54 protein-coding genes and 1 pseudogene (2 of these 55 running past the window's edge) are annotated in these 56,112 nt (G+C 63.5%); 40 read left to right on the top strand and 15 right to left on the bottom strand.

The window, feature by feature from the left end:
• The 4 genes from VSR34_RS13995 to VSR34_RS13980 all read right to left on the bottom strand — a co-directional run.
• On the bottom strand, positions 1–207 hold the 5' portion of the coding sequence (locus VSR34_RS13995; protein ID WP_028210933.1) for a toluene-4-monooxygenase system B family protein. 54 nt of this gene lie to the left of the window's left edge; only the first 207 of its 261 coding nucleotides appear in the window; the start codon lies at positions 205–207; its stop codon lies beyond the left edge, outside the window.
• A 24-nt stretch (positions 208–231) separates the two neighbouring features.
• Positions 232–1,737: a toluene monooxygenase gene (locus VSR34_RS13990; RefSeq protein ID WP_028210934.1), complete on the bottom strand. Its 1,506-nt coding sequence runs from the start codon at positions 1,735–1,737 to the stop codon at positions 232–234.
• Positions 1,738–2,287: 550 nt separating this feature from the next.
• Positions 2,288–2,929 (bottom strand): DUF2182 domain-containing protein, encoded by a 642-nt coding sequence (locus tag VSR34_RS13985; protein WP_202905074.1) that lies wholly within the window; start codon positions 2,927–2,929, stop codon positions 2,288–2,290.
• Between the two features lie 151 nt (positions 2,930–3,080).
• Positions 3,081–3,683, bottom strand: coding sequence for a DUF1326 domain-containing protein (locus VSR34_RS13980; RefSeq protein WP_342962722.1), 603 nt, complete (start codon positions 3,681–3,683; stop codon positions 3,081–3,083).
• Positions 3,684–3,984: 301 nt separating this feature from the next.
• Here VSR34_RS13980 and VSR34_RS13975 point away from each other — a divergent pair, with 301 nt between their 5' ends.
• The 6 genes from VSR34_RS13975 to VSR34_RS13950 all read left to right on the top strand — a co-directional run bounded on the left by VSR34_RS13975 (position 3,985) and on the right by VSR34_RS13950 (position 8,132).
• Positions 3,985–4,719: an ABC transporter substrate-binding protein gene (locus VSR34_RS13975; RefSeq protein ID WP_028210937.1), complete on the top strand. Its 735-nt coding sequence runs from the start codon at positions 3,985–3,987 to the stop codon at positions 4,717–4,719.
• A 141-nt stretch (positions 4,720–4,860) separates the two neighbouring features.
• A complete protein-coding gene (locus VSR34_RS13970) occupies positions 4,861–5,202 on the top strand; it encodes a metalloregulator ArsR/SmtB family transcription factor (protein WP_342962721.1) in 342 nt (113 codons plus the stop codon).
• Positions 5,192–5,626: a YeeE/YedE family protein gene (locus VSR34_RS13965; RefSeq protein ID WP_342962720.1), complete on the top strand. Its 435-nt coding sequence runs from the start codon at positions 5,192–5,194 to the stop codon at positions 5,624–5,626. The genes VSR34_RS13970 and VSR34_RS13965 overlap by 11 nt, the downstream gene beginning before the upstream one ends.
• A 1-nt stretch (position 5,627) precedes the next feature.
• Positions 5,628–6,059 (top strand): YeeE/YedE family protein, encoded by a 432-nt coding sequence (locus VSR34_RS13960; protein WP_342962719.1) that lies wholly within the window; start codon positions 5,628–5,630, stop codon positions 6,057–6,059.
• A 169-nt stretch (positions 6,060–6,228) separates the two neighbouring features.
• Entirely contained in the window at positions 6,229–6,459 is a 231-nt protein-coding gene (locus VSR34_RS13955) for a hypothetical protein (protein WP_028210941.1), read from the top strand.
• 320 nt (positions 6,460–6,779) lie between these two features.
• Positions 6,780–8,132 carry an MFS transporter gene (locus VSR34_RS13950; protein ID WP_028210942.1) on the top strand — a complete coding sequence of 451 codons (1,353 nt, stop codon included), beginning with the start codon at positions 6,780–6,782 and terminating at the stop codon, positions 8,130–8,132.
• 13 nt (positions 8,133–8,145) lie between these two features.
• On the opposite strand, the gene VSR34_RS13945 is transcribed toward VSR34_RS13950, so the two are convergent.
• Together VSR34_RS13945 and VSR34_RS13940 are read right to left on the bottom strand one after the other, a co-directional pair.
• Positions 8,146–10,101, bottom strand: coding sequence for a GNAT family N-acetyltransferase (locus VSR34_RS13945; RefSeq protein ID WP_342962718.1), 1,956 nt, complete (start codon positions 10,099–10,101; stop codon positions 8,146–8,148).
• Positions 10,102–10,131: 30 nt separating this feature from the next.
• The gene (locus tag VSR34_RS13940; RefSeq protein ID WP_154671318.1) at positions 10,132–10,344 is read right to left on the bottom strand and encodes a hypothetical protein; all 213 of its coding nucleotides are present in this window, start codon (positions 10,342–10,344) and stop codon (positions 10,132–10,134) included.
• Positions 10,345–10,550: 206 nt separating this feature from the next.
• Between VSR34_RS13940 and VSR34_RS13935 the strand changes: the two genes are divergently transcribed.
• Entirely contained in the window at positions 10,551–10,745 is a 195-nt protein-coding gene (locus VSR34_RS13935) for a hypothetical protein (protein WP_028210945.1), read from the top strand.
• Positions 10,746–10,879: 134 nt separating this feature from the next.
• Here VSR34_RS13935 and pstS read toward each other — a convergent pair whose 3' ends face one another.
• Positions 10,880–11,893 carry a phosphate ABC transporter substrate-binding protein PstS gene (pstS, locus tag VSR34_RS13930; protein ID WP_342962757.1) on the bottom strand — a complete coding sequence of 338 codons (1,014 nt, stop codon included), beginning with the start codon at positions 11,891–11,893 and terminating at the stop codon, positions 10,880–10,882.
• A gap of 393 nt (positions 11,894–12,286) precedes the next feature.
• On the opposite strand from pstS, the gene VSR34_RS13925 reads away from it, so the two are divergent.
• Complete coding sequence (locus VSR34_RS13925; protein WP_155836801.1) at positions 12,287–12,463, top strand: hypothetical protein; 177 nt, start codon at positions 12,287–12,289, stop codon at positions 12,461–12,463.
• Between the two features lie 41 nt (positions 12,464–12,504).
• On the opposite strand, the gene VSR34_RS13920 is transcribed toward VSR34_RS13925, so the two are convergent.
• A complete protein-coding gene (locus VSR34_RS13920) occupies positions 12,505–13,437 on the bottom strand; it encodes a LysR family transcriptional regulator (protein ID WP_028210947.1) in 933 nt (310 codons plus the stop codon).
• 220 nt (positions 13,438–13,657) lie between these two features.
• Between VSR34_RS13920 and VSR34_RS13915 the strand changes: the two genes are divergently transcribed.
• Complete coding sequence (locus VSR34_RS13915) at positions 13,658–14,431, top strand: putative hydro-lyase (RefSeq protein ID WP_028210948.1); 774 nt, start codon at positions 13,658–13,660, stop codon at positions 14,429–14,431.
• Between the two features lie 55 nt (positions 14,432–14,486).
• On the top strand, positions 14,487–15,794 hold the full coding sequence (locus VSR34_RS13910; RefSeq protein WP_028231651.1) for an MFS transporter: 1,308 nt from the start codon (positions 14,487–14,489) through the stop codon (positions 15,792–15,794).
• 37 nt (positions 15,795–15,831) lie between these two features.
• On the opposite strand, the gene VSR34_RS13905 is transcribed toward VSR34_RS13910, so the two are convergent.
• Both VSR34_RS13905 and VSR34_RS13900 read right to left on the bottom strand, forming a co-directional pair.
• Complete coding sequence (locus VSR34_RS13905) at positions 15,832–16,419, bottom strand: flavin reductase family protein (RefSeq protein ID WP_028210950.1); 588 nt, start codon at positions 16,417–16,419, stop codon at positions 15,832–15,834.
• Positions 16,420–16,512: 93 nt separating this feature from the next.
• Entirely contained in the window at positions 16,513–17,463 is a 951-nt protein-coding gene (locus tag VSR34_RS13900) for a DMT family transporter (protein ID WP_028210951.1), read from the bottom strand.
• 126 nt (positions 17,464–17,589) lie between these two features.
• On the opposite strand from VSR34_RS13900, the gene VSR34_RS13895 reads away from it, so the two are divergent.
• The 10 genes from VSR34_RS13895 (at position 17,590) to VSR34_RS13850 (ending at position 28,492) form a co-directional block, all read left to right on the top strand.
• Positions 17,590–18,396 carry a helix-turn-helix transcriptional regulator gene (locus tag VSR34_RS13895; protein WP_028210952.1) on the top strand — a complete coding sequence of 269 codons (807 nt, stop codon included), beginning with the start codon at positions 17,590–17,592 and terminating at the stop codon, positions 18,394–18,396.
• A 98-nt stretch (positions 18,397–18,494) separates the two neighbouring features.
• Positions 18,495–18,713: a hypothetical protein gene (locus VSR34_RS13890; RefSeq protein WP_028210953.1), complete on the top strand. Its 219-nt coding sequence runs from the start codon at positions 18,495–18,497 to the stop codon at positions 18,711–18,713.
• Positions 18,714–19,032: 319 nt separating this feature from the next.
• Entirely contained in the window at positions 19,033–19,980 is a 948-nt protein-coding gene (locus tag VSR34_RS13885) for a dihydrodipicolinate synthase family protein (protein WP_342962717.1), read from the top strand.
• Positions 19,981–20,010: 30 nt separating this feature from the next.
• Positions 20,011–21,591 carry an aldehyde dehydrogenase (NADP(+)) gene (locus VSR34_RS13880; protein WP_028210955.1) on the top strand — a complete coding sequence of 527 codons (1,581 nt, stop codon included), beginning with the start codon at positions 20,011–20,013 and terminating at the stop codon, positions 21,589–21,591.
• A gap of 276 nt (positions 21,592–21,867) precedes the next feature.
• Positions 21,868–22,968, top strand: coding sequence for an extracellular solute-binding protein (locus VSR34_RS13875; protein WP_244145386.1), 1,101 nt, complete (start codon positions 21,868–21,870; stop codon positions 22,966–22,968).
• A 105-nt stretch (positions 22,969–23,073) separates the two neighbouring features.
• Positions 23,074–24,156 (top strand): ABC transporter ATP-binding protein, encoded by a 1,083-nt coding sequence (locus tag VSR34_RS13870; RefSeq protein ID WP_342962716.1) that lies wholly within the window; start codon positions 23,074–23,076, stop codon positions 24,154–24,156.
• A complete protein-coding gene (locus tag VSR34_RS13865; protein ID WP_028210958.1) occupies positions 24,153–25,034 on the top strand; it encodes a sugar ABC transporter permease in 882 nt (293 codons plus the stop codon). Before VSR34_RS13870 ends, VSR34_RS13865 begins: the two co-directional genes overlap by 4 nt.
• Entirely contained in the window at positions 25,034–25,960 is a 927-nt protein-coding gene (locus tag VSR34_RS13860; RefSeq protein WP_028210959.1) for an ABC transporter permease, read from the top strand. The genes VSR34_RS13865 and VSR34_RS13860 overlap by 1 nt, the downstream gene beginning before the upstream one ends.
• 43 nt (positions 25,961–26,003) lie before the next feature.
• Complete coding sequence (gene araD, locus VSR34_RS13855) at positions 26,004–27,755, top strand: L-arabinonate dehydratase (protein ID WP_342962715.1); 1,752 nt, start codon at positions 26,004–26,006, stop codon at positions 27,753–27,755.
• 188 nt (positions 27,756–27,943) lie between these two features.
• Positions 27,944–28,492, top strand: a complete 549-nt coding sequence (locus tag VSR34_RS13850; RefSeq protein ID WP_028210961.1) for a hypothetical protein — start codon at positions 27,944–27,946, stop codon at positions 28,490–28,492.
• 9 nt (positions 28,493–28,501) lie between these two features.
• Here VSR34_RS13850 and VSR34_RS13845 read toward each other — a convergent pair whose 3' ends face one another.
• Entirely contained in the window at positions 28,502–29,293 is a 792-nt protein-coding gene (locus VSR34_RS13845; protein WP_028210962.1) for an SDR family oxidoreductase, read from the bottom strand.
• A 77-nt stretch (positions 29,294–29,370) separates the two neighbouring features.
• Positions 29,371–30,135 carry an SDR family oxidoreductase gene (locus VSR34_RS13840; protein ID WP_028210963.1) on the bottom strand — a complete coding sequence of 255 codons (765 nt, stop codon included), beginning with the start codon at positions 30,133–30,135 and terminating at the stop codon, positions 29,371–29,373.
• Positions 30,136–30,274: 139 nt separating this feature from the next.
• Here VSR34_RS13840 and VSR34_RS13835 point away from each other — a divergent pair, with 139 nt between their 5' ends.
• From VSR34_RS13835 to VSR34_RS13825, 3 genes are all read left to right on the top strand, one after another.
• On the top strand, positions 30,275–31,219 hold the full coding sequence (locus VSR34_RS13835; protein ID WP_342962756.1) for a LysR family transcriptional regulator: 945 nt from the start codon (positions 30,275–30,277) through the stop codon (positions 31,217–31,219).
• Positions 31,220–31,396: 177 nt separating this feature from the next.
• Complete coding sequence (locus VSR34_RS13830; RefSeq protein ID WP_342962714.1) at positions 31,397–31,642, top strand: hypothetical protein; 246 nt, start codon at positions 31,397–31,399, stop codon at positions 31,640–31,642.
• Positions 31,643–31,733: 91 nt separating this feature from the next.
• Positions 31,734–32,153, top strand: coding sequence for a hypothetical protein (locus VSR34_RS13825; RefSeq protein WP_342962713.1), 420 nt, complete (start codon positions 31,734–31,736; stop codon positions 32,151–32,153).
• Positions 32,154–32,310: 157 nt separating this feature from the next.
• Here VSR34_RS13825 and VSR34_RS13820 read toward each other — a convergent pair whose 3' ends face one another.
• Positions 32,311–33,135 (bottom strand): NAD(P)-dependent oxidoreductase, encoded by an 825-nt coding sequence (locus VSR34_RS13820; RefSeq protein ID WP_342962712.1) that lies wholly within the window; start codon positions 33,133–33,135, stop codon positions 32,311–32,313.
• A 629-nt stretch (positions 33,136–33,764) separates the two neighbouring features.
• Here VSR34_RS13820 and VSR34_RS13815 point away from each other — a divergent pair.
• The 3 genes and pseudogenes from VSR34_RS13815 (at position 33,765) to VSR34_RS13805 (ending at position 35,509) form a co-directional block, all read left to right on the top strand.
• Positions 33,765–34,499 carry a ribonuclease activity regulator RraA gene (locus VSR34_RS13815; RefSeq protein WP_028210967.1) on the top strand — a complete coding sequence of 245 codons (735 nt, stop codon included), beginning with the start codon at positions 33,765–33,767 and terminating at the stop codon, positions 34,497–34,499.
• Positions 34,500–34,518: 19 nt separating this feature from the next.
• Positions 34,519–34,651: pseudogene (locus tag VSR34_RS13810) on the top strand (aldose epimerase); the annotation flags it as partial.
• Positions 34,652–34,819: 168 nt separating this feature from the next.
• Positions 34,820–35,509: a FadR/GntR family transcriptional regulator gene (locus VSR34_RS13805; RefSeq protein WP_028210968.1), complete on the top strand. Its 690-nt coding sequence runs from the start codon at positions 34,820–34,822 to the stop codon at positions 35,507–35,509.
• A 257-nt stretch (positions 35,510–35,766) separates the two neighbouring features.
• On the opposite strand, the gene phaP is transcribed toward VSR34_RS13805, so the two are convergent.
• Entirely contained in the window at positions 35,767–36,330 is a 564-nt protein-coding gene (gene phaP, locus VSR34_RS13800) for a TIGR01841 family phasin (RefSeq protein WP_028210969.1), read from the bottom strand.
• 423 nt (positions 36,331–36,753) lie between these two features.
• Between phaP and VSR34_RS13795 the strand changes: the two genes are divergently transcribed.
• The 3 genes from VSR34_RS13795 to VSR34_RS13785 all read left to right on the top strand — a co-directional run bounded on the left by VSR34_RS13795 (position 36,754) and on the right by VSR34_RS13785 (position 40,638).
• Positions 36,754–38,217 carry a catalase gene (locus VSR34_RS13795; RefSeq protein ID WP_342962711.1) on the top strand — a complete coding sequence of 488 codons (1,464 nt, stop codon included), beginning with the start codon at positions 36,754–36,756 and terminating at the stop codon, positions 38,215–38,217.
• 310 nt (positions 38,218–38,527) lie between these two features.
• Positions 38,528–39,145: a cytochrome b gene (locus tag VSR34_RS13790; RefSeq protein ID WP_028210971.1), complete on the top strand. Its 618-nt coding sequence runs from the start codon at positions 38,528–38,530 to the stop codon at positions 39,143–39,145.
• A gap of 20 nt (positions 39,146–39,165) precedes the next feature.
• A complete protein-coding gene (locus tag VSR34_RS13785) occupies positions 39,166–40,638 on the top strand; it encodes a glycosyltransferase family 2 protein (protein ID WP_028210972.1) in 1,473 nt (490 codons plus the stop codon).
• A gap of 86 nt (positions 40,639–40,724) precedes the next feature.
• Here the strand turns inward: VSR34_RS13785 and VSR34_RS13780 are convergent, their stop codons facing one another.
• Positions 40,725–41,657, bottom strand: coding sequence for a DUF2459 domain-containing protein (locus VSR34_RS13780; protein ID WP_342962710.1), 933 nt, complete (start codon positions 41,655–41,657; stop codon positions 40,725–40,727).
• A 280-nt stretch (positions 41,658–41,937) separates the two neighbouring features.
• Between VSR34_RS13780 and VSR34_RS13775 the strand changes: the two genes are divergently transcribed.
• The 11 genes from VSR34_RS13775 to cyoD form a co-directional block, all read left to right on the top strand.
• The gene (locus VSR34_RS13775; RefSeq protein WP_028210974.1) at positions 41,938–43,344 is read left to right on the top strand and encodes a circularly permuted type 2 ATP-grasp protein; all 1,407 of its coding nucleotides are present in this window, start codon (positions 41,938–41,940) and stop codon (positions 43,342–43,344) included.
• Between the two features lie 40 nt (positions 43,345–43,384).
• Complete coding sequence (locus tag VSR34_RS13770; protein WP_028210975.1) at positions 43,385–44,338, top strand: alpha-E domain-containing protein; 954 nt, start codon at positions 43,385–43,387, stop codon at positions 44,336–44,338.
• A gap of 50 nt (positions 44,339–44,388) precedes the next feature.
• Positions 44,389–45,189, top strand: coding sequence for a transglutaminase family protein (locus VSR34_RS13765; protein ID WP_342962709.1), 801 nt, complete (start codon positions 44,389–44,391; stop codon positions 45,187–45,189).
• A gap of 36 nt (positions 45,190–45,225) precedes the next feature.
• Complete coding sequence (locus VSR34_RS13760) at positions 45,226–46,119, top strand: proteasome-type protease (RefSeq protein ID WP_042290362.1); 894 nt, start codon at positions 45,226–45,228, stop codon at positions 46,117–46,119.
• 128 nt (positions 46,120–46,247) lie between these two features.
• Positions 46,248–47,945, top strand: coding sequence for an acid phosphatase (locus VSR34_RS13755; RefSeq protein ID WP_342962708.1), 1,698 nt, complete (start codon positions 46,248–46,250; stop codon positions 47,943–47,945).
• A 566-nt stretch (positions 47,946–48,511) separates the two neighbouring features.
• Entirely contained in the window at positions 48,512–49,975 is a 1,464-nt protein-coding gene (locus tag VSR34_RS13750) for a sugar efflux transporter (RefSeq protein ID WP_342962707.1), read from the top strand.
• Positions 49,976–50,515: 540 nt separating this feature from the next.
• Positions 50,516–52,066 carry an NADH-quinone oxidoreductase subunit M gene (locus VSR34_RS13745; RefSeq protein WP_028210979.1) on the top strand — a complete coding sequence of 517 codons (1,551 nt, stop codon included), beginning with the start codon at positions 50,516–50,518 and terminating at the stop codon, positions 52,064–52,066.
• 339 nt (positions 52,067–52,405) lie between these two features.
• Positions 52,406–53,293, top strand: a complete 888-nt coding sequence (gene cyoA, locus VSR34_RS13740) for a ubiquinol oxidase subunit II (protein ID WP_028210980.1) — start codon at positions 52,406–52,408, stop codon at positions 53,291–53,293.
• A 4-nt stretch (positions 53,294–53,297) separates the two neighbouring features.
• Entirely contained in the window at positions 53,298–55,331 is a 2,034-nt protein-coding gene (cyoB, locus tag VSR34_RS13735; protein ID WP_028210981.1) for a cytochrome o ubiquinol oxidase subunit I, read from the top strand.
• Complete coding sequence (gene cyoC, locus VSR34_RS13730; RefSeq protein WP_028210982.1) at positions 55,331–55,942, top strand: cytochrome o ubiquinol oxidase subunit III; 612 nt, start codon at positions 55,331–55,333, stop codon at positions 55,940–55,942. Before cyoB ends, cyoC begins: the two co-directional genes overlap by 1 nt.
• A protein-coding gene (gene cyoD, locus VSR34_RS13725; RefSeq protein ID WP_028210983.1) for a cytochrome o ubiquinol oxidase subunit IV crosses the window boundary here: on the top strand, positions 55,943–56,112 show its 5' portion. It continues 160 nt past the right edge of the window; only the first 170 of its 330 coding nucleotides appear in the window; it begins with the start codon at positions 55,943–55,945; its stop codon lies beyond the right edge, outside the window.

Genomic DNA, 56,112 nt, shown 5'->3' with positions numbered 1-56,112 from the left:
CTCGAGCTTCGCGTTGCGCGCGTAGAACTGCTCACCGCCCTGGCGGCGTACGCGGACAACCTTGTCGGGTCGCGGCGCTACGCGCCGGCCTACCGAATGGTGAGCGGCTGCGGCGGCGACCTCGTCCATCGTGTTGCCGGAATCCACTGCCACGAGCTGTAATACAAAGTCATACTGAAAATTGGAAATCACAGGGAAAAGTGCCATGTCGTCCTCCATTGCATAGCCGCCTCAGGCGGCCTTTTTGGTGTAACGCGTGTCGCGGTATGCCTCGACCCAGGCATATTTGTGCGCGTCGTCGCCGATTTCGCCCGGTGCGAGGCCCATATACTGCAGTGCACCCGTGAGGTTGGGCGGCTGGATGTGGCCTGCCAGGAAGCGATCGACGAGCGTGAGGTGATCGCGGTAGCGAACCGGGTCCTGGAGAAATACCCAGCGGTCAATTTCGGAATTGAAGTGGTAGGTCCGGCCGTTATAGTCGAGCGGATAGTCCTTCACGTTCCAGCCGTCGCCCGGAATCGCGCAGATGGGCAACTGGCTCATGTTGCAGACGACCGGCAACGTCTCGGGCGCGGTGAGTTCGGGCTTGCCCGCGAGCAGGTTCTCGATGATGACGTCCCATGCCTTGCCGAACGTGTCGTTCCAGCCCGGGTATTTTTCTTCGAGCCAGTCGCGGCACTCGGGTGTCACGCCGGCAGCGGGGTTCCACCAGACCGTGGGCCGCCAGAACCAGATGCCGAGCTGATAAGCGTGGTGCTGGTAGTCGAACTCGTTGATCATCTGGTCCCAGTACCACGGCAGGTCGAGACCCAGGTCGATCAGCGTGCGTTCGAACTGGCCGACGATCCACTCACGCATGAATTCCTTGAACGACTGCTTGCGGTGCTCGATCGGTGTGGCGTAGTCCATCGACGAGCCCGTCAGCAGGCAGAACAGGCGCCACGCGCGCGCGATGGCGATATCGACGAGCTTTTGGGCCTCCTCCTTGCGGCCATTTGCGATCAGGATCTGCAACGCCGGGCCGCCAATTTGTGCATGGCGCGACTCGTCGGTCTGAATGCTGGAAATCAGGCTTGCAAAGGTGAAGTCGCCGGCTTCAGCGGCGTCGGCCGCGAGTCCGAGGAATTGCATGTTGGTGAAGCCCGTCTCGAACGCGAAGGTGAGCATGACGGCGATTTCGATCGCGCTGCGTGACATGAACAAATCGTCGAACGTGCTGCGGGCGGCAATCGCACCCCACTCGTTTGTGTGATAGGCCTTGTGCGCCCAGTCGAACTGGCGGTCCTTCGCGCAGTAATCGTGGGGAAAGTAGAGTTGCAGTTGGCCGTGACGGTTCTCGTCGAGCATGCCGAAGGTGGCCATGTTGCGCATGCCGGGCGCGCGGCCGAAGCGCGCCATGCGCGCTTCGGCGCTCATGGCTGCGTACTCGCCGAGCGCAATTGCGCCGTAGTGCGACTTCAGGATGGAAAGCCAGCCGGGATCGGCTTCCTCGAACATGCGGCTACGTTCCAGCGCGGCCTTCACGGAATACGCGCCGGCGTCCTTCTCGCGCTGGATACGAACGTACTCGGGATACGACGTCTTGTACGGCTCGTCGTAGGTTTCCCAGCTTGCCATGGGAATACCCTGCGCGCCGGACATGATATCGGGGAAGAGTTCGGACTCGGCGACATAGGTCGGGGTCCAGTTGGTGGCACGGGCGATGTCGTACCAGGCCGCGCGTTCCAGTAACGCCATGGTGATGTCTCCTTGTTGGGATGGGAATTGCGCCTGCCCGAAACAACGTCCGTTGCACCGGGCGGTTCCTCTCAGAGCAAGGTGGATGCCAATGCGCGGGGCGCGCTCGCAAAGATGAGGGAAAATCCCGAGATTTTTGGCGCTAGAGCCCTTGTGTGCGCGATGTTGGTGAGACCCAATCGATCATTTTCCGAGGCGTGGTCGCGTCCTTTTGATCGTCTGGTTAAATACTGACGCTGCGTATGAACGAGCAGCGCTTAACCAATTGGTAAAAATATCGATATTCTGTTGTTTTAAACATACCAAACATTAGACTTCCGCATTCATCAGTCGCTTGATGCGAGGACATTACGGCTGGCGGATTCCTTGAATGATTCGGAGTGCGATATAAGTGTTGCGTGGGCTGGAGTTCGTCATGAGCCTCTCGACATCGGCGCAGCCAGCAGGGGGCCGCAGTTGATCCGCATCGCAGAGGTTTTGCCCTGCATACGTCCCAGCGCGAAAGCGGGAAACTGCTGCGAAGGAAGGCAGCCCCGAGAGTGAGCGCGGGTCACCCCGTTGTCGCAACTGCGACACCCCAGCCAACCAGCAGCGCCGCACCCGCGAAAGGAAGCCATCGCGTTTGCGGCAAGATCTTTTCGAGCATCACGTAGATCGACAGCGCAGCCACCCAAAACAGGTTCATGACGCCGAACACAAAGAGCAACGCCATGAGTAGCCCGCAACAGCCAACGCAGTACGCCCCATGGCGGCATCCCATGATCCAGGCACCGAGGGCGCCGTCGCGCCATTCGCTCAAAAGAAAACCGAACGGGGAAGCACACTTGCCAAGGCACGCGTGCTTTAACGGTGTCAGCTGGAAGATTCCGGCAAGGATCAGGAGAGCGCCACCAAGCAGCGGAGTTGCGCTCACCATCATGGGAGTAACGAGGCGGGCCTCGAGCAAGCCCCACTGCGCGAGCGTCGCCAACAGGCCGAAGCCGGACCACACGGCCAGGTAGCCGAGAACAAATACGCTCGTATTGACATAAGGCAGGCGTTGCGCACGCCTCTGGCGGCTCAGGAACGCGAAACTCAGAACCATCGGTACGATCGACGGGAGCATCATGGCGGCCATCATGATGGCCCACATCGCCAGCACCAGCAGCAGATCGAAGGCGCCCCAATGCGTCATGCGCGGCATGATGGCCATAGTTGCGCCCGCGTCCATGTGCTTCATGCCCCAGCTCATGTAAAGCAGATAGGTCCACGCGAGCGTTGCGGCGGCCGTCAATCCCGAAAGTACGATCAAGCGGTCCCACACCGGTAGCCCTCGCGTCACAAACCCGCGGCGAAACCCAGTCTCAGCCATGGTAGGCAAACGGAGAATAAAAGCCGTTTCGGTCTGAGACTTCTCTGGTAAAGCCGTGATCGGTGAAGCTAAAACGCTTCGACTTCCCGACCACCGCCGCGAATCCCGGGACAGGGGTAAACGGGTGGTTGCTGATGGTGACGTCACCTCCATCCTGACCAGACAACGCTTCGATTTCCATGTCCGCGACATCGGGTATGCGAAGGCTACGACGCTTCCCGTCGAGGTGGTAGTCGATCGCGGCTGGCTTGACGCCCATCACTTCACCGATCATTGGACCCAGCGCGGAGAGCGGGCCGCCGGCTTGACCGGAAAAGATCTTGCCCAATGCCTCTTGCTGCGCCGGTGTCCCGCGTTCGTCGAGATATAGGGCCACTCTCCACTTGTTTTGCAGCATGTGGCCTGGCGAATACGCGAAGAGAGCGACGTTGAGTCCGTCCAGCGTCACGTCGGCGAACTCGCCCTGATCGACGTGCCAACCGATCAGCACTGCGCAGTCTCCGTCCGATGGGGGACTGAGACAAACGCAACTGCACGGGGCATAGCAGTTGCAGCTTTCGAAATACGTACCGGCAACCTTCCAGCTCTCGGCCATGGCATGACCTCCATCGTTTGACACGAGCAGGGCGCGCGCATAGGGTATTCGAGCACGGCTCGTTTGCAGGCGTCTGTGGCGATTCGGGACGCCGAAGCTGGCGAGCGAATCCATTCAAGTCTAGGTCGGAATGGCTGGCGCGTGGGCCGCGCTGATTGTGTCAAAGCACCTGCTTTGCGCACCGCACGCGTTTGCAAGGCGGCTTTCGCGGCCCAAAACGACAAAAAATGGTTGAATAATCGCGACATCAATTGCTGAACCCTGCACAACAACAGTCTGACTTTCACGTCGCGATATCCCCATGACTATCGATTCCGCTGTCGTCAAAACCTTCGCGCCCACGGGCACGTTGCGCGCCTCCATCAACCTCGGCAATCCGATACTCGCGAATCGTGATGCGGCATCGGGTGAACCGTACGGCGTTTCCATCGATCTTGCGCGCGCGTTCGCGCAGCATCTGGGTGTGCCGCTCGAACTCGTCGTGTTCGATGCGGCGGCCAGGTCCGTCGAAGCCGTGAGCGACGGGCGCGCGGACTTCGGTTTTTTCGCCGTCGATCCGAAGCGAGGCGAGACGATCGCGTTCACGGCGCCTTATGTGTTGATCGAAGGCTTCTATATGGTTCGCCACGATTCGCCGGTGCGCACGAATGCCGAAGTCGATCAACCGCATAACCGCGTGGTAGTGGGCAAGGGGAGTGCATACGATCTTTTTCTCACGCGCGAATTGAAGCACGCGCAGATCGTGCGCGCACCGACGTCTCCGACTGTCGTGCAAACATTCCTCGACCAGGGGCTCGAAGTGGCCGCGGGCGTGAAGCAGCAACTCGAAGCCGACGCCGCGAGAGTGGGCGGCCTCCATCTGCTCGACGAGCGCTTCATGGTGATTCGCCAGGCGATGGGCGTTGCGAGGAGCCGGGGAGAAAAGGCCGCAGAAACGTTGCGTGTCTTCGTTGAGGAAATGAAACGCTCGGGGTTCGTGGCGCGCGCGCTCGAGAACCACCGTATCGCCGGTGCGTCAGTCGCGCCGTTGGAGTGACCGTTTGCGGTTCTCAGTGTGCGAGCCTGCAGGGGAAACAGCTGAACAAGCGGTTCCCCGGTGCCTTGTTTGAAGGTTCACTCTATTTTCAAACAGTATATTTTCATATAAACTATAAAAATGTAGATTGAAGGCTCCGCCATGGACCGTCCTCCCTCCATCGTCGACCTCGCCACCATGCAGGCCGCCGCAACCAACGCCTGCGCGCTGCTCAAGGTGCTCGCCAATCCTGACCGTTTGCTGCTGATGTGCCGCCTCTCCGAGGGCGAGCTGTCCGTGGGGGAACTCGAAGAGGAACTCGGCATCAGGCAGCCGACGCTATCCCAGCAGTTGAGCGTGCTTCGCGAAAACGGCCTCGTGGCCACGCGCCGCGAAGGCAAGAACATCTTTTATTCGGTCGCGAGTCCGCAAGCGCTCGCTGTCATGACCGTGCTCTACCAACAGTTCTGTACCTGGCGTCAGGGGACGAATCATGCTGATTGACCTCGCCCATTTCACTCCCGGACTGTCCTTGACCGGCGGACTCATCATCGGCGTGGCGGCCGCCGTGTTCGTGCTGTTCAACGGCCGCATTGCCGGCATCAGCGGCATCGTCGGCGGCCTGTTGAGCCTGCCGCGCAACGACATCGGCTGGCGCCTCGCGTTCGTCGCAGGGCTTGTCGGCGCTCCCGTCATCGCGGCCCTGCTCGGCAAGCCGGCGCAAGTCGATATCGAGGCGAACTGGAGCATCGTTCTGGTTGCAGGCTTCCTGGTGGGACTCGGCACCCGCTATGCAAGTGGCTGCACCAGCGGTCACGGCGTGTGCGGCCTTTCGCGCGGCTCGCTGCGATCGCTCGTCGCCACGCTGACCTTTATGGCGGCGGGATTCTTGACCGTTTTCGTCCAGCGACACCTCATTGGAGGCTGACATGGCAATCCTCACAGCACTGCTTTCGGGGCTGATCTTCGGCCTTGGCCTGATGGTCTCCGGCATGAGTAATCCGGCCAAGGTCCTTGGCTTCCTCGACATCGCCGGCAGTTGGGACCCGTCGCTCGCGTTCGTGATGGTCGGCGCCATCGTCGTGGCTTCGCTCGCGTTCTTCATCGCGAGACGCCGCAAGCGCTCGTTGCTGGGCCTGCCCGTGCAACTCCCAACGAGCACGGCGATCCCGCCGAGACTCATCCTCGGCAGCGCTGCCTTCGGTATCGGCTGGGGCCTCGCAGGCTTCTGTCCGGGGCCCGCGCTGGTCGCCCTGGGTGCGGGCTATCCGAAGGCCATTGGATTCGTGGCAGCCATGGTGGCGGGTATGGCCGTGTTCGAACTCGTCGAACGGGCGAAAGCCGGCGTGCAACGGGCGTAAGCGAGGGGCCGGGCGACGGTCGGGCGCGCCCCGCCTACGCCCCGGGACTCGTTGCCGGCATGGGGTTCATGGACCGTATTGACGCCACCTCGAAAAAATCGCGATACGCACGGCGTCATAGGCGTCGGCCTCGCCTAAAGTTCGCGTAAGCGTTGCCGAAATACCGGTTATGGCGCGCGACCTCCCTGACTATCCCGACAAACTCCCGATCTGGGCAGAGGCACGCGCGCTCGAGGCCAGCATTCGCGCGATTCGCCGGGCACAAGGCAAGAAAAACCCCGAGGATTTCCCGGCAGGCAGCCCCGAATGCACGGCCGCCATGAACGAGTTCGTGCGCGATGTCTGCCGCGTGCTCGAGATCGATATCGACACACTGGGCAAGCGCGACGACGAGCTTTAGGCTCTCCTGATTTTCGCGGGCGATGCGGCGCAACGCGCTGTCTGGCTGCGCTGTCGAACAACCTCCGTTCCAACGACTCCTGGGCACGACGCCCTGGCAAACCTCGCCGGACTAGCCTCGTGCCGGGAATATCACTTGCGCCCCCCCGGACGATCGATGACGAGTCCACGGGGTGCTTCAGTACTGCTTTCGATCGGCATCCCACGATGTGAACGCGCCTTTCGTATCGCGCCGCGACCGACTAGTCTTTAGCGATATCAAATGGACCGGCACGTGACTGACCCGCAGGAAGCGCGGCGCCGGCCTCAAAGGAGACACATATGGAGCTTGAAACCCGCACCATGGCGCGCGTGACCGCAAGGCTCGTGCCGTTTCTGATCGTCTGCTATTTCGTGGCGTATCTCGATCGGGTCAATGTCGGCTTTGCCGCGTTGCAGATGAACAAGGCACTCGATTTATCCGCGAGCGCGTTCGGATTTGGCGCCGGGATTTTCTTCATTGCCTATTTCTTCTTCGAGGTGCCCTCGAACCTGCTGCTCGAACGCTTCGGCGCACGGCGCTGGATCGCGCGCATCATGTTCACCTGGGGCATCATCGCGGGGGCGATGGCGTTCATCCCCGACATCGCCCGCGTGACCGGCATGTCGAACGCGCATGTGTTCTATGGGTTGCGCATCCTGCTCGGGATCGCCGAGGCGGGCTTTTTCCCCGGCATCATCTTTTTGCTCACGCTCTGGTTTCCCGCGAAATACCGCGCGCGCGTGGTGGGCTATTTCATGGCGGCAATTCCCTTGTCAACGGTGATCGGCGGCCCGATTTCCGGCTCGCTGCTCTCGCTCGACGGGAGAGGCGGGCTGGCCGGCTGGCAGTGGGTCTATCTGATCGAAGCGCTGCCCGCGCTCGTGCTCGCGGTGGCCGTGCTGTTCTACCTGACCGACAAGCCCGCGGACGCAAGCTGGCTTGCCGCCGACGAGCGCCGCTGGCTGGTCGATCGTCAGGCGATGGAGCGCCGGCATCGCGAAACGGTGCGTACGTTCAGCGTTCTCGAGGCGCTGATCAATCCGCGCGTGCTTGCCGTCGCGCTGATTTATTTCGGTGCGAACGCAACGAATTACGGACTGAGCTTCTTCCTGCCGCAAATCGTCAAAGCGTTCGGACTCACGAATCTGCAAACGGGTTTCGTCACGGCGCTGCCTTACGCCGTCGGGGTGGTATCGATGGTGCTGTGGGGCCGGCGTTCCGACCGCCGCCTCGAGCGCAAGCGGCATGTCGCGTTCGCGCTTGCCGTCGCCGCGGCCGGCATTGCGGCGTCGGCCGGGCTCGCGAATCCGGTGCTCAAGATGCTGGCGCTCTCCATTGCAGGATTCGGCATCTTCGGATGCTTGCCGGTGATCTGGACGCTGCCTGCCGCGTTTCTCTCGGGCGCGGCGGCTGCCGGCGGCATTGCCGCTGTCAATTCACTCGGCAATCTTGCGGGCTTTTTCGGCCCCTACGCGATGGGCTGGATCAAGGACAGTACGGGCGGCTTCGGCGCGGGCCTGCTTTGCCTGGCGGGAGCCGGGCTCGTGGGTGCGGGCGCGGCGCTTCTCCTCCATCACGACCCGGCGCTTGAAACGCTCGACGAATCCGCTTATAAAGACTCGCGCGACGAGGGCGGCGTGGTCAGGCAGTGAAGATCGCGTCCGCTCACTTCAGGCGGGCAATTGCAACCGTGGCGGCTTTGCGATAAACCCGCTTGACCTGTGCCCACGTGAGCGGAAACTCGATCAGCCGCCCGCGCGGATTGACCACCACGAAACGCGATTCGTGCTGCGTCTCACGATCCGCCCAACGCGCTTTGTACTCGCCGTACAGCGGGCGAAAATCGAAGTCGCGGCCATTGGCGTGGGCCCATCGCGCGAGATATTCGATCAACTGGTTGCCGACTGAATAGGCGCGGAACGCCTCGTCATAGGTGGTGATCAAATATTCGACGGTTCGCGTGTGGACGAGATTGACCGAGGCCGCCACCGGCTGCCCGTTGACCTGCACGCAGGCGACGAGTGGCGTGCTTGCGAGGTCGATGCGTCGCGCGAGGCCGATGAAAAAATCGCGGACGCGGTCATCCATCAGATAGTGCGATTCGATGCCGTGTTTGAGCGCCCATTGGCGTTTGTTTGCGAATAGCCACATGAGCATGCGTTCGCACTCCTCAGGACTCTCACACCATCCCACACGGACTTCGCCTTCGCGCCGCAGCCGCTTCGCGCTCGAACGCAGCGCAGCGCGCAGCGTCGAGCGCCGCGTGGCGAGGTAGTCATTCCATGTCGGGCATGCACGCAGTTTGATCGAATAGCCGGGCATCACACGCCAGCGCGGCGGCAGGGCGGTCTGGATCCACGACTGCGGCGCGGCGTCGAGCGCGCGCTGCAGCATGCCGCCGTTTTCGAGCAAGGGAATGTGAAGCACGTCGGCATGAATTCGCATGATCGCGTTGACGGCCGCATCATAAAGCTCGGCACGCCGGCGATCCGCGATCAACGGGCCGCCGTATTCCTCGCCGCATCCGCAGCCCAGCGCCTGCGCGCTTCGCAACGCGCCATTGCGCACGATCGCAACCGGCCATAGCACGAGCGGGCCGTGTGCGTCGTGCACGCTCGCGACTTCGATCCTCGCGCCACATTTCACCGCCGCCTCGACGGCGGCTTCGCAATACGCAAAGCTGATGAACGGCGAATGCGCTTCAGGTGCGGACAAAAGCGTGCGCCATTGCGGCTCGAACATGCGAAACGCTTCGACGCTCTCGCAGGTGTGCAGTGCGTACATGAGGGATGGGGCCGGCAACGACTCGCGCATTGCGGCGAGGGAAGTCGGCACATGCCTTGCCTTCGTAGTTTGTGATTCAGCCATCAAGGGAGGCGCTGAGGCAGTCCTTTGTCGTGATGCGGCGATTGCGGTCCGCGAAGGCATCGGGTCGGGCGCCGCGTGTGCTTTGCCAGATGACGACGGCTTCCTGATCTTCGGGACCGAAGCCCATTTCGTCGCTCGAGCGCGCGGCGGATGATGGTCGGCTGCGAGCCCATGTACGGCATCAACTGACCGGCGAACTGTGCGCCGCCCTTCGGCGCGACGGGCTCGACGAAGCCGCTCGTTTCCGTGCCGTAGTGGAGGTCGATTGGATGGCGGCGCAGGCAGCCGGTGTAAACCGCGCGCACAACCGGCAGGCGAATGCAGCCGCTGCGTACGGGTCGCGCGAACATGGCGCGCAGCACGCTGTCGGGCAGCCGCGCCATCGCGTTCAGCAATTGTTGCCTGAGCGCGCGTGCGAGTGTCGATCGCGGGCCGCCGTATGTCGTCGTTTGTATGGATTCGTGGGTCGTGAACATTCCCGGGAACCGTTGTCTTCCATCGCATCATCGCGCCCTTCGCCGCGCGAGCAACGCCATTCATCGGTTGTAATGCGACAAAAGGGCGCGAAGGGTGGCGTTTCGAATGTCCGTCATATAAACAGACTAATATGGGTGGCCGAAAAACGAGGTAGCCATCACGGGTGACTCCGCGCCATACCGTGAAAGCCCTTTCAATCGGCTTGTTTTCGCGATATCCCTGATTTTTCCGCGGATCGTTTCGTGTCTTAATGGGCCTCACCGGAAATCTGCACATGGGCATTTCAGGCTTTGATCTGCGCAATATTCAACCGGACGAGGCGAGACGATGATCGCGCGAGCGGACACTGAAACGCGCCATAAGCGGTATGCCATGCACCGCCTTTGCCAGGCGATGAAGCGGCTGATGAATGCCGAAGGCGTAGCCGAGCGAATGATGGCTACGCGCTGGGTGAATGCCTGGAGCGCCGCCGTTGGCGAGCGCTGGTTCGCGATGAGCGGATATGGTGGTCTGGGCCATGCCGCGAGGGGGCGTGCCTCATTCAGGGGGCACGCCGGCCGGCCCATGTGATGAGTTGCAATCGGGGTGGCAATCGCGGTTGCAATCGGCGATATGAAACAAAACGCATATTTAATTGACCAGAGGCGGTGCGACACGATATTGTCATATTTTAGATAATATCGCGCTCCCCCTTGGCTCTAGCAGAATACGAAACCACGCATCCCATGAGTGTCGAAGTGGACGGCGTGAGATACGCGGGTTCCTACCGCGTGATGGCCGGTAGCGTCATCGTCTACTTCGAGAACGAAATCAAGTTCGCTCAGTACGGAACGAATCGCCCTGAAATCATTGCGCGCTGGCTGTTGACCGATCTGTGCCGCAAAGGGGAATCCCGCAAACGCAAGGCCGGCAAGCGCTGAAGAGCCGTGCGCGTGCGTGGCAGGCACGCTCGCTTTCTGCGGCATTTGTATTGCCTTCCCAAGCGCCTTCACGACCTGTTCGGCGGCTGGCCGCTTTCATCAACGTTCTGCTGGCACACCAAATCGCCCGGTCGCTACTGGCCGGCAATGGGTTTGCGAACGTCGTCGCTTTTATCGTCGTGCCATTGCGTGCGGATTTTCGTCACGACGGCGGCAGGTAGCGGAATATAGTCCAGTGCCTCGATGGTGGGCTCGCCGTGCATGAAGGCCCATTCGAAGAATTTCAGCGTTTCCGCATTGCGTGCCGGTTGATCCGGCGTGGCTTGCAGCAGTACATAGGTCGCACCCATCACCGGCCATGCGTCCTTGCCCGGCTGATTGGTCAGCACGCGAAAGAGCGAGCCGGACCAGTCCGCGTTGGCGGCCGCGGCGCTGAATGTCCGCAGGCCTGGCTCCACGATAACGCCGGCCGCATTGGTCATGGCCGTGTAGGTCAGACGGTTCTGCTTCGTGAAGTCCCAGGCGATATAGCCGATCGCGCCGGGGAGATAGCCCACGAACGTGGCGACGCCTTCATTGCCTTTACCACCTATCCCAAGCGGCCAGTGAACGCTGGTGCCTTCGCCCACCTTGCGCTTCCATTCGGGGCTCACCTGGGAGAGGTAGTGCGTCCAGATCAGCGTCGTGCCTGAGCCATCCAGGCGCCGCACCACGGCAATCGGCGTGTCAGGCATCTTGATGTCCGGATTGAGACGCGCGATTGCCGCGTCGTCCCAGTACAGAATCTTGCCGAGAAAAATCTGGGCGAGCACCTCGCCGGTCAGCATCAACTGGCCGGCCTTGATGCCGGGAAGATTCACGACCGGCACCACGCCGCCAATGGCAACAGGAAACTGGCGCAATCCTTCCTTGCTCAATTGTTCGTCGGTGAGTGGAGCATCGGACCCGGCGAAGTCGACCCTGTGGGCGGCGATTTGCTTGATGCCATCCGTGGAGCCGGTGCTCTGGTAGATGACTTTTCCGCCGCCGGACTTGTGGTATTCGGCGGCCCAGCGCGTGTAGAGCGGCGCGGCCAGCGAACTGCCGCACCCGGTCACAACTTCGGCGCGGGACGTCACCGCGCAAATGCCGAAAATAAGCGCAGCTATCAGAGGGCGCAAGGGTCTCACAGGCCTCTCCCGTTTTTTAGTTGCTATGGGATATCACGAAGCCCGATGGCCCGCAATTTTTCAATTACACGACGATGGCAGCCAGGATTCAAATTGAATCATGCTATCGCGTGGCGGTTGGAGCATGAAATATGGCGCGATTGGCCATTGAATCATTCAATATCGTCCGGACAGACGGCGAATGAATGATGAGGATAACAAACAAAATAATCGAATGCGTCCGGCGTTCGGCATGCAATGACCGGGGATGATAAGCGTGCTCAGCGCCGCATAGGTGCAACGAATCTTTCACAAAATATCGCTACGGTAAGCGGGATTGACCGGGTGTCCGTCTTGACAAAATGCTTTTAACCTCTTACGGAGACGTTACGAATGGCCATCACCACGCTTCGCAGCACATTTTGCGGCCCTCGTTTAGCCGCTCGACCCGCATGTCTTTCCCTTGCCGTTTTTCTCGCCTTTGCCGGTGCAGGCGCGCGGGAACGGCTGGGCGCGCGCGATGCCCAGCCTTTTTTCATGTCGCGTTTCACATCAACCTTGTGTGCATAGACCGTGGCTGTCACCCGGCCTTGTGGACACCACTGGCACGTTCAAAGCCGCTCGATCAGGCGCTTTTCGCTGTGTGCGCAATAGTCGTGGCATGCCGCGCGTGCGGCGTTTGCCGCGCCGTGCACGAAGAGCGGCGCATCGGTGCGGCGCGACATCGAAACGACGATCGAAGGCGGCGACGGCTGCAGCGGTAATTCGACGACCTCGCCGCGCGCGATCAGGTCGTCGACGAAAAGACGCGGAATGGCGGCAACACCGAAGCCGTCGCGCACCAGTTGCACGATCACCGAGATCGAGGGCGAGCCGGTGATGCGGGTGTCGGAAATGCTCACGCCGTTGGCGAGCGCGAGCTTGCTCACGATGTCTTCGAGCGCGCGATGCGGCGCCGTCCCGCGCCCGAAGGTGAGGATAGGGTGCTGGAGCACGCGCCGCGCCAATCCGCTGCGCGAAGCGGGAAGCAGTCCCGCGCGAGCGATCCAGTGCACGGGATAGTTGGCGAGCGCGTCGCAGACCACGGAAGCTTCATCGCTGCCTTCCACGCGAATGATCAAGTCGAGTTCGCCCGCCATCAGGCGCCGCTGCAAAACGACGCTCACATCCACCGCCAGTTCCACTTCGAGTTGCGGGTAGTCCTGACTGAGCCTGCGCATGTAATCGGCGAGCCAGCTATGCACGACCGTTTCGATCACGCCGAGGCGAAGCTTGCCGCGCATGGCACCTTGCGTCGACGCGGCAGCCTGAAGCCGGCGCGTTGCCTCCACTACCGCCTTTGCATAGCCGAGCAGATATTCGCCGTTGGGCGTGAGCCGGAATTCGCGGCTCTCGCGATCGACCAGCACGGTGTGCAATTCGTCTTCCAGCACCTTGAGGCGCTGCGAAATGGCTGCGGGCGTCGCATGCAGCGCCGTGGCCGTGGTGCGAAAGTTGCGCAGCTTCGCGAGCGTGACGAAGGTTTCCAGAAATCGCGTGTTCATGGCGCTGGCGGGAGAGGATCGCGATGAAATCGGGGGAAACCCGCGATTCCGTTAAGAAATTCTATTCGCCTGACCGAAGAAAAACTAGTTGGCGTCAAATTTTTGTCTTTCCTATGCTTCGTCCTGACAAGTTGGCAAGCGCGCGACAGGCTGCCGTTCACCGCGGCACCTGAGCCGCACGCTTTCCCCGCACTTCTTTCTTTCACGCCGTCCCCAGACCATGACCCCATACGAATTCCGGCTTGCCGTGCGCGCACGTGATTTCCGCGGCCCCACAGCCGGTTACTGCGGCGAGTACGCGCAGGCCAACCTTGCGATCTTGCCCGAGACGCACGCGCACGACTTCCTGCGCTTTTGTCATGCGAATCCCAAGGCATGCCCGCTGCTCGGCGTGGGCGAGCCCGGCGATTTTCGTGTGCCGGCGCTCGGCCGCGACATCGACATCCGCACGGACGTGCCCGCCTATAACGTCTATCGCCACGGGGAGTTGAGCGAATGCGTCCATTCGCTCGAATCGCTCTGGCAGGACGATTTCGTCGTGTTCGCCATCGGCTGCTCGTTTTCGTTCGAGCATATGCTGGCGCTCGAAGGCATTGCGCTGCGTCATGTGGAAGAGCGGTGCAATGTGCCGATGTACCGCACGCGCCGCGCGAACCAGCGCGCGGGGGTGTTCGGCGGCGAACTGGTCGTGTCGATGCGCCCCATGCGCGGTGCCGATGCGATACGCGCGGTGCAGATCACGAGCCGCTTTCCGGGCGTGCATGGGGCGCCGGTGCATATCGGCGATGCGGCGGAACTGGGCATTGCCGACCTCGCGCGGCCCGAATTCGGCGACGCGGTGACCATCCGCGCGGGCGAACTGCCCGTGTACTGGGCTTGCGGAGTGACCCCGCAAACGGCGCTCATGGACGCCAGGCTGCCGCTCGCGATCGCCCATGCGCCAGGCCACATGCTCATGACGGATATCACCAATTCATCGCTAGCGGTGTTTTAGGCGCGCCAACCGCGCACGGTATTCATTAGCACGTCTATCAAAAGGGGAGCAACAGATGGACAGCAAGACAATCGCGTCGCCTGCCACCGACTCTGCACCGTCGTCCATACCAGCGCGGGAGCAGGAGCGTTCGTGGTACGCACACGCGTCGCCTCAGGCGCGGCGGGCGTTCTGGAGCTGCAAGGTCGGCTACATGCTCGACGGCATGGATACGCAAATGCTCTCGTTCGTGATTCCCACGCTCGTGGCGAGCTGGGGTATCAGCCTGGGTAACGCGGGGTTCATCGGCACGCTCACGCTGCTGTCGTCGGCGCTTGGCGGCTGGATTGCCGGCATTCTCTCCGACCGCATCGGCCGCGTACGTACGCTGCAGCTCACCGTGCTCTGGTTCGCGCTCTTCACGGGTCTCTGCGGGCTCGCGCAGAACTATGGGCAACTGCTCGCCGCGCGTGCGCTGATGGGCTTCGGATTCGGCGGCGAATGGACGGCGGGCGCGGTGCTGATCGGCGAGGTGATTCGCGCGAAGGACCGCGGCAAGGCAGTGGGGCTCGTGCAATCGGGCTGGGCGCTCGGGTGGGGGCTGGCCGCTTTGCTCTATGCGGTGCTGTTCTCGGTTCTGCCGCCGGAGTTGGCGTGGCGTTCGCTGTTTCTCGTCGGCGTGGCTCCCGCGCTGCTCGTGCTCGTGATCCGGCGGTATGTCAAGGAGCCCGAAATATTCACGAGCGCGAGGGCGGCGCGGGCCGAGGCGGGCGACAAGCCGCGCTTTACCGAAATCTTCGCGCCGAAGCTGCGCTGGACAACGCTGCGCGCGGCGCTTCTCGCAACAGGTGCGCAAGGCGGCTACTACGCAATCACGACCTGGCTGCCCACGTTCCTCAAGAGCGAGCGCCATCTCACCGTGTTGGGCACGGGCGGTTATCTCGCGATGATCATCGCAGGCTCGTATGTCGGCTATCTAGCGAGCGCGTGGCTCACCGACCGGCTCGGCCGCAAGCCCAACTTCATCCTCTTTGCGGCGGGCTCCATGGCGATTGCGTACGCGTACACGTCGCTGCCGCTCACGAATGGCTCGATGCTGTGGCTCGGTTTTCCACTCGGCTTTTTCGCTTCGGGCATTTTCTCGGGCATGGGCGCGTTCCTCACCGAACTCTTTCCCACACGTGTGCGCGGTTCGGGGCAGGGCTTCTGCTACAACGTGGGCCGCGCAGTCGGCGCGCTGTTTCCCTTCCTGATCGGCGCGCTCGCGAAGCAGTTCGGTCTCGGGCCGAGCATCGGCATCTTCGCCATTGCGGCCTATGGCGTGCTGATCGTCGCGGCGCTTACGCTGCCCGAAACGCGCGGGCGTGAACTCGAATCGGCGTAACGGGGCAATGGCTTGACGGGGCAACGGGGCCGCGCTCTTACGCGAGGTCGCGCGCCTTGATCGTATCGCTGGCGCGCACGAAATTGCCGGCGCCGAGATGGTGGATCGTATGCAGATCCGCATTGCTACGGTCGAGTTCCCAGTGGCCATTGCGGAAGGCGCGCGGGTCGGCGGCGGCGGCGATCACTTCGCCGAAGCACGTGTCGTAAGCCTCTTCGGTATGCCGCTCGGGAATCAGGCGGCATTCCATCCACGCGGCGCAGCCCGCTTCGAGCAACGGCAAACCGAGCTTCGGGCCCGTAATGGCGCCGATACCGAAGCGCTGGAACTTATCCGTGTCGCGGCCGCTCACGCTGCCCACGGCGTAGGTGAGATCGATTGCCGCGGCACCCGGAATGATGACGCCGAACGTGCCGCTTGCGCTGACGAGTTCGCGCGTGAACGTGCGCTTGTCGATCACGATGGCGATGCGCGGCGGCGTGAATTCCACGGGCATCGACCACGCGGCCGCCATGATGTTGCGGCGCTTGCCGTCGCTGCTGGTGACGAGCACGGTGGGGCCATGATTGATGAGGCGGCTGGCGTGTTCGAGCGCCACGGGCGTGAAAGTCGAGAGGGTTTCCATCGGGCGTCAATTCGCGGTGGTTGGAACCCGAGCGACTTTACCTCAGAAACCCGAGGGCTGTGGCGAGCAGCCGTTAGCGCGGGGCCAATGAAATCAGGAAGCCCGAGCGCCGCTCGCATTTCCCGCGCGGCGGCCAAAGGCCTGGCGGACCCAGCCTTGGGCGTTCACCACGAGCAGGCCGAGCAGCACGAGCGCCGAGCCTAAGAGGAACGCGGGTTCCACGCGCTCATTCAGCAGCAGCACGCCGAACGCCACCCCGAACAGCGGCGTCATGAACGAGAGCACGCCAAGGCGTGCGGCCAGATAGCGGCGCAGCATCCAGAACCACACGAGATAGCTCACGAACGAGACGAGCAGCGTCTGGAACGCGAGGCTTGCCCACGCGAGCGGCGTGCCTTGAAAGTGGGTCTGTCCGGTCAGGGCCGCGAACGGCACCAGCACGACGAAGGCGCCGGCCAGTTGATAGAAGAGGGTTTGCGTGGCGGGCGCTTCGCTCAGGCGGCTCGTGCGCACGGCCACGGTGGTCAACCCCCAGGCCGCGCCCGCGCACAGACCCATGAAGTCGCCGAGCAGCCACAGCGGCGAGGCGGGCGAGCCGCCGCCCAGCAGCGCGGGGCCGACGAACGTGATGGCGATACCCGCGAACGCGATCGCGATGCCGCTCCACTGCAGCGGCGCGAGCCGTTCGTCGGGCAGGCGCAGATGCAGGCCGATGGCGGCGAACATCGGCGCGGTATAGATGAAGACGGCCATATGCGAGGCGTTGGTCCAGCGCAAGCCCATGGCCACGAACACGAATTCGAGCGCGAACAGGCCGCCCGTGACGAGCCCCGCGCCCAGTGCGACGCCCGGCAGCCAGCGCTCGCGCGAAACGAGCCGGTTGAACAGCCAAACGAGGCCCGCCGCCACGCCCGAGCGCAACCCGATCTGCAGCATGGGCGGGATTTCCCCGGCCACCGCCTTGATCGCGACCTGCTGCAGACCCCACGCGAGGCATAGCACCACCATGATGGCCAGGGCTTTTGCATCGACTTGCTTTCTCATTGCGGACTCGCTGACCTGATGATCGGGGATGGAGATGGGTGAAATTTTGCGATTGCGAGCGTAGTATTCATGCGTCGGGATGCACGCATATAGCGCAAAACTGACAATCGATAGCCCCGGACCGCCATGCCCAACCCACGCGTTCGCCCGCGCCCCGCGCGCCATCTGCGCCTGCCGCCTTTCACCGACGTGCTGCCCACGCCGGTGTTCTTCCGCATGGAACACATGCCTTCGCACGCAACCTATCCGCAGATGTGCCACCCGTGGGGCGAGTTCGTCTATGCCTTCAGCGGCACGACCGAGGTCAAGGCGGGCGACGAGCACTACATCACGCCGCCGCATCTCGGGCTCTGGATCGCACCCGGCACGGAGCACGTGGGTTTCAACGAGCAGGAGACGGTGCATTGCTCCGTGTACATCAGCCGCGATCTGTGCACGCGCATGCCCGCTTCGAGCTGCGCGGTGATGGTGTCGCCGCTCGTGCGCGCCATCCTCGAGCATCTGCGCGAGACGCCCGTCGAGGAGGAGGGCGAGGCGGCACGCGCGCGCCTCTTGCGCGTGCTCGTGGATCAGCTCTCGACCTGCGCGACCACGGGCAGCTTCGTGCCGCACACCGATGACGCCGATCTCAACGCGGTCCTCCAGGTGCTGCGCGACAACCCCGCAGACAACCGCTCGCTCGCCGAGCTTGCCGCTGCGTTTTACATGAGCGAGCGCACGCTCATGCGGCGCGCACAGAACCAGCTTGGCATGTCGTTGACGGAATGGCGTCAACGCATCCGGCTCGTGAATGCGTTGCCGATGCTCCACGCGGGGCGCAGCGTCGAAGCCGTGGCGCTGGATCTGGGGTACGCCACATCGTCGGCATTCATCGCCATGTTCCGCCGGCTGACGGGCACGAGTCCTGGCCAGTTCGTGGCGCGCACGCGCTGAGCATCGGGCTGCGCGCAGCGATTAATGAATCCCCGCGAAAACCCACGAAACGCCACACGATGCTAAAGATTCGCGGCACGCGCGCCGTTAGAGGAGGCATGAAAGCCCTCCTCACCCAAACCGACGCGCGCTTCATCCTGTCGATCGCCCTCGAGCTGGCCGAGAGCCAGGCCGCTGCGGCCGGGGTTCAGCTCGAATCGGCGGCGGGAACGGCGATTTACGACGATATGATCGTCGCCACACTCTCGCAATTCGCGCCTACCGTCACGATCGACGAGTTCTACGGCTTGCTCGATCGGCCCGAGCTGCTCCACTGAGCGGCGCCACGGCCCGCAATTGAAGCAGGAGCGGCCGCCGCCTCGTTGCGTACGCAACGAGGCGGGCAGTCGTCCGCAACTTCTCGTGTATCTCCGCGACGTCTTCCGCGCCAACGGGTGCACGGCGTCGCCCCAACTCGCATGCACCACGTCGAACAAATCGGCCGTTTTTCCGGTCGGACAGCCCCTATTCGAACGGCAGCATCGCGCAGAGCGCGCTCCGCACTGACCCAACAAATAAAACAAGTTGTTTGACAACTAAAGGGGGCGGTGCTACTGTGCGCAGTATCGACAACCCTCCATCCCAGCACGAGGCCTCATGAACGTGTCCCCGATTGTCGAGAGCGAATTCGCCTCGACTGTGATGGCAGTGCCGCCGCTCGCACGCCGCCCCGACTTCTCCCTCGACGTCGAACAAAACCGCAAGCTGATCCGCCACATGGAAGCTGGCGGCATCCGCACGCTGCTGTATGGAGGCAACGCGAACCTGTATCACGTCGCCGTCAGCGAATTCCGCGAGTTGCTTGACATGCTCGCCGACCTCACGGCGCCCGCAACGCGCGTGATCCCGGCCATCGGCCCCGACTACGGCAAGATGCTCGATCAGGCGCGCATTCTCGCGCAAACGCAATACCAGACCGCCATGGTGCTGCCGCTGTCCGGCATCACCACGCCCGCAGGCGTGGAAGCGGGCCTCACGCGCATCGTCGACACGGCCGGCATTCCGCTTACGCTCTACATCAAGAGCGAAGACTATGTGGACGTCGACACGCTCGTGCGCCTGATCGACCGCGGCACGCTCATTGCGATCAAGTACGCGATCGTGCGCGAGGATCCGGCGAATGACCCGTACCTGCGCCGCCTGCTGCAAAGCGTGCCGGCGTCGAAGGTGGTTTCGGGCATGGGCGAGCGCCCGGCGCTCGTCCACGTGCGCGATTTCGGTCTGGCCGCATGGACCACGGGCTCGGGCTGTATCGCCCCCGGCGCGATCATGGCGCTGCTGAAGGCCGCGAAAGCGGGCCGTGCGCAAGAAGCGCAACGCCTCTACGATGCGTTCATGCCGCTCGAAACGCTGCGCGACGACATCTCGCTCATTCGCGTGCTGCATGACGCCGTGACGCGCTCGGGCATTGCCGACATGGGCCCGATCCTGCCGCTGCTCTCGCAGTCGCCGGCCGAGGCCTTGCCGGCAATCGGCGAGGCGGCCCAGGCGCTGCTCGCATTCGAGCAGAAGCTTGTTGGCTCGGCACAGACCACCAACGCCTGAGAAAGGCACATCCAGTTCAACGGAGCGAACATGCAGATTACTGGAGCCATGCTGCTGGGCGCGCAAGCGGTGCGCGGCGAGGCGGGCGAGATGCGCGCCTTCGCGCCCGCGCTCGGCCAGGAGATCGAGCCGTCGTTCGGCCTCGGCGGCAAGGCCGAAGTCGCGCGCGCCTGCGAACTCGCGGGGCAGGCGTTCGACGCCTTCCGCGCCGCCCCGCACGAAACGCGTGCGCGCCTGCTCGAAGCGATCGCCGAGCGTATTCTCGGCATCGGCGAAGCCCTCATCGAGCGAGCGTATCTCGAATCGGCGTTGCCCAAGGCGCGCCTCGAAGGCGAGCGCGGCCGCACGGTCGGCCAGTTGCGCCTCTTCGCGTCGCTCGTGCGCGATGGCCGCTGGTGCGGCGCCGTGCTCGACTCGGCGCAGCCCGAACGTAAGCCGCTGCCGCGTTCGGACCTGCGCGCGCACCGCATCCCGCTCGGCCCCGTGGCCGTGTTCGGCGCGAGCAACTTCCCGCTGGCGTTTTCGGTGGCGGGCGGCGATACCGCTTCGGCACTGGCCGCCGGTTGTCCGGTCGTGGTGAAGGCGCACCTGGCGCACCCGGGCACCTCGGAACTGGTGGGCCGCGCGATCCAGCAGGCCGTCGCCGAAGTCGGTCTGCCCGAAGGCGTGTTCTCGCTCGTCTTCGGCGGCGGCAACGAAACGGGCGAAGCGCTCGTGGCGCATCCGGCCATCAAGGCGGTGGGCTTCACGGGTTCGCGCCGCGGGGGTCTCGCGCTTTCGCACATTGCCGCGACGCGCGCCGAGCCGATCCCGGTCTATGCCGAAATGAGCAGCATCAACCCGATGTTCGTGCTGCCCGCGGCGCTGGCCGCACGCGGCGAATCGCTCGCGCAGGGTTTCGTCGATTCGCTCACGTTGGGCGTCGGCCAGTTCTGCACGAACCCGGGCCTCGTGCTCGCCATCGACGGCCCTGAACTCGACCGCTTCCTGAAGGCGGCCAGCGCCGCGCTCACGCAGAAGCCCTCGCAAAGCATGCTGACGGCGGGCATCGCCTCGGCGTATGGCGAAGGCGTCGCGGCGCGCAAGCAACTGCCGGGCGTCGAGAACCTCGCCGAGGGCACGAAGACGCAAGCGCATTGCGACGCGCTTCCCGTGCTCTTCAAGGCGAGCGCGGAGCAGTTCCTCGCCCAGCACGCGTTGTCGGACGAGATCTTCGGGCCGACCTCGGTCGTCGTGGCGTGCCGCGACGAAGCCGAACTCGCGCGCGTGGCGGAGCACCTCGAAGGGCAGCTCACGGCAACGCTCCACATCGACCGCGACGACTACGCAATGGCCGCGCGCCTCATGCCGGTACTCGAGCGCAAGGCGGGCCGCATACTCGCGAACGGCTTCCCGACGGGCGTCGAAGTCTCCTATGCGATGGTTCACGGCGGCCCATTCCCGGCCACCTCGGACCCGCGCGCGACGTCGGTGGGCGCGATGGCGATCGAGCGCTTCCTGCGTCCGGTCTGCTACCAGGATCTGCCGGCCGAGTTGCTGCCGGCCACGCTGCAGAACGACAACCCGCTCGCGCTGTGGCGTCTGCGCGACGGCGAGCTGGTGCGCAAGTAATCGCGCGAAAGCGGTCGGAAAAGCGCCTGCAGAAGCCTTCCAGGCGCTTTCTCCCACACCGGGCCGACAAGCGGCTCACGACGGCCTCACAAATACCCTAATGTTGCTTGACAACTTAATGCGTGGTTCGGCATCCTGTGTCCGGCCTGGCAAGATAAGAATCAACGGGTCGCGTTAGAACAATTCCATAAACAGAAGTGAGGAGATGCGATGTTCGATGGACGCTTGAGGGCCAGGGTGCTGGCCGTATGTGTGGCGGCCGCAACGGCGCTTGGCATGAGCGCGGCGAAGGCCGATCCCGTTTCCCTGAACGTAGTCGACGTGGCCGGTAATCTGCAGCTCACGCAGAAGGCGATCGAGGCGTTCAAGGCGAAGTATCCGAATCTCGTTTCCAATATCACTTACACCAACGCGCCCGCGCCGCAACTGCCTGGCAAGATCAAGGCAATGCAGGCCGCCGGCCGCGCCGACATCGACCTCGTGCTGACGGGCACCGACGCGCTCGCCGCCGGCATCGAACTGAACCTGTGGATGAAGCTGCTGCCGGATCAGCAGGCAGGGTTGCCGGGCGTGCTCGACAAGTACGCGCCTGGCCCGCGCAAGATGCAGGACCTCGCACAAGGCTATGGCCTCGAAGTCTCGTATATGCCTGCGGGTCCACTGGTCGAATACAACCCGGCCAAGGTCGCCAGGCCGCCGCAAACGCCGCAGGAACTGCTTGCCTGGTGCAAGGCGAACCCCGGCAAGCTGATCTACGCGCGTCCGGCCAACTCCGGCCCGGGCCGCACGTTCCTGATGGGCCTGCCGTACCTGCTCGGCGACAACAATCCGCAAGACCCCATCAACGGCTGGGACAAGACCTGGGCGTTCCTCAAGGAACTGAACGCGTGCGTGCCGTATTACCCGGGCGGCACTTCGGCGGTGATGAAGGAACTGGGCGAGGGCACGCGCGACATGACCGTGACCGTGACCGGCTGGGACATCAATCCGCGTGCGCTCGGCATCGTGCCCGCCGACTTCAGGGTCCAGGCGTTCAACAACATGACGTGGGTGAACGACGCCCACTTCATGGTCGTGCCGAAGGGCGTTTCGAAGGAGAAGCTCGCGGTGCTGCTCAAGCTCATGAATTTCATGCTCGAGCCGCAGCAGCAGGCCATGACGTACGACGACGGCTACTTCTATCCCGGCCCCGCCGTGAAGGACGTGACGCTCCAGATGGCGCCGCAGCAAAGCCAGGACGTGATCGCGAAGTACGGCCGCCCCGAGTACGCGAAGTGGCTCGCGGCTTATCCGCATGTCCAGCCGCTTTCGGCGCAGGCGATGGTCGCGGCGTTCCAGAAATGGGACCGCGAAGTCGGCTCGCAGAAGTCGCAGTGAGCGGCGCAAGCATCAGCGATGGACGGACGGCGCGCGCGTGGTGCGGTTCGAGCGCCGTCCGCGATCCCTGTTCATGGAGTTGATCTCGTTGGTCAGGAAGGTGTCATGAAGCATTCTTTCGATCGTTTGCGCCTCGACTCGGTGTGCCGTAGTTTTGCGAACGCGGAGGGGGCGCAGGTCGCGGCGCTGCGCGGTCTCGATCTCGACATTCGCCGCGGCGAATTCATCGCGCTGCTGGGGCCCTCGGGCTGCGGGAAATCCACGGCGCTCAATTGCATCGCAGGTCTGCAACCGCTCACGAGCGGCAGCATCTGGCTCGATGACCTGCGTATCGACGTGCTGCCTCCCGAAAAGCGCGGCTTCGGCATGGTGTTTCAGAATTACGCGTTGTTCCCGCACATGACGGTGCTGGAAAACGTGGGCTTCGGCCTGAAGATGCAGGGCGTGCCGCGCGACGAGGCCAGGCGCCGCGCGCGCGAGGCGCTGCAGCTCGTGCAGCTCGTGGGCCATGAAAACAAGCTGCCGGGCCAGCTTTCGGGTGGCCAGCAACAGCGCGTGGCGATCGCCCGCGCCATCGTCATCGAACCGCCGCTCGTGCTGATGGACGAGCCACTCTCTAACCTCGACACGAAGCTGCGCATCGAAATGCGCGCGGAAATCCGCCGCATCCACGGGCAGCTCGAACGCGCCACCCTCTACGTGACGCACGATCAGGACGAAGCGCTCTCCATGGCGGACCGCATCGTCGTGATGAAAGAGGGCGTCGTGCAGCAGGTGGCGAGCCCGAAGGAAGTCTATAGCCGTCCTTCGAATCTCCATGTCGCGCGCTTCATGGGCTTTCGCAATGTGCTGCCGTTCTCGATTACCGGCGAACGCGGCGAGCATATCGCGATGTCCTCGTCGGGCATCACGCTCACCGGTGTGCCGATGGGCGAACTCAAAGGCGGCAACGAGATTTCGGTGGCGATGCGCCCCGAAGATTTCGAGCGCGCCAGCGCGGGCGACGCGAACGCCTTCGACGTCGAAGTGGAGATGGTCGAATACGGCGGCCGCGATTCGCTGCTGCTGGCCAATGCGCCGTTCGGCAAGCTGTGGGCGCGCGTGGAGGGCGAATTCGAAGCAGGGGAGCGCGCCACGCTGCGCGTCGCGCCTTCGCACGTGCTGGCCTATGCGGAGCGTGCGTCATGAGCGCGCTCGCCTCGCCATCGACGCGCGCGCCGCGCGATTCGCGCGGCTGGCTCGTCACGCCTGCGCTCGGCTTCATCATCGCGCTGTTCCTCTATCCGTTCGCCTACGGTCTCGTGCTGTCGTTCAAGCCGATGAACGGCGGCGGCATGTTCGCCAATTACCTGCAGTTCATCCACGACCTGTCGCTGTGGCCCACGGTGTTCGTCACGCTCAAGCTGGCGGTGCCCGCGACTCTCATCAATGTCGGTCTCTCGCTGCCCGTGGCCTTCGCGCTGCGCCGCAAGTCGCCGTACCAGAAGCTCGTGACGACGCTGCTCGTAATTCCCGTCACGCTCGGCACGGTGCTGATCGCCGACGGCATGCTGAGCTATTTCGGCCCGAACGGCTGGTTCCCGCAGGCGATGCACGCGCTGCATCTGTACACGAGCGAAGAGATTCGTCTCACGCACAACTATTGGGGCGTGCTGATTTCGCTGATCGTCTCGGGTTTCCCGTTCGCGTTTCTGCTCACGCTCTCGTACGTCACCGGCATCGACCCGACGCTCGCACGTGCGGCAGCCACGCTCGGCGCGGGGCCGTGGCAGCAGTTCCGGCAGATCTATCTGCCGCTGCTCGCGCCGGGTCTCACGATGGCCGCGTGCCTGTCGTTCGTGCAGGCGTATTCGGTGTTTCCGTCGGCCGTGCTGCTGGGCGCGCCTGCCGGCCCGACGCGCGTGATCTCCATTGCGGCATCGGAGGCGGCGTTCGAGAGTTATGACTACTCGCTCGCCTCGACGATCGCGATCGTGATGGGCTTCGTGCAACTGGTGGTGGTGGCCGCGATGCTGGGCGCGAAGCGCTACTTCTACTCGGGCCCGGTGAGCGGAGGAAAAGGCTGATGAGCGCACATCAACGCAACGCGGCCGGTCTTCCGGCCGGCGCGCCCGTGCGCGAAGAGCGTCCCGCGCCCGCCGCCGAGGCGCCGCATACCAAAGCAGCCTCGCGACTGCCCGACCTGTTCTGGAAAGTATTCGTCTGGGGCGGCATGGCGTTCTTCCTGCTCAACGTGCTGCTTTTGATCGCCACGGTGGGCGTGAACTCCATCGCCACGCGCTGGTTCGGCACGCCGCTGCCGCAAGGCTTCACGCTGCACTGGTATGCGCAGGCGTGGCGCGACTTCCAGCTGTCGAGCGTGCTGTGGGTGACGTTCGAAGTCGTGGGCTCGGTCGTGCTCCTCTCCATCGCGCTCGGCGTGCCAGCGGCCTATGCCTTGGCGCGCGCGCAATTCCCCGGCAAGCGTTTCGCCATGCTCGTGTTCCTGCTGCCGCTCATGGTGCCGCCCGTCACATACGGCATCCCGATGGCGACCGCGATGTATCAGGTGGGCCTCGCCGGCACGCTGCCCGGCGTGATCCTCGCGAACCTGGTGCCGGCGCTGCCGTTCGTGATCCTCGTGATGACACCGTTCATCGAGCAGATCGATCCCAATCTCGAATCGGCCGCGCGCATTTTCGGCGCCAACACGCTGCGCTATTTCCGCTATGTATTGCTGCCGCTCCTCGTGCCGGGGATGCTGGCGGCGGGGCTGCTCGTGCTCGTGCGCACGATCGGCATGTTCGAACTCACTTTCTTTACCGCCGGGCCCGACACGCAAACGCTGGTGGTCGCGCTGTACTACGCCGTCTTTTCGACGGGCGTGCGCGCGCCGCAATCCATCGACGCGATGGCGATGATCTACATGGCCATCACGCTCGCGTGGGTGCTGGTCGCCCTGCAGTTCGTCAGCCCGACACAGCTCGTGTCGCGCGTGAAGGAGCAGCGCTAGGCGGCGCCGGCGGCTTGACTGGAAACACCTGGAGCAACGCAAGATGAGCAAGAAGCGAAAGACCCCCGAGGAACTGCGCAGCCACCGCTGGTATGGCGTGAACGACCTGCGGTCGTTCGGCCATCGCTCGCGCACCGCGCAGATGGGCTACAGCCGCGAAGAGTACGCGGGCAAGCCGGTGATCGCCATCCTCAACACGTGGAGCGAGATCAACCCTTGCCATACGCACTTCAAGCAGCGCGTGGAGGAGGTCAAGCGCGGCATCTGGCAAGCGGGTGGCTTTCCGGTCGAGCTGCCGGTGCAAACGCTCTCCGAGCCGTTCCAGAAGCCCACCACAATGCTCTACCGCAATTTCCTCGCAATGGAAGCGGAAGAGACGATCCGCTCGTACCCGGCCGACGGCGTCGTGCTGATGGGCGGCTGCGACAAGACCACGCCCGCGCTGCTGATGGGTGCGATCTCCATGGATTTACCGACGATCTTCCTGCCCGCGGGGCCGATGCTCAACGGCAACTGGAACGGCGTGACGCTCGGCTCGGGCTCGGACACCTGGAAGTACTGGGCCGACCTGCGCGCGGGCAAGATCACCGAAGAGGACTGGAAGGGCGTGGAGGGCGGCATCGCGCGTTCGCCGGGCCATTGCATGACGATGGGCACGGCATCGACGATGACGAGCGCCGCCGAAGCCCTGGGCTTCACGCTGCCGGGCTTCGCCTCGATTCCGGCGCCGGATTCGCGCCACGCGCAGATGTCGGCGAAGACGGGCATGCGCATCGTCGAGATGGTGTGGGAGGATCTCAAGCCCTCGGACATCATCACGCGCAAATCGGTCGACAACGCGGTCACCACCTGCCTCGCGCTCTCGGGCTCGACCAACGCGATCGTCCACATGATCGCGCTCGCGCGCCGCGCCGGTGTCGATCTCACGCTCGCCCAGTACGATGATATCGCGCGCCGCACGCCGGTGCTCGCGAACGTCCGCCCGACCGGCAAGTACCTCATGGAGGACTTCTACTATGCGGGCGGTCTGCGCGCGATGCTCAAGGAGCTCGGCGACCTGATCGACGGCACGCAGATGACCGTGAACGGCAAGACGCTCGGCGAGAACATCGCCGACGCGCAGATCTACCGCGAAGCGGTGATCTATCGCCGCGCGAATCCGCTGATGCCGGATACGGGGCTCGCCGTGCTGCGCGGCAACCTCGCGCCGGACGGCGCCGTGATCAAGCCGGGCGCGGCTCAGAAGCGTCTGCACGTGCACACGGGCAAAGCCGTCGTGTTCAAGGACTACAACGACATGGCCGCGCGCATCGACAGCGAAGAACTCGACTGCGACGAGAACAGCGTGATCGTGCTTCAGCACGCGGGTCCGGTGGGCGCGCCTGGCATGCCCGAATGGGGCCAGCTGCCGATTCCGCAAAAGATCCTCAAGAAGGGCGTGCGCGATATGGTGCGCATCTCGGATGCGCGCATGAGCGGCACGAGCTATGGCGCGTGCGTGCTGCACGTAGCGCCGGAATCGTTCATCGGCGGACCGCTCGCGCTCGTGCGGGACGGCGACATGATCGAGCTGAACGTGCCGGAGCGCCGCCTGAACGTGCTGATCTCCGACGAAGAGCTGGCGCGCCGCAAGGCCGCCTGGGTCGCGCCGGAACCGCGCTTCACGCGCGGCTATGGCGCGATGTACCAGATGCACGTGATGCAGGCCGACAAGGGCTGCGAATTCGACTTCATGCAGCGTGACGGCGTGGGCGGTTCGTGCGCCGGCGCCGGCGGCGAGCCCGAGATTCACTAACGAGACATACAAACCACAACGACTAAAGCTAGGAGTGAAAAAAAACTTGTGCGTGTGCGATAGAGAAGGGCGGCAAATGCAGGGAGGTGGTTCTCGACCCGGGGCTTGCAATGCGCGCGATCCGACAGACCGTGGCATAGTGCACGCACCTCCGTAACCGCGCAGAATCTCCAACTGGCGCAGACCCGATGACGTTGATCGACAAAATTCTTCCGCGGTATGACTTTCGTGAAGTTCACACGACGACGGCTCGCGCTCCTTCCAGCGTCATCCTGGACTGTGCCGCTCGCCAGCGGGCGCAGGATGATCCCGTTGTGCAACTGGCCATCGGGTTGCGAGAGCTTCCGCTTCGATTGATGGGGCGGTCGCGGCCCCGCCCCCTGGATCTCGACGACTTTACTTTCCTCGGCCGTGACGGCGACCGCAGCCTGGCGTTTGGGCTGACAGGCGCCTTCTGGCAAGCCGACTACGGATTGCTCGAAGTTCGGACCCTGGAAGCGTTCAAAACTGTCGACAGGCTGGATGTCTGTCAGTTGGTGATGGGCTTCGAAGTGGAGCCTATGCCATCGGGCGAAACGCTTTTGAGTACCGAAACACGCGTCTTTTGCCCGAACTCCGAAACGCGCCGCAAGTTCGCGCCCTACTGGTACGTCATCCGCCCAGTCAGCGGTTTGATCCGGCGGCGCATGCTCGGTCGCATCCGCAAGCAGTCTGAACGCATTGCTGCGTCCGGGTGAGGCGTACTTCTAGAAGGCGCTCTTTATCACGCCCCCGTCGGCTCGCAACGCCGCGCCCGTCGTCGCCGATGAAAGGGGACTGGCGATATAAGCCACGAGGGACGCGATTTCCTGCGGTGAACCAAATCGCTTGATGAGCGACGTGGGGCGAACCTTCTCGAAGAATTGCTTTTCGAACGCTTCGAACGATTGCCCGTCCGCCTTGGCAAGCGTTGCCACGAACTCGCCAACGCCGCGCGATTTCGTCGGCCCCGGCAAGACGCTGTTGACGGTAATGCCCGTACCGGCAACGGCTTCGGCCAGTCCGCGCGAGACCGCGAGCTGCGCGGTTTTCGTCACCCCGTAGTGGATCATTTCGGCTGGAATCTGCACGCCGCTTTCGCTCGAAATGAAAATAATGCGGCCCCAGTTCGCCTGCCTCATCGCGGGCAGAAACAGGCGAGCGAGGCGGACTCCGCTCAGGACGTTGACGTCGAAGAATCGCTGCCAGTCCGCATCGGGGATTGCTTCAAATGGCTTCGGCTCGAAGATACCCAGGTTATTGACCAGAATTTCCACATTCGGATAGCGCCGTGCGAGCGCTTCGGCTGAGGCAGCGCTACTGAGGTCGCCCGCGAATCCGTATACGTCGCCGCCGGTCTCCGCTTTCAGTTGCGCGACCACGTCGTCGACGGATGGCTGGGAGCGGCCATTGACGATGACTCGAGCGCCCTCCCGCGCCAGGGTGCTGGCGATAGCCAGTCCGATGCCTGCTGTGCTTGCGCTGACCAGCGCGAGTTTGCCTTTCAGGTTCAGGTCCATGAGAGATTTCCTTATCCGTGCATGAAGTTGCAACGGCGACATCGCGTGTTGAACAACCGCATGCCGCCGACTCTGATTTAGGTACGTGTAATCGAGGCGCCCCCGTCGACCAGCGAAGCCGTGCCGGTCACGAAAGACGAATCGTCCGACGCAAGATAGAGCACCGAACGCGCGAGTTCCTCCGGCCTGGCGACGCGCTTGAGCGCGTGTAGCCCGGTCACGAACGCTTGCGATTCGTCGGTGTCGTTCATGCCGCGATACATTTCCGTGTCCACGGCGCCCGGCAACACCGCGTTGACGCGCACGCCTTGCGCGCCGTACTCGGCGGCCAGCGCCTGCGTCAAGCCGATCAGTCCGGCCTTGCTCGCCGCGTAGGCCGCGGTGCCGGGAAATGCGAAGGAGTACCCAACGAATGTCGACGTGAAGATGATCGAGCCGCCGCCTTGCTTCAACATCTCGGGAATCTGATGCTTCGCGCCGAGGAAGGCACTGGTCAGATTGGTCGCCAGCGCGGCGTTCCAGCCTGTTTCCGAAATCGCGGTGCTCGGACCCATCTCGCCCAATGTGCCGGCGTTGTTGAAGGCGATGTCCAAACGGCCGAAGCGGCGCACGGCAAGCGCGACCAGCGCCTTCGCGAAGTCTTCCGACTGCACGTCGCCGGCCAGATATGCGGCTTCGCCGCCTTCGCTGGCGATCTCCGCAGCGAGCGTTTCAAGCTCAGCCGCGCGGCGCGCCGCGATGACCACCTTCGCGCCTTCGTTCGCGAACAGCTTTGCCGTTGCGCGGCCAATACCCGAGCTGGCGCCCGTCACGATGGCGACTTTCCCTGTCAAGCGTTGCATTTGCAATCTCCTGATGAACTTGCATCGGCCAGTGCCCAATGCCCCGGCCAGTGAGCGCACTATAGGCTTCACTTTTGATTGCAGAAAGGCACAAAACATGGTCTTATCATTCAGCTTTTGTGAATCATCGGAGAGGAATATGGACCGCTTGCGCGCTTTTGAGGTTTTCGTGACGGTGGTGACTCGCGGTGGCTTTGCGCGGGCGGCGGATGCACTGGGCACGTCGCCCGCCAACGTCACCCGCTACGTGAACGACCTCGAAGCGCATCTGGGCACGCGCCTGCTCAATCGCACGTCGCGCACGCTTTCTCTCACCGAAGGCGGCGAGACGCTTTACGGCCGCTGCAAGTCCATTCTGGACGATGTCGCGGAGACGGAAGGGCTCGTGTCGTCCACGTCGGTCGAACCTCGCGGACGACTGCGCATCAACGCGCCCGTGAGCTTTGGCATCGTGTATCTGGCGCCGCTGTGGCCCAGGTTCATGCAGAAACATCCCGGGATCGAACTCGACGTTGGGTTGATCGACCGCGTCGTCGATATCGTCGACGAAGGCTACGATCTCGCGATCCGCATCTCGCGCGCCGGCTCGGCCAGTCACGCCGCGCGCAAACTGGCAACTTCGCAGAATATTTTGTGTGCGTCACCGGACTATCTGGCTCGCTTCGGACAACCAACTGTACCGGAGGATCTCGTCGAGCATCGCTGCATCGGGTACACCTATGCGGCCACCGGCGACGAGTGGCAGTTGATCGACCGTGGCGGCAAGACCCACGCGGTGAGGGTCGACTGCCCTCTGCATACCAACAACGGCGACACGGCGCGCGCAGCCGCGCTCGCGGGGCAAGGCGTGATCTGGCAACCGACGTTTCTGATCGGCGACGATTTGCGCGCTGGCAAGCTCGTTCGGGTATTGCCCGACTACCGCCTGCCTGAAATCGACATTCTCGCCATGTATCCAAGCCGTCGACACCTAAGCGCCAGAGTGCGCGTCATGATCGATTTCCTCGTCGACGCGTTCGGCGGAGTGCCTCCTTGGGATCGGGGCGACGGCAATTGGGCGGGTGCCACGCCCGGGACGGATTGAGGGCGTCCGGGTTCGGATGGGTGGCGGCAAGTTGGAAACACAAAACAGCGTGCCTATACTGGGCAAGGGAGGAGTCTTTCACTTCCGTGACAGGCGTTTGCAATCCTCGTTGACGTACGAATGTCGAAAGATGGAAAGGCAATGAAGTAATCAAGTTCGGAAACTGAGGGGGCAAACATGAAAGACTTTAATCTCCCATTTGCTGTTGTTTCCGTAGCTTTGTTAGGTGCCTGTGGTGGGGGCGGTGGTGGTGGAAACGGCGAAGCCAGCCAGAATGTTGAAATTCCATTGCGACAGGCGCTAATAAACCAGGCTAACAATGGCATATCCGATCGAGTGGCCGTCACCGGTACGATCGATGGCAACCGTGCAACGGGATCAGGCACATTGGTCGATCTCAGCAGTCGCAACTACCATTGCTGAGAATGGCGGGACAATCTCGATAGGCAGTAGCGGCGGTACACCCGTGATGGAATCGATTCATACCGTATCTGAAACTGTAACCGAATCCGGGATGTCACAGCCCGTAACCGTGAGTGATACAACCGTTGTTTTTACCAATCCATCGACGGGTGCAGAAGTTGCCGAAATTCATCAGGATACGAATACGGTCGTGGAATTTCCGGCCTATACCATCCCTGAAACGGTGAAACCGGGAGATAGTGGCGTCCTGGGAGTTGGTACGGAGTATAACGAGGGGGGAGGCCCAACCGGTAACACGGAAGAAATTGATTATTCAGTGCAGGCGGATACGCCAGGCGATGCCCTCGTTATCATCGAAAATAAAGAGAAGGACAAAAATGGGAGCGTGATAGATGACAAAAAGAGAGAAGACAAGGTAGACAAAAACGGCAATGATACCTTTGTCTATCAGAATGATAATGGCCAAAAGAATGGTCACGCAGATGATCTAACCGGGCAGAACGAACAATAGTGTGGGCCTTGGGTAAATTGAGCTTCAACCTTGGCAAGATTCCATCTACGCAAGTCAATCAACGAAGGTGCGAACAGAGAATCACCACGGAAATCTGCGAACAGCCAACAAAAAAGCGCCCAAGGGCGCTTTCCAATTCAACCCGCGAAACGAAGCACTACGACCGCTTGCCCCGCTGTTCCACCGGCGTGAAATCGTAGCTGGCGAAACTGCCGCCCTGATAGCGCTGCGCCGTGGCGTCGAGCGGATTCTTCTGCGCCAGAATCTCGGCCGCCCAGTCCTCGGCGTTCTGCCTGGGCGCGTAGCCAAGGCGTTTTGCATCGTCGTTCGCGCCTTCCTGAATCCAGTAGCTGCGCGTGTTGTTCGACACGCCCCACACCACGGCGAAGCCGATCTCGTCCACGTTGATCACGCGATCGACGAGCTGGAACAGGTCCTCATGGCCGAACCACGTGCTCAGATGCCGGAACTCGGTGGGCCTCGGCAGGCAGCTGCCGATGCGCACGTTGACGGTTTCGATACCGTGCTTGTCCCAGTAGAGGCGCGCGAGCGATTCGCCCCATGCCTTGGAAAGACCGTAGAAGCCGTCCGGGCGGAACGCACAGTCGAGCGTGAGCTTTTCTTCCACCGGATACATGCCGATCGCGTGATTCGAGCTTGCGAACAGCATGCGTTTCGTGCCGTGCCGGCGCATGCCTTCGTAGACTTCGACGAGACCGCGCAGATTGTTCTCGATGATCTCGGGCAGCGGGCGTTCGACGCTCGTGCCGGCCATGTGGATCAGGACGTCGACGCCGTCGAGCAGGCGGTCGACCACGGCGGGGTCGCGCAGGTCGCCGTGCATCACGTCTTCGCCCGCGAGGAGCGGTTCAAGCGGCTTCGATCCGGCTGCCGAGCGCAGGTTCACGCCACGTTCGAGCAGGCCCTTGCGCAACACGGTGCCGAGCTGGCCGGCCGCGCCGGTCAGTGCAACTTTCTTCACAGTGATTTTCCTCACGTTGGAACGCCGAAAGCCGGCACCCTCGCGAGCGCCGGCCGGTGGATAGGTCAATCAGGCTTCCACTTTATGCGATGGCTGGAGCGCTGGGGCAAACGGGCTGTCCGTTTGCTCGATCGAGATCAGTCGCCATGCGACGCAGGCGCCGATTGATTACGTCGAACAGCATCAGGCACACGAACACCTGGCCGCGTCGAGGGTCTCACGCTGGTCGGTCTTAAGGCCCGGTGCCGGTGCATGCCGCGCTTTCATGTAAGACATCATTCTATTTTGCGCGCAGTTGTAAAGCAAATAATGGTGCGCTGGGGTTTTCCCTGATGTACCCCGCGATGCGCGCCTTGAAGCCGGGATCGGGTGACGGGGCTCACTGCTACGCCCAAGGCCCGAGACCTTGGAATAAGGGAAGCGCGCGCCGGCCCGGGACGTCGTCGTACGTCCGCGCCTGGCCCACGGCGCAATGGCGGGTTGACAATTTCCTTGTTGTATTACAACAATGCGACCGATCCGCTCGACACTTTGTCGAGCCGCCGCCCGCGCCCCGACACACGACACACGACACACGACACACGACACACGACACACGACACACGACACACGACAACGGACGAGACACGATGAATTCACCCGCCATCCCCGTGAGCGAAGCCGCGCTCGAACAATTGCGCCACGTTTCCAACGCCACGCTCACCACGCAGCTTTTCAAGCGCGGCCTGCGCAACGTCTTCATGCAAGGCGTGAAGCCGCTCGCTACACCCGCCCCCGGTGCGCCGAACCTGGTCGGGCCAGCCTTCACGATGCGCAACATCCCGGCTCGCGAGGACCTGGACCAGCTGGGCGCTTTCCAGAACCCCGAGCATCCGCAGCGCAAGGGCGTGGAAACCGTGCCCGCTGGCGCGGTGCTCGTGCAGGACTGCCGCGGCGTGACCGACGCCGCCTCGATGGGCTCGATTCTCGCCACGCGGATGAAGGTGCGCGGCGTGGCGGGCATGGTCTCGGACGGCCCCGTGCGCGACAGCACGACCATCGCCGCGCTCGGCATCCCCGTGTTCTGCGCCGGCGCCTCGGCCCCGCTCAATCTCTGCAAGCACCACACGGTGGATCTGAACGTGCCGATCGGCTGTGGCGGCGTCGCGGTTTATCCGGGTGACATCATCGTCGGCGATGCGGACGGTGTGGTCGTGATTCCGCGTCATCTGGCCGAGGAAGTCGCGCGCGACGCCACCGAGCAGGAAACGCTCGAACGCTTCATCACCGGGCGCATCGAAGCGGGCGCGGCGCTGCCGGGCACCTATCCGCCGAACGAGGCAACGCTTGCAGCCTATGAGGCATGGAAGAAGGAGCAACGTTGAGCTGGCAGGCGTTGCATGATCGGACTTTTACTGTGTCGAGCCGTGGCTCGGCTTGCCCGACGCGATTCACACCGCGCTCGGGCTGCCTTGGCTAAAACCAGGGGGAGACGGAGCGCGCCGCACTGCGCGTGAGCGCCATGCGACTAGCGTGAAGTCCGTGGTCGCGCTCGCGGAAATTGGTAAGCAGCAGGTAAAGGCGGGCTCGAATGGGCTGAAACACGCACGAAACGGGGCTTGCGCGGGGCGCAAGGACGCTATCGGCGCGCCATATGACTTACAATTGACGACACTCCTGACAACCCAAAGTTCACCGTCCGATCATGTCTGAGCAGAAAGCGCCGAATATGCCGGCGCGGATTTACAGCGATATCCTCAATCGCATCATCGAAGGCGAATACAAGGAAGGGGAGCGCCTGCCGACCGAGCACATGCTCGCCGAGCGCTTCTCGACCTCGCGCCCGACGGTGCGCGAGGCGCTCGCGCAGCTGCGCGCGGACGGCATCATCGCAACGCGCCATGGTTCGGGCACGACGGTCATGCGGCGTCCGGACCCGGACGTGCGCCGCTTCGCACCGCTCGAAACGCTGTCGGACATTCGGCGTTGCTACGAGTACCGCGTGGTGGTCGAATCCGGGGCGGCCTCGCTGGCGGCCCAAAAGGCCGACGACGAAGACATTGCCGCGATCCGGCGCGAGTGGGACAACCTTCAGACCATCATCGAGACTTCGGGCATCGGCGCGAAGGACGACTTCGCATTCCACATGGCCGTAGCGCGCGCCTCGAAGAACCAGTTCTTCATCACCGCGCTCTCGGGCATCCAGGAGCAGATGGTCTTCAGCATGAATCTTTCGCGCAACCTCTCGCTCGTGAAGTCGATCGAGCGGCAGCGCCTCGTGCAGCAGGAACACCTCGAAGTGCTCGAGGCAATCCAGGCGCGCGACGCCGTGCGCGCCTCGACCGCCATGCGCGCCCACCTGGAGCGCGCCGTCAACCGGATGTTCGGCTCCTGAGCGGCGCACCGGTTTCGCGTGAAGGCGGCGTACGCGTGCGCCGCTTTACGCGGTCGCTGACTTCCACGCACGCGGCCCGAACCTGACGTTCCATTCCGTTGCCGGCACGAGGCGCGGCGGCGCCCACACACGATCGCAACGACCTTCGGCAACCCCCATAGCAAACGGGCGTGAGCCTCGCTTTGCACGAGAACTCACGCCCGTCTTCGTTCCGGCTGGCGCCAGGCACGAGGCCCTGCGCGCCAGCGGAAGGGAACTTACGCAGCCTGCTTGGCGGCGCGTGCCGACGCTTGCGCGACAGCCTTCGTCGCGGCCTTGCCGGCGGCGTCGAAGTTGCTTTCCGCGACTTCCACAGCTTGCTTCGCAGCCTTGTTCACCGACGCATACGCGCTGGTGGCGGCGGTCAGCGCCGACTTGATCGCGGCGATGGCGGCTTCCGAGCCAGCCGGCGCGTTCTTCGCGGCGTTGTCCACGAACGTTTCGATCGCGCGCTGCTGCGATTCGAACTGCGACTGGGCGGCAGTGGCGAATTCGGCCTGCGTGGCCGACACGATGCCGTAGACGCTGCGGCCATAGGCAAGCGCCTTTTCGGCGACGGGCTGGGCCGAGCCGGCCTGTGCAGCGAAGAAGCCTTGCGGGTCCTTGGCCGACAATGCGCGGTGGGCCTGTTCCTGGCCTTCGGCGAATGCCGAGCGGGCGGTTTCGATGTTGAGTTCGGCGAGCTTGATGGCGCCTTCGAATGCCTTGCTCGTCAGGCCGAAAAGGGCCTCGAGACCGGCTTTCTGGGTGGCGGCGAATTGTTCGGGAGTCGGCAGGTTCATGTCTCTTTCCTTTTGGGGACGCTACGCGTCGGTTTCGGTTGCGAAAATGGGAATACTTTCGGATCGATCACCGGTTCGCGCAGAAATGTTTTGTGCGATGCAGCAATCGAGGTCATCTTAGCGCAACCATAAATCGTGTCAAGAACTTTTTTGTGCGTCGCAGCAACTATGTAAACGCCTGATTTTTGGTGGAAATTTTCAGGCGGCCGGGCGGGGTCGCGGCGGATCCCCGGACGCGTGAACCGCTTGAGCGCAACGCTTCGCTTGCGCGGGCAAAATGGCCTTCCCCGGGCGGCGAAGACAGTGGCGAGGCGGCTTACGACGCAGCCTGTGTGGTTCCCCAATCGAGTAGTGGCGGCCATCGATGCGGCTCAAATGAGCAATGTGCGAGGCCGCCACCGCGTTTCCATCAGGAGAGCGGTAATGGGTGCATCGAACGACAAGTCTCGCGGTCAATCCACGACGAGCACGGGCGCGCCGGTTGTCAGCGACCGCAACTCGCTCACGGTCGGTCCGGACGGCCCGATCCTTCTGCATGATGTGCATTTTCTCGAACAGATGGCGCATTTCAACCGCGAGAAGGTGCCGGAGCGCCAGCCGCACGCGAAGGGCGCCGGCGCATTCGGCGAGTTCAAGGCGACCGAGGACGTCTCGCGCTACACGAAGGCGGCCGTGTTCCAGAAGGGCGCTGTCACGGAAATGCTGGCGCGCTTTTCGACCGTTGCGGGCGAAATGGGCAGCCCCGACACCTGGCGCGACGTGCGCGGTTTTTCGCTGAAGTTCTATACGACCGAGGGCAACTACGACCTGGTCGGCAACAACACGCCGGTGTTCTTCGTGCGCGACCCGATGAAGTTCCCGCACTTCATCCGCAGCCAGAAGCGTCTGCCCGATTCGGGCCTGCGCGATGCCGAAATGCAGTGGGACTTCTGGACGAACAACCCCGAATCGGCGCACCAGGTCACCTACCTGATGGGCGAGCGCGGGCTGCCGAGAACATGGCGCCACATGAACGGCTACGGCTCGCATACCTTCATGTGGGTGAATGCGGCGGGCGAGAAGTTCTGGGTCAAGTACCACTTCCACACCAACCAGGGCATGCAGTTCTTCACCAACGCCGAGGCCGCGGCGATGGCGGGCGAGGACGCCGACTTTCATCGGCGCGATCTGTTCGAAGCGATCGCGCGCAGCGAATTTCCGTCGTGGACGCTCTCCGTGCAGGTCATGCCCTATGCGCAGGCGAAGCATTACCGCTTCAATCCGTTCGATCTCACGAAGACGTGGTCGCACAAGGACTATCCGCTCATCAAGGTCGGCACGATGACGCTCAACCGCAATCCGGAGAACTTCTTCGCGCAGATAGAACAGGCCGCGTTCTCGCCGGGCAATACGGTGCCGGGCATCGGCCTCTCGCCGGACAAGATGCTGCTGGGCCGCGCGTTCGCCTATAACGATGCGCAGCGCGCGCGCATCGGCACGAACTTCAATCAACTGCCAGTGAACCGTCCGAAGGTGCCGGTGCAGACTTACCAGTTCGACGGCAACATGGCCTACGAACATACCGGCAATGCGCCGACCTATGCGCCGAACAGCTTCGGGCGCCCGTGGGCGGACACGACCGGCCCCGCCGACGACGGCTGGGAAGCCGATGGCGACATGGTGCGCAGCGCCTACACGCTGCATGCAGAAGACGACGATTTCGGCCAGGCGGGTGCGCTGGTGCGCAACGTATTCAACGACAGGCAGCGTGAGTCGCTCATCCAGCAGGTGGTGGCGAGCCTGAACGACGTGCGCAGTCCCGTGCGCGAGCGCGTGTTCGAGTACTGGAAGAAGATCGACTCCGACGTGGGCGCGCAGATCGAAAAGCAGGCGGGCAGCGGCAAGTAAGCCGCCGAACCCGCGATGGCGCAGCGGCCGCGCAGTAGTGCGCCGCGCCGCGAAAGAACCGGAACGGTCCTGAGAAACCGCTCCGGTTTTTTTGCGCCCGGCAATGTGAAGGCCATTGCACGTGAGCCGCCTGCGGACTAACTGGCAGAACCGCCATCTGGCGGATTCTGCAGCGTCAGGAACGAGCGGGCATAATGCGCGAGTCGCTGGGTGGGAAGCGTTGCGCAAGCCCGCCGGCTTGCGGCGCCCAGCGGGAATATAACCGCCGCGCCGTGCGTTATCCCAACTGATCCGCAACGGTCGAGCTCACGTGAAAACTTCCCTTTCAGCCGAATCCGCTTTTGCCGATGCCGCCGCCGGCGCGCAAAAGTACTCGCGTGTAGCAGTGCTACTGCACTGGACGATCGCGCTGCTGATTCTCGCGAACGTCGCCCTTGGCCTGACCGTCGCGTTGATGCCCGACGGCTCGCTTTCGGACACCGCCATCCGCTTCGTGATCGACACGCACAAGTCGATTGGCATAACCGTGCTCGGCCTCGCCATTGTTCGCGTCCTGTGGCGTCTCACGCACCGGCCGCCGCCACTGCCCGCCGAATTCCCCAGCTGGGAGCGCGCGGCGGCCCATGCCGCGCACGTCGTGCTCTACGTGCTGATCTTCGCGATGCCGCTTTCGGGCTGGCTGCACGACTCCGCCTGGGTCGCCGCCGCCTCGCATCCGATGTATCTCTATGGCCTCGTGCCATGGCCGCGCATCGGCTTCATCATGAATCTCGATGCGGCCACGAAGGAGCAGTTGCACAGCCAGTTCGGCGCGCTGCATACGGCATGCAGCTATGCGCTCTATGGCGTGCTCGCGCTGCACATCGCGGGCGCGCTCAAGCATCAATGGGTCGATCGTCATTCGGTGCTGCGCCGGATGATGCCGTGAGCAACACGTAAAGGTACGACTTGAACAACACGCTCGATGAGGCGCTGGCCCGCACGTCGCCGCGCCTCGTGCCGCCTCCCACGCCTTTCGCGAGCATCGCGATTCACTCCAGCGTCATGGTGCTCTGGTTCGTGCTGTTCGCGCGCGCGTTCTTCCTGCAGGGCGTGGTCGCGTGGTCGACGGGCATTGCCTATGTCGTCTACGACACCGTGTTGCTGCTGTTCGTCGCGTGGAAGGCGCGGGTGCTGCTCGCACCTTCGCGCGCGGCCGAAAGCGCCGCGGCGAGCGAAGCAAGGCTGCCGACCCTCGGCGTGATCGTGGCCGCCCACAACGAAGCGGCGGTACTGCCGATTACCCTCGACGCGCTGTTCGCCCAGACCCGCGCACCGCAGCAGATCGTGATCGCCGACGACGGCTCGACCGACGGCACGGCCGCGCTGCTCGCGCAACGCTATGGCCTCGCCGATCCAGGCGTTGGGCAGTTGAGCGCGCCTTCGCCGCAGTATCCGAATCTGCGCTGGCTGAGGCTCGCGCACGGCGGCAAGGCGCGCGCACTCAACGCCGCCTTGCTTGCGCTCGCAACGGAAACGGTCATGACCGTGGACGCCGATACGCTGCTCGAACCCGACGCCTGTGCGGCGATGGCGGGCGCGTTCGGCCGCCAGCGCGAACTGGTTGCGGCGGCGGGGCTGCTCACGCCGGTTTGCGACCATACGTTGAGCGGTCGTTTCTTTCAGTGGTTCCAGACCTACGAGTACATCCGCAATTTCATCTCGCGCTTCGCATGGATGCGCGCCGACAGTCTATTGCTCGTCTCCGGCGCGTTCGCGGGTTTTCGCCGCGACGCAGTGATGGCCGTGGGCGGCTTCGATGCCAATTGTCTTGTCGAGGACTACGAACTGATTCACCGTCTGCGCCGGTATTCGGCGCGCGAGGGGCTGGGCTGGGACGTGCGCGTGCTCGGCGCGGCCCGCGCGCGCACCGACGCGCCGGGTACGCTCGCGAGCTTTCTGCGCCAGCGCCGCCGCTGGTTCGCGGGCTTCCTGCAAACGCAATACTGGTATCGCGACATGACGGGCAATCGCCGGTATGGGAAGCTCGGCCTCATGATGCTGCCCGTCAAGGCGTTCGACACCGTGCAACCCATTTATGGGCTGACGGCGTTCGCACTGCTGATCGGATTCCTGTTCGACGGGCGCTTTACGATCGTGTTGCCGGTACTCGGCGTGATCGTCGGCAAGATCGCGATCGACCTCGCGTTTCATTTGTACTCCGTCCATCTTTACCGCCGCTGGAGCGGAGATCGCACGCACTCGAGCTTCGGCATGGCATTGCTCGCCGCTATCTTCGAGCCGTTCTCTTTCCAGCTGATGCGCCACAGTGGCGCGGCGCTCGGGTGGCTCCATTTCCTGCTCGGGCGGCGCAAGTGGGGCGTGCAGAAACGGGCCGGGCTGGCTGCGGCGCGCAGCCGCGAGAGCAGGGCTTCCCAATGATCTGATTTCCGTGGCACTCCAATTGCTCCCTGGGCGTATAGGGCCTTTGGTCCTCAGGGCCGCGCCATGCGCGCGGCGATGGCCTTTTAGCCGGTCAGGGAGAGTCTCATGCTTCGATTCAGCGTTTTCGCTTTTCTACTGCCGTTCGCTTTTTCGGGTTGTCTTTCGTTCAGCAGCAGCGATCCGAATCCCCCGCCCAGAGAGACTGTCGTCGTGCCGCAGTCGAGCCCCCCGCCCGCCGCGGCCGTCGCGCCGCCGCCGCCGGGTACGAGCTGCGTCGCGCCTTGCTGAGTCATTCGCCGGCGGTTGCGTTGCGCGTCGTGTTGTCCGGTCGCTTTCAGTGCGGCGCGGACTTCACGCATCAGGCTGCCGGCAAACAGCACGTCCTGGGCCTCCGTGAGGCCCGCGGAGCGCAATGCTCGCGCGGTCCACGTGTTGCAGGTGTGAAAGGCGTCGTAAGTTCCGGACGCCGCGAAATAGACGCTGCCCGCATAGGGCCCGTTTGCGAGGATTTGCGTCGCGCCTGACGCGTCGGTTTCGAACGACGCGCGCAGATATCGCTGGAGGCCGGCGAGACCACCGCTGTCGACGGGCACTTCCACGACGTTCGGGGCGCCAAACGCGTCCTGCGGGGACGCGCGCAGGACGGTCATCAGCACGGCCGCCTTGCTGGGCAAGAGTGCGCCCATCATCGTCAGCGGATCGTGGCGGCGTTCCACCACGAACTGTCTTTCCCCGAAGCCGAAGCAGAGCATCGCCGCGCCCTCGAAACCGCGTGCGAGCGAGGCGACCCATGGATCGGCGTCGCCCATGCGCAGGCAGATGTCGGTGTGCCAATCGCGCTGAACTACGGCGACAGATGTGCTCGCCGGGCCACCGGTCATCGGCTCGATCGCCGTGGGCAAGGGATCTTGCGGGCTCGCGCACGCGGCGAGCACGAGCATGAGCGCAGCTGCACAGTGCCTTTGTGCCACCCTGGTCCGCATGAGACATCGACGCGCGTCGGCAGCTTCGTTCATCGGAAGCGCTCTTTCCATCGAGAAGCCCCTATGTCTGCATATGCCATGCCGCGTCGGGGGCCTGCACCATCTTGACGCGGGCATTCCGTGCCGCCACTGCGTGCCCCGTTTCGAGGCCACGGATCCTGCACCTGTTGCACCAATTGAGCGCATTCGACGCGCTGCCCGCGATGGCATATCACTTGCTTTTTTGCAGTACCCCAACGTCTCCCGTCGCAAACATGTGACGAAACGCTGGATGTCGCTGCATGCAGTTGCCTAAACGCCCGAGAACGAACCGATGCAAGTCCATGACGAGATGCGCGACGAGGGCGCGGTGCGCCCGCACTACGAACGCTTCCAGCACTGGCTGGAGAGGCAGACTGGCGAGACGATGGCGCACAAGCGCGCCGAGGCGGACCTGCTGTTCAGGCGGGTCGGCATCACGTTCGCGGTGAATGGCGACCTCTCCGGCACCGAGCGGCTGATTCCCTTCGACCTCATTCCGCGCATCATTCCCGCCGACGAATGGGAATTGCTCGAGCGCGGACTGCGTCAGCGCGTGCAGGCGCTGAACCTGTTCCTTCACGACGTCTATCACGATCGCAACATCGTGCGCGCGGGCGTGATTCCCGCCGAGCAGGTCTACACGAATGCGCAGTACCGGCCCGAGATGCAGGGGATCGACCTGCCGCTGGGCGTGTACGCGCATATCGCGGGCATCGACATCGTGCGCGACGGGCGCGACGGCGCGTTCTATGTGCTCGAGGACAATTTGCGGGTGCCGTCGGGCGTCTCGTACATGCTCGAGAACCGCAAGATGATGATGCGGCTCTTTCCCGAACTGTTCGTCCAGCACAAGGTGGCGCCCGTTGCGCACTATCCCGACCTGCTGCTCGATACGCTGCGCTCGGTGGCGCCCGACGGCGCCGATGATCCGACCGTCGTGGTGCTTACGCCCGGCATGTACAACTCCGCGTATTTCGAGCATACGTTCCTCGCGCAGCAGATGGGCGTCGAACTGGTGGAGGGCAAGGATCTGTTCGTAGAGGATAACTATGTATTCATGCGCACGACGCAAGGGCCGCGGCGCGTAGACGTGATCTACCGGCGCGTGGACGACGATTTTCTCGATCCGCTCGCGTTTCGCGCCGATTCCGCGCTCGGCGTGCCGGGGCTGCTCACGGCTTACCGCGCGGGCCGCGTCGCGCTCGCGAACGCCATGGGCACCGGCGTGGCCGACGACAAATCGATCTATCCGTACGTGCCCGACATGATCAACTTCTATCTCGGCGAAAAGCCGATCCTGAAAAACGTGCCGACGTGGCAATGCCGCCGCCCCGACGATCTCGCCTGGACGCTCGAGCATCTCCCCGATCTCGTCGTGAAAGAGGTGCACGGCGCGGGCGGCTACGGCATGCTGGTCGGTCCCGCTTCCACACGCGAGGAGATCGAGGCGTTTCGCGCGCGCCTCGTCGCGCGGCCCGGCAACTACATCGCGCAGCCCACGCTGTCGCTCTCGGCTTGCCCGACCTTCGTCGAAGCGGGCATCGCGCCGCGCCATATCGACCTGCGGCCCTTCGTCCTCTCCGGCAAGACGATCCAGATGGCGGCGGGCGGTCTCACGCGCGTCGCGCTCAAGGAGGGCTCGCTCGTCGTCAACTCGTCGCAGGGCGGCGGGACCAAGGACACGTGGGTACTCGAATGATTTCACAGGCCAATCCGCACGCTAAAAACGAGGTTCGAACATGCTGAGCCGTACCGCCGATCATCTGTTCTGGATGGCCCGCTACATGGAACGCGCGGAGAACACCGCGCGCATGCTGGACATCAACATGAAGGCGCTGCTGCTGCCGGGCAGCGCGAACGCCGAGGCGCGCACCCATCGCGCGATGCTGCGCATCTCCGAACTGGAGCCCGCCTTCGACGCCCGCCACGAGGAAACGACGAGCAGCAACGTGCTCAAGTTTCTCGTTGCGGACCCAACGAATCCGTCGAGCATCTATTCGTGCCTGCACGCGACACGCGAGAATGCGCGCGCCGTGCGCGGCACGCTCACGACGGAGTGGTGGGAAACGGTCAACGACACCTGGCTGCAATTCGTCGAGCGTCTGCGCGAAGGCGAGCTGGAATCCCATCCCGATGCGTTGTTCGAGTGGGTCAAGTTCCGCTCGCATCTGTCGCGCGGGGTGCGCCTCGGCACGGCATTGCAGGACGACGCGCTGTTCTTCACGCAGCTCGGCACGTTCCTCGAACGCGCGGACAATACGGCGCGCATTCTCGACGTGCGCTTCGTCGAAGTGGAGAACGCCGACTCGCGCTCGGCCGCGCGGCAGCTCGAGGACTTCTATTACTGGACCTCGATTCTCAGCTCGGTCTCGGCGCTCGAAATCTATCGCAAGGTCTATCGCGACGTGGTGACGCCAGCGCGCGTGGTGGAGCTGCTGATTCTCAACCAGCAAATGCCGCGCTCGCTGCTGGCCTCGCTGGACGGCGTATGCACCAATCTCGCAATGCTGCGCACCGGGACTTCGCGCGAAGTCGAGCGCACCGCGGGCAAGCTGCGCGCTGAACTGCTTTATGCCGATCTGCGGCAGATCTTTTCGATGGGCGTGCATACGTTTCTCACGCAGTTTCTCGCGCGCGTATACGAGCTGGGCAACCAGGTCGCACGCACCTATCTGATGTTGCCGGTAGGCTAACGATCCCGCGCTGTTCGATATCCCAATCGTCTAGATGGAGAGGTCACGTCATGCAGCTCGCAATCCGGCACGACACGGTGTACCGCTACGAAGCGCCCGTGCATTATTCCATCCAGCAATTGCGGCTTTCGCCGCTCACCACGCCCACGCAGATCGTCACGCAGTGGCAGGTCGAGGCGCCGGGCAAGCTGGATGCGGGCCGCGATGCCTACGGCAACGCGCTGATGACCTTGGTGCTCACGCGTCCACATACGGAAATTCGCTTGCGCGTGCGCGGCGAAGTGGAAACCGTGGCGCTGCCCGATGGCCGCCTGCCCGAAGGCGAGGGCCCCGTGCCGATGCATCATTTCACCTCGCCCACGCGGCTCACGGAAGCGGACGAGGCGCTCGCGGATTTCGCGCACAGCCTGCCGCCGCTGGACGATTCGGCGGCCATTCTCCAGGCGGCGGCGCGCATCGTGGAGCGCGTGCGCTACGAACCCGGCGTCACGGACGTGACGCACACCGCGGCGGACGCGCTGGCGCTGGGTCGTGGCGTGTGCCAGGATCATGCGCATGTGATGCTGGCGGTGTGCCGCGCGCGCGGCGTGCCGGCGCGCTACGTGAGCGGCTATATCGACCCCGGCGACGTTCCGGACATGGCGAGCCACGCGTGGGTCGACGTATGGCTCGACAACGGCTGGGTCACCGTGGACGTCACGCACGCGTGCTTCGCAAGCGAGAAGTACTGCCGCATCGCCGTGGGCCGCGACTACGAAGCGGCCGCGCCGGTTCGTGGCCGCCGTATCGGCGGGGCAGGGGAGTCGCTCGATGTCAGCGTGCACGTGAGCGCGCAGCAGTCGCAGCAATAGCTTTCCCGGGATGGCAAAGAAAAAGGAAGGAGGCGCATGACGTACTGTGTGGCAATGGGGGTGGAGGAGGGACTCGTATTCCTTGCGGATACGCGCACGAACGCGGGTGTCGATCACATCAGCACATCGCGCAAGATGGCGGTGTTCGAGGAGCCCGGCGAGCGCGTGCTGGTGCTGCTCGTCGCGGGCAATCTGGCCATCACGCAGGCCACGCTGCAGGTGCTAACCGAGCCGCAGGACGCGGCGCGCACCACGCTCTGGAATGCGCCTACGATGGTCGAGGCCGCGCGCGTGGTGGGCGAAGCGGTGCGCGAAGTGCATCGGCGCGACGCGGAAGCGCTCAAGACCTTCAACGTCGATTTCAACTGCAGCTTCATCCTCGGCGGCCAGATCGGCAGCCACCCGATGCGGCTCTTCCAGATCTACGCGGCCGGCAATTTCATCGAGACGTCGAGCGTCAATCCGTATTTCCAGATCGGCGAATCGAAGTACGGCAAGCCGATCATCGACCGCGTCCTCACGCCGCGCACGCCGCTCGACGAGGCCGCGAAGTGCGCGCTCATCTCCATGGACTCGACGCTGCGCTCGAACCTCTCGGTCGGCCTGCCGCTCGATCTGCTCGTGTATGAGCGCGATGCGCTGCGCGTCACGCGCTACGCGTCGCTCGACCAGTCGAACGCGTACTTCGAGATGATTCATTCGACTTGGGGCGCGCGGCTACGCCAGGTGTTCGGCGAGATACCCGATCCGCTCTGGACCGACGAAGGCGACGTGCCGCGCCACGAACGCGCGACGCTGCCCATTGCGCCGCGCGCCGCGCACGAGGGCAATGTGCCGGAGCCGCGCCCCGCGCAGACGCTCGCGCAAGCCCAGCCGGACGCCGCGGTGCTGATGCCGCACGCCGCGCCGCGCGTGCCGCGCGACGGCTAGCGCGCGGCCGGCGCAGCGCTTGCAAACGTCCTTTCTGCCTCGCCGGGTGGGGAACCGGTATCCTCCTGCGTAGATGCTCGGTGCATCGCGCACTGGCGCGCGTTCCCCCCGACAGAGGAGGCAGGCTGATGAAGCAGAACGATGACCCGAAGCACGGGCGCCCCGATGACGATTCCGTGTCCTGTGGCCCCGATGATCCCGCGCGTCGCCGGGTGCTCGGTGGGCTTGCCGCGGTCGGCGTGGGGCTCGCGCTCGGCGGCTGCGAGACGCCGGCGCAGAGCGCGGCGAGCATGCCGCGCAGCGCCGCCGACACGCGCGTCGATGCCGCGCTGCGCGACCAGGTCCGCCAGATCGTCGTGATCTACGCGGAGAATCGCAGCTTCGTCAATCTGTACGGCAACTATCCCGGTGTGCAGACGCCGCTCGCCAGCGTGAACGCCGAGCGCTACGTGCAGCTCGATCGCGACGGCAAGACGCCGTTGCCGCAGCTGCCGAAGATCTGGGGCGGCCTCGTGCCCCAGGCGCAGGAACTGCACGGCAAGCGTTACATGATTGCCGAGCAAGACATCACCGGTCTTCCGAACCAGCCGTTCCGCATCGCCGACGCGCATGGCAAACCGTTGCCGAACGGCATCATCACGCGCGATCTCGTCCATCGTTTCTATCAGAACCAGATGCAGATCAACGCGGGCCGCAACGACCAGTTCGCCGCGTGGGGCGACTCGGGCGGCCTCGTCATGGGCTATTACGAGAATTCGGCGCAGACGCTGCGGCTCTGGAATATCGCGACGCAGTACACGCTCTGCGATAACTTCTTCATGGGCGCGTTTGGCGGCTCCTGGCTGAACCACATCTTCCTGATCTCGGCCCAGGTGCCGCGGTACGCGGATATCCAGACGAGCGCGGCGAAGCATCTCGCTTCGGTCGTGGAGGGCGACGATCCCACCGGCACGCGCCTGAAGGTCGCGCCGAACTCGCCTGACTCGGCGCTCGACGGTGCGCCGAAGTTCGTGAACGACGGCCTCTTCACGCCCGACGGCTATGCCGTCAACACGATGGCGCCGCCTTATCAGCCGAGCAACGTGCGCCCCTCGGAGGACGGCAACCCGTCGCTCGCCGATCCGTCCAATCCGCGTGTGCTGCGCCCGCAGACCTACGCGACGATCGGCGACCGGCTCTCGGCGAAGGGCGTCGACTGGGCGTGGTACAGCGGCGCGTGGCAGTACGCCCTCGATCATCCCGACATGGGTTCGAGGCCCGACTTCCAGTATCACCATCAGCCCTTCAACTACTTTGCCAACTTCGCGCCGGGCACGGCAGAACGGGCACGCCGGCTGCGCGACGCGGGCCTCGGCGACGATCCGGCCACGAACCGTCTGCTCGCCGACATCGATGCGGGCCGGCTGCCCGCCGTCACGTTCTACAAGCCGCAGGGCACCCTGAACATGCACGCCGGTTATGCCGACGTCGAATCGGGCGATCGCCACATCGCGAACGTGATCGAGCATATCCAGCGCGGTCCGCAGTGGGCCGGCACGATGATCGTGGTGACGCACGACGAGAACGGCGGCTGGTGGGATCCCGTCGCCCCGCCCGTGGGCGACCGCTGGGGCCCGGGCTCGCGCGTTCCGGCGCTCGTGATCGCGCCGTTCGCGAAGAAGGGCTACGTCGATCACACGTTCTACGACACCGTTTCGATCCTGCGCTTCATCAGCCGTGTGCACGGCCTCGCGCCGCTCGACGGCGTGGCGGCACGCGACCGGGCGTTCCTGTCGCGAGACCAGATGCCGCCCGGCGATCTCACGGCAGCGCTCGACCTTGCGTGAACGTTTGCGGGCGAGGAAGGCGCCGGCGATTGAAAACATCGGCGGCGCCTTCCGGTGCCCATCTGAAACGCAAATTGATGCAACGGCGACACAAGCGACGAACTCTCCATCCGATCAATGAGTTGGCGCAATCGCCAGGCGGTTATCAACAGGTTTTTCCCCGAAATCTGTGGACAACTTCGCCGCGCGGGCGAACTGCATCTTGTGTAACGTTTGCCCGCTTCCTCTTTCCAATCAGGGACTTGGTCCAGCTGTCCAGAAGTTGCCAACAGAGCTACCCACCAAATCTGTGGAAAACCGCGCACGCGTTTGTTCTGCGGAGCGCCCTCGCTGCAACAATCGGCAACGCTGCGCATATTCCCAGTCGCATCAAGGACTTGGTGTGACCGTCCCGCGGTTACGCACAAGGCTGTCCACCAAAGCTGTGGATATCGCGCCCAGATGTTGATCGTGGCGGAGTCAACCTTGCAGAGGGCGGAAGTTCGGCCCGATAATCTCCGTCGATATGACCGTCGCGTGACCTCGCGTGCGCGGGCAACTCACCTCTCGCCACTCCCCGCTGCGCCGTGCTCAAAAACTCGCGCTTCGCCGGTCTTCTGCGTATTCCTGGCTTCCTGCCGCTCGCCGGCGCGACTCTCATGCTCGGCGTGGCGATGTCCTTCACCGCGCCTTACCTTTCGCTCTTCGGCGTCGAGCGCGCCGGCATGACGCCGTTCCGGCTCGGCGTGTTCATGACCGCCATTGCCACGAGCGGCGTGATTGCGAGCACCGCGGCGGGGCGCTGGAGCGACGCCACCGGCAAGCACCGCACGCTGCTGCTCGTCTCGCTGTGCGCCGCGACGCTCGGCTATCTGAGCCTGTGTGTGGTGCGCGACTACCGGTGGCTGCTTCTCGTTGGCATCGCGTTCATCGGCGCGGGCGGATGCGCGATGTCGCTCGTGTTCTCGTTCAGCCGCGCGGCGCTGCCCGCGCGCGACGACGCGGAGCGCACCTTCGCGAGCGCGACCTTGCGCACCATCCTTTCCGCGGCGTGGGTGTTCGGGCCTGCGGTCGGCGCGCTCGTGCTCGCGGCCACGGGCTTCTATGGGCTCTTCCTGTTCGCGGCGGCGAGCTTCGCGGCGTGCGGCACCATCGTCTGGCGCATGCGCGAGCCGCGCTCCGACGAGCACGCCACCCAGCATTTGATGGCGCGCCCGAGCGCCGGCGACGTCGCGCAGCAGAGGGGCGAGGAGCGCGCGGCGCAGTACGAGGGCCAGCCGCTCACCCAGGCCGAGGTGCAGCCGGGCGCGCCGCGCGATCGGGCATCGCTCGCGGGGCCTGCGAATGCGGCGGCGGCGAAGGCGAAGGCGGCGCGAGCGCCCGCAGCGGAGGGCTCGCAGAAAGACATCATGCGCGCGATCGTTGCGCTGACACTCATCGGTCTCGCCGCCAACGCGACGATGATCGTGCTGCCGCTCTTCATCGTTCACGGCCTGCAAGGCACGAGCATCGACGTTTCGATCATGCTCGGCCTCGGCGCGTTCATGGAGATACCGATGATGCTCGCGCTCGGCGCGCGCGCTTCCATGCTCGACAAGCAATGGTGGCTGGCCGCGTGCGCCGTGGTGCATGCGGTCTACTTCGTCTCGATGTCACTGGCGCCCGGGGTTCACGCGCTGATTCCGATGCAGATCCTCAACGCGTTCGTGGTGGCCGTCACCTCGTGTCTCGGCATGACCTTCGTGCAGGACCTGATGCCCGCATCGCCGGGGCGGGCGACGGCGCTTTTTTTCAACGCGGCGCGGCTCGGTTCGATCCTGTCCGGGGTGCTCTCGGGCCTGCTCGTGCAGGCGTTCGGTTATCGCGGCACGTTTGTTTTTTGCGGCGTGCTCGCGCTTTGCGCGCTCGTGTTGTTTGCCGTGCCCGGCGAGCAATACCCGAAGATGGCGCGCGCGGCGCGGCGTTATCTGCGCGAGCGGATCTCGCCTTCGCGCAGCAAGGAAAGCACTCTTCCAGCCAAAGGACTTAATGAAGGGGACACAAGACGCTAAAGTCCCGGCCGTGCGTGTTCCAGTCGTCTGGCGCGACGTGAGAGTTGACCCCGGCCCCATGAGGGCCGGGTTTTTTTTGCGTCGCGCGAGGGGCGTGGGCGCGCGCCGTGGCCTACGCGACAGGCCACATTTCAATGCATAAGTCATTGAACCGAAAGAAACAAGTAAGGTATTATTCGGGCCGCGCAGCGTGACAGCCTGCCGCGCGTCATGGCGCCCCAAATGGGAAAAGCGCTGTTGATGCGATCAAAAATCGGCTGTAGCAGCCCGTGTGTTGTTTTTTCTCCTGGTGCGTTTTGAAATAAAAACAATGACTTGTGTCAGTCTTCGATCCGGCCCGTGTTGTTGCGCTGCAAAACTTCCGTATTCCGTTTACCCTCGTTAACCCTTGAACGTGTGTTGCATTTCGCCTCATAGCTGACAAATACATTACAGCCAGCCAGGTTCGATTTTCACCCCGCGTCAATCTTTCAAGTTGCTTGCGCACCTGATCGTGCGCCGTGGAAGCCATTTGCTCCGCATTTTTGAGGTCCTGTTGAAATGCAATCCGTTCCATTCCTGAGTCTGGCGATCTGGATTCCCATCCTGTTCGGCGTGGCCGTGCTGCGCCTCGGGTCGGATCGTCATCCGCAGCGTGCCCGCTGGCTGTCGCTCATTGGCGCCGTCGTCGGTCTGCTGCTGACCCTCCCGCTCATCTCCGGCTTCGACAACCATCAGGCCGGCATGCAGTTCGTCGAGTTCCGCGAATGGCTGCCTGAGTTCGGCGTGGCGTGGCGACTCGGTGTCGACGGCATTTCGATGTGGCTCGTGGTGCTCACCGCGTTCACGACGCTCGTGATCGTGGTCGCGTCGTGGGAGTCCATCACGGTGCGCGTCGCCCAGTACTTCGGCGCGTTCCTGATTCTTTCGGGTCTGATGGTCGGCACGTTCGCGGCGACCGACGGCATGCTGTTCTTCGTGTTCTTCGAAGCCACGCTGATTCCGCTATACCTGCTGATCGGCGCGTGGGGCAATGCCCGCCGCACTTACGCCGCGGTCAAGTTCTTCTTCTTCTCGCTCGCCGGCTCGCTGCTGATGCTGGTGTCGATGCTGTACCTCTACAGCCAGTCGCACACGTTCGACATGTCCGCGTGGCACGGCCTCACGCTCGGCTTCATTCCGCAGATTCTCGTGTTCATCGGTTTCTTCGCGGCCTTCGCCGTGAAGGTGCCGATGTGGCCGTTCCATACCTGGCTGCCCGACGTCCACCTCGAAGCGCCGACCGGCGCCACCGTCATGCTGGCCATGCTGAAGCTGGGCGGCTACGGCTTCCTGCGCTTCACGCTGCCGATCACGCCCGACGCCGCGCACTTCTTCGCCCCGGCGATCATCACGCTCTCGCTCGTGGCCGTGGTCTATTCGAGCCTGCTCGCGCTCGCGCAGACCGACATGACCAAGCTGCTCGCGTACTCGACGGTCGCCCACATGGGCCTCGTCACGCTGGGCCTCTTCCTCTTCAACCAGATCGGCACCGAGGGCGCGATCGTCCAGATGATCTCGTACGGCTTCGTCTCGGGCGCGATGCTGCTCTCGATCGGCGTGCTGTTCGACCGCACGAAGACGCGCACGATCTCGGCCTATGGCGGTGTCGTCAACGTGATGCCGCGCTACGCGGCGTTCATGATGCTGTTCTGCATGGCCAACCTCGGCCTGCCGGGCACGTCGGGCTTCGTGGGCGAGTTCATGGTCATCATGGGCGCGATCCGCGTGAACTTCTGGGTCGGCGCGATCGCCGCGACGACCGTCATTCTGAGCGCTGCGTACACCCTGTGGATGTACAAGCGCGTGATCTTTGGCGCTGTGGCGAACAAGGGCGTGGCAAAGCTGGCCGACATCGGCCGCCGCGAAACGCTGATCTTCGCTTCGCTCGCAGCGTTCGTGCTGGCAATCGGCCTCTATCCGAAGCCGATGACCGACGCGATCGAGCTCTCGGCGGCGAACCTCGTCACCCAGGCCGGCCGCAGCAAGCAACCTGTCGACGATGCGGCGCCTGCTGACGCAGTGCGCGCGGGCACGGACGTTCGTGCCGCGCAGCCGCACTCGCCGACTTGATCAAAGAAGATTGACAACGCAACCAGCGCGCCGTACCGCCCCAAGGCGGTACGGCGCGCTGCTGCGTGGAAGGGTTTTCGAATTTTGAAATTCGAGAAGTAGCCGCGGCGGGCCGCTGTCAAGAGCAGAGTGGGGCGCGATGTGCGTGTGTTTCCGAGGCGCGACAAACCTCGCGAACACATGCGGCAAAGTGTCTCGATCTGCTTTTGACAAAGGTCATTTTCCACATTCATTGATTGCGAAATATCAAAGCGGCTGTATGATGCGGACGCGCTTCCTTTGTCGGATGTCAGGGGATGTGTCCGGAACTATTCAATGAATGAAATTCAGGCAAACGTGATGAAAAGAACGACCTTTCAAAGGTTACTGCTTCCCGTAAGCGCCGGATTGGCCTTGTGTCTTTCCGGATGCAACATGGAGCTCCTCGACCCCAAAGGAAGTGTGGGCGTGGCGGAAAAGTCGCTGATCGCGACTTCCACCTGGGCCATGCTGATTGTTGTGATCCCCGTGATCGTCCTGACGCTGTGGTTCGCGTTCCACTATCGGGCGTCGAACCGTAGCGCCACCTATGCGCCGAAGTGGTCGCACTCGACGGCGATCGAAGTCGTCGTCTGGACCATCCCGACGCTGATCATTCTGTTCCTCGGCGTGCTCACGTGGAACACCACGCACGAGCTCGACCCCTACAAGCCGCTCGAATCGAACGTCAAGCCGATCAACGTCGAAGTGGTCGCGCTCGACTGGAAGTGGCTCTTCATCTACCCCGATCTCGGCATCGCGACGGTGAACCAGCTGGCCGTGCCCGTTGGCACGCCGGTGAATTTCAGCATCACGTCGGACTCGGTGATGAACTCGTTCTTCATCCCGCAGCTTGGCACGCAGGTCTACGCGATGGCTGGCATGCAGACGCGTCTGCACCTGATCGCCGACCACGCTGGCGACTACGCCGGCCTCTCGGCGAACTTCAGCGGCAAGGGCTTCTCGGACATGAAGTTCCGCACCCTCGCCACGAGCCAGCAAGACTTCGACGCGTGGGTCCAGAAGGTGAAGGCTTCGCAGACGCAGCTTTCCATGGATCAGTACGCGACGGTCGCCAAGCCGAGCGAGAAGGCTCCGGTTGAATACTTCTCGACGGTCGACCCGAAGCTCTTCAACAACATCATCGCGAAGTACAACAACGGCCACGTCACGAATTTCAGTGACCCGTCGTGCGTGACCAAGGGGTAAAGGCATGTTCGGAAAACTTACACTGGATGCGATTCCGTACCACGAGCCAATTATCGTGGTCACGGCGCTCGCCATGGCGCTGGGCGGGGCAGCCCTGCTCGGCGCGATCACTTACCTGGGTAAGTGGAAATATCTCTGGACGGAGTGGCTGACGAGCGTCGACCACAAGCGTCTGGGCGTGATGTACATCATCCTCGCGCTCGTCATGCTGCTGCGCGGCTTCGCCGACGCGATCATGATGCGCACCCAGCTCGCACTCGCGTACAACGCGCCGGGCTATCTGCCGCCGCATCACTATGACCAGATCTTCACGGCACACGGCGTGATCATGATCTTCTTCATGGCGATGGCTTTCATGGTGGGCCTGTTCAACATCATCGTGCCGCTGCAGATCGGCGCGCGTGACGTTGCGTTCCCGTTCCTGAACAACCTGTCGTTCTGGATGACGGCCGTCGGCGCGGCGCTGATGATGATCTCGCTCGTCGTCGGTGAGTTCGCGATGACGGGCTGGCTCGCGTATCCGCCGCTCTCGGAGCTGGCGTACAGTCCGGGCGTCGGCGTCGACTATTACCTGTGGGCACTGCAGATTTCGGGCGTGGGTACGCTGCTGACCGGCGTGAACTTCTTCGTCACGATCATCAAGATGCGCGCTCCGGGCATGACGATGATGAAGATGCCGGTGTTCACGTGGACGGCGCTGTGCGCGAACGTGCTGATCATGGCCGCGTTCCCGATCCTGACCGTGACGCTCGCGCTGCTCGGCCTCGATCGCTACATCGGCACGCACTTCTTCACGAACGACGGCGGCGGCAACGTCATGCTGTACCTGAACCTGATCTGGGCATGGGGTCACCCCGAGGTGTACATCCTGGTCCTGCCGGCGTTCGGTATCTTCTCGGAAATCGTCGCGACGTACGCAAAGAAGCCGCTGTTCGGCTACAAGACCATGGTGTACGCATCGTGCGCGATCATGGTGCTCTCGTTCCTCGTGTGGCTGCACCACTTCTTCACGATGGGTTCGGGCGCTGACGTCAACGCGTTCTTCGGCATCATGACGATGATCATCGCGATCCCGACGGGCGTGAAGATCTTCAACTGGCTGTTCACGATCTATCGCGGCCGTGTGGAATTCTCGGCACCGATGCTGTGGACGATCGGCTTCATGGTCACGTTCACGATCGGCGGTATGACCGGCGTGATGCTGGCAATCCCGGGCGCCGACTTCGTGCTGCACAACTCGCTGTTCCTGATCGCGCACTTCCACAACGTGATCATCGGCGGCGTGCTGTTCGGTTACGTCGCGGGCATGAACTACTGGTTCCCGAAGGCGTTCGGCTTCAAGCTCAACGAAAAGATCGGCAAGCGTGCGTTCTGGTTCTGGCTCACGGGATTCTGGCTCGCGTTCACGCCGCTGTATGTGCTCGGCTTCATGGGTGCAACCCGCCGCCTGAACCACTACGACAATCCGGCATGGCAGCCGTGGATGATCGCCGCCTGGGTCGGCGCCGTGCTCGTGGCCATCGGCATCGCGCACCAGCTGCTGCAGATCTACGTTTCGGTCCGCGACCGCAACCTGCCGGGCAACCGCGACCTGACGGGCGATCCGTGGGGTGGCCGTACGCTCGAATGGTCGATCTCGTCGCCGCCGCCGTCGTATAACTTCGCAATCATTCCGCACGTGAGCGAGCTCGACGAGTTTGCGCACCTGAAGGAAACCGGTCGCGAAACCGTGGACGTCGCGAACACGAAGTACACGGACATCCACATGCCGTCGAATACCAGCGCAGGTGTCTTTACCGGCATCTTCACGCTCGCGTTGGGCTTCGCAGGTATCTGGCACATCTGGTGGCTCGCGATCGCCAGCTTCGTCGGGATTCTCGGCACGGTCATCGCTTATAGCTTCCAGAAGAACGAAGGCTATTACATCCCGGCCGCCAAGGTCCGGGCAGACGAAGAAGCGCGCAATCGCGCACTGGTCAAGGCGTTTGCTGACAAGCAACGCGGTGGCAAGGTTGAAGCAGCACTGGAGGCCAACTGATGTTGACGAAGACAAGTGCGGCCGCACTCGCGGAGCACGATCACCACGATCACCCGCCGTCACACTCCGTGTTCGGCTTCTGGCTGTACCTGATGACGGACTGTATTCTGTTCGGCTCGCTGTTCGCAGTGTTCGCCGTGATGCAGAACCAGTTCGCAGGCGGCCCGACGGGCAAGGACCTGTTCGACATTCCGGGCGTGGCCCTGGAAACGGCAGTGCTGCTGCTGTCGTCCATCACGTACGGTTTCGCGATGATCGGCGCGCACAAGAAGCGCACGGGTCAAGTGCTGTTCTGGCTGGCCGTCACGTTCCTGCTCGGCGCGACGTTCCTGTATTTCGAACTGCATGAATTCGCGCACCTGATCGAAGAAGGCGCGGGCCCGAGCCGCAGCGCGTTCCTCTCGTCGTTCTTCACGCTGGTCGCCACCCACGGTATTCACGTGACGTTCGGCATGATCTGGATGATCGTCCTGATGGTGCAGATCGCGGTTGCTCCCAAGCTGGACGAGCGCGAAATCCGCCGCCTGACGTGCCTGAGCCTCTTCTGGCACTTCCTGGACATCGTCTGGATCTGCGTGTTCTCCTTTGTTTATCTTGCGAGCGTGATCTAAATGAGTGCTCATTCCATCCACGAAGAAGAAAGCCACGGCAGCGTAGGCAGCTACCTGGTCGGTTTCGTCCTGGCGGTGGTGCTCACGGCCGCTTCGTTCTGGCTCGTGCTGCACGGCGGCTTCGCGCGCGAAACCGCGCTGATCGGCCTCGGCGTCCTGGCGGTCGTGCA

This window comes from Paraburkholderia sp. JHI2823 (assembly GCF_038900695.1).
Classification (GTDB): Bacteria; Pseudomonadota; Gammaproteobacteria; order Burkholderiales; family Burkholderiaceae; genus Paraburkholderia; species Paraburkholderia mimosarum.
Note: the sequence above shows the minus strand (reverse complement) of the source record. Positions and strands in the feature narration are given on the sequence as shown.

Excerpts from the sequence above, each read along its gene's own strand:
- VSR34_RS13905 (WP_028210950.1), bottom strand. The coding sequence starts at position 16,419 with ATGGAAACCCTCTCGACTTTCACGCCCGTGGCGCTCGAACACGCCAGC.
- VSR34_RS13910 (WP_028231651.1), top strand. The coding sequence starts at position 14,487 with ATGGACAGCAAGACAATCGCGTCGCCTGCCACCGACTCTGCACCGTCG.
- VSR34_RS13755 (WP_342962708.1), top strand. The coding sequence starts at position 46,248 with ATGAAGCAGAACGATGACCCGAAGCACGGGCGCCCCGATGACGATTCC.
- VSR34_RS13865 (WP_028210958.1), top strand. The coding sequence starts at position 24,153 with ATGAGCGCGCTCGCCTCGCCATCGACGCGCGCGCCGCGCGATTCGCGC.
- VSR34_RS13825 (WP_342962713.1), top strand. The coding sequence starts at position 31,734 with ATGTCACAGCCCGTAACCGTGAGTGATACAACCGTTGTTTTTACCAAT.
- VSR34_RS13830 (WP_342962714.1), top strand. The coding sequence starts at position 31,397 with ATGAAAGACTTTAATCTCCCATTTGCTGTTGTTTCCGTAGCTTTGTTA.
- VSR34_RS13940 (WP_154671318.1), bottom strand. The coding sequence starts at position 10,344 with ATGGCCCAGACCACCATATCCGCTCATCGCGAACCAGCGCTCGCCAAC.
- VSR34_RS13760 (WP_042290362.1), top strand. The coding sequence starts at position 45,226 with ATGACGTACTGTGTGGCAATGGGGGTGGAGGAGGGACTCGTATTCCTT.
- VSR34_RS13775 (WP_028210974.1), top strand. The coding sequence starts at position 41,938 with ATGCAAGTCCATGACGAGATGCGCGACGAGGGCGCGGTGCGCCCGCAC.
- VSR34_RS13850 (WP_028210961.1), top strand. The coding sequence starts at position 27,944 with ATGACGTTGATCGACAAAATTCTTCCGCGGTATGACTTTCGTGAAGTT.
- VSR34_RS13990 (WP_028210934.1), bottom strand. The coding sequence starts at position 1,737 with ATGGCGTTACTGGAACGCGCGGCCTGGTACGACATCGCCCGTGCCACC.
- VSR34_RS13970 (WP_342962721.1), top strand. The coding sequence starts at position 4,861 with ATGGACCGTCCTCCCTCCATCGTCGACCTCGCCACCATGCAGGCCGCC.
- VSR34_RS13805 (WP_028210968.1), top strand. The coding sequence starts at position 34,820 with ATGTCTGAGCAGAAAGCGCCGAATATGCCGGCGCGGATTTACAGCGAT.
- VSR34_RS13920 (WP_028210947.1), bottom strand. The coding sequence starts at position 13,437 with ATGAACACGCGATTTCTGGAAACCTTCGTCACGCTCGCGAAGCTGCGC.
- cyoA (WP_028210980.1), top strand. The coding sequence starts at position 52,406 with ATGAAAAGAACGACCTTTCAAAGGTTACTGCTTCCCGTAAGCGCCGGA.
- VSR34_RS13845 (WP_028210962.1), bottom strand. The coding sequence starts at position 29,293 with ATGGACCTGAACCTGAAAGGCAAACTCGCGCTGGTCAGCGCAAGCACA.
- VSR34_RS13900 (WP_028210951.1), bottom strand. The coding sequence starts at position 17,463 with ATGAGAAAGCAAGTCGATGCAAAAGCCCTGGCCATCATGGTGGTGCTA.
- VSR34_RS13860 (WP_028210959.1), top strand. The coding sequence starts at position 25,034 with ATGAGCGCACATCAACGCAACGCGGCCGGTCTTCCGGCCGGCGCGCCC.
- VSR34_RS13875 (WP_244145386.1), top strand. The coding sequence starts at position 21,868 with ATGAGCGCGGCGAAGGCCGATCCCGTTTCCCTGAACGTAGTCGACGTG.
- VSR34_RS13975 (WP_028210937.1), top strand. The coding sequence starts at position 3,985 with ATGACTATCGATTCCGCTGTCGTCAAAACCTTCGCGCCCACGGGCACG.
- VSR34_RS13840 (WP_028210963.1), bottom strand. The coding sequence starts at position 30,135 with ATGCAACGCTTGACAGGGAAAGTCGCCATCGTGACGGGCGCCAGCTCG.
- VSR34_RS13980 (WP_342962722.1), bottom strand. The coding sequence starts at position 3,683 with ATGGCCGAGAGCTGGAAGGTTGCCGGTACGTATTTCGAAAGCTGCAAC.
- VSR34_RS13765 (WP_342962709.1), top strand. The coding sequence starts at position 44,389 with ATGCAGCTCGCAATCCGGCACGACACGGTGTACCGCTACGAAGCGCCC.
- VSR34_RS13815 (WP_028210967.1), top strand. The coding sequence starts at position 33,765 with ATGAATTCACCCGCCATCCCCGTGAGCGAAGCCGCGCTCGAACAATTG.
- VSR34_RS13935 (WP_028210945.1), top strand. The coding sequence starts at position 10,551 with ATGAGTGTCGAAGTGGACGGCGTGAGATACGCGGGTTCCTACCGCGTG.
- VSR34_RS13925 (WP_155836801.1), top strand. The coding sequence starts at position 12,287 with ATGGCCATCACCACGCTTCGCAGCACATTTTGCGGCCCTCGTTTAGCC.
- VSR34_RS13960 (WP_342962719.1), top strand. The coding sequence starts at position 5,628 with ATGGCAATCCTCACAGCACTGCTTTCGGGGCTGATCTTCGGCCTTGGC.
- VSR34_RS13965 (WP_342962720.1), top strand. The coding sequence starts at position 5,192 with ATGCTGATTGACCTCGCCCATTTCACTCCCGGACTGTCCTTGACCGGC.
- VSR34_RS13795 (WP_342962711.1), top strand. The coding sequence starts at position 36,754 with ATGGGTGCATCGAACGACAAGTCTCGCGGTCAATCCACGACGAGCACG.
- VSR34_RS13945 (WP_342962718.1), bottom strand. The coding sequence starts at position 10,101 with ATGTGCAGATTTCCGGTGAGGCCCATTAAGACACGAAACGATCCGCGG.
- VSR34_RS13885 (WP_342962717.1), top strand. The coding sequence starts at position 19,033 with ATGAACGTGTCCCCGATTGTCGAGAGCGAATTCGCCTCGACTGTGATG.
- VSR34_RS13985 (WP_202905074.1), bottom strand. The coding sequence starts at position 2,929 with ATGGCCATCATGCCGCGCATGACGCATTGGGGCGCCTTCGATCTGCTG.
- VSR34_RS13880 (WP_028210955.1), top strand. The coding sequence starts at position 20,011 with ATGCAGATTACTGGAGCCATGCTGCTGGGCGCGCAAGCGGTGCGCGGC.
- VSR34_RS13745 (WP_028210979.1), top strand. The coding sequence starts at position 50,516 with ATGCAATCCGTTCCATTCCTGAGTCTGGCGATCTGGATTCCCATCCTG.
- VSR34_RS13890 (WP_028210953.1), top strand. The coding sequence starts at position 18,495 with ATGAAAGCCCTCCTCACCCAAACCGACGCGCGCTTCATCCTGTCGATC.
- VSR34_RS13780 (WP_342962710.1), bottom strand. The coding sequence starts at position 41,657 with ATGAACGAAGCTGCCGACGCGCGTCGATGTCTCATGCGGACCAGGGTG.
- VSR34_RS13955 (WP_028210941.1), top strand. The coding sequence starts at position 6,229 with ATGGCGCGCGACCTCCCTGACTATCCCGACAAACTCCCGATCTGGGCA.
- VSR34_RS13835 (WP_342962756.1), top strand. The coding sequence starts at position 30,275 with ATGGACCGCTTGCGCGCTTTTGAGGTTTTCGTGACGGTGGTGACTCGC.
- cyoC (WP_028210982.1), top strand. The coding sequence starts at position 55,331 with ATGTTGACGAAGACAAGTGCGGCCGCACTCGCGGAGCACGATCACCAC.
- araD (WP_342962715.1), top strand. The coding sequence starts at position 26,004 with ATGAGCAAGAAGCGAAAGACCCCCGAGGAACTGCGCAGCCACCGCTGG.
- VSR34_RS13915 (WP_028210948.1), top strand. The coding sequence starts at position 13,658 with ATGACCCCATACGAATTCCGGCTTGCCGTGCGCGCACGTGATTTCCGC.
- VSR34_RS13770 (WP_028210975.1), top strand. The coding sequence starts at position 43,385 with ATGCTGAGCCGTACCGCCGATCATCTGTTCTGGATGGCCCGCTACATG.
- phaP (WP_028210969.1), bottom strand. The coding sequence starts at position 36,330 with ATGAACCTGCCGACTCCCGAACAATTCGCCGCCACCCAGAAAGCCGGT.
- VSR34_RS13870 (WP_342962716.1), top strand. The coding sequence starts at position 23,074 with ATGAAGCATTCTTTCGATCGTTTGCGCCTCGACTCGGTGTGCCGTAGT.
- cyoB (WP_028210981.1), top strand. The coding sequence starts at position 53,298 with ATGTTCGGAAAACTTACACTGGATGCGATTCCGTACCACGAGCCAATT.
- VSR34_RS13950 (WP_028210942.1), top strand. The coding sequence starts at position 6,780 with ATGGAGCTTGAAACCCGCACCATGGCGCGCGTGACCGCAAGGCTCGTG.
- VSR34_RS13895 (WP_028210952.1), top strand. The coding sequence starts at position 17,590 with ATGCCCAACCCACGCGTTCGCCCGCGCCCCGCGCGCCATCTGCGCCTG.